52 protein-coding genes and 2 pseudogenes (1 of these 54 running past the window's edge) are annotated in these 57671 nt (G+C 57.9%); 28 read left to right on the forward strand and 26 right to left on the reverse strand.

Going from position 1 to position 57671, the window contains the following annotated elements:
* Positions 1-164 precede the first annotated feature (164 nt).
* Positions 165-1091 (reverse strand): LysR substrate-binding domain-containing protein, encoded by a 927-nt coding sequence (locus tag DMX12_RS21430; protein ID WP_029887598.1) that lies wholly within the window; start codon positions 1089-1091, stop codon positions 165-167.
* A gap of 153 nt (positions 1092-1244) precedes the next feature.
* Here DMX12_RS21430 and DMX12_RS21435 point away from each other — a divergent pair, with 153 nt between their 5' ends.
* Positions 1245-2633 (forward strand): NorM family multidrug efflux MATE transporter, encoded by a 1389-nt coding sequence (locus tag DMX12_RS21435; RefSeq protein ID WP_029887599.1) that lies wholly within the window; start codon positions 1245-1247, stop codon positions 2631-2633.
* Between the two features lie 84 nt (positions 2634-2717).
* On the opposite strand, the gene DMX12_RS21440 is transcribed toward DMX12_RS21435, so the two are convergent.
* Positions 2718-4277 carry a putative bifunctional diguanylate cyclase/phosphodiesterase gene (locus DMX12_RS21440; RefSeq protein WP_371928282.1) on the reverse strand — a complete coding sequence of 520 codons (1560 nt, stop codon included), beginning with the start codon at positions 4275-4277 and terminating at the stop codon, positions 2718-2720.
* Between the two features lie 405 nt (positions 4278-4682).
* Here DMX12_RS21440 and rep point away from each other — a divergent pair, with 405 nt between their 5' ends.
* Positions 4683-6692: a DNA helicase Rep gene (rep, locus tag DMX12_RS21445; protein WP_029887601.1), complete on the forward strand. Its 2010-nt coding sequence runs from the start codon at positions 4683-4685 to the stop codon at positions 6690-6692.
* Positions 6693-6756: 64 nt separating this feature from the next.
* Positions 6757-7329 (forward strand): xanthine phosphoribosyltransferase, encoded by a 573-nt coding sequence (locus DMX12_RS21450; RefSeq protein WP_009683322.1) that lies wholly within the window; start codon positions 6757-6759, stop codon positions 7327-7329.
* 457 nt (positions 7330-7786) lie between these two features.
* On the opposite strand, the gene DMX12_RS21455 is transcribed toward DMX12_RS21450, so the two are convergent.
* The 6 genes from DMX12_RS21455 to dadA form a co-directional block, all read right to left on the reverse strand.
* Entirely contained in the window at positions 7787-9643 is a 1857-nt protein-coding gene (locus DMX12_RS21455) for an acetyl-CoA hydrolase/transferase C-terminal domain-containing protein (protein ID WP_110679405.1), read from the reverse strand.
* 150 nt (positions 9644-9793) lie between these two features.
* Complete coding sequence (locus DMX12_RS21460; RefSeq protein WP_110679406.1) at positions 9794-10642, reverse strand: RHS repeat-associated core domain-containing protein; 849 nt, start codon at positions 10640-10642, stop codon at positions 9794-9796.
* 196 nt (positions 10643-10838) lie between these two features.
* Positions 10839-11243, reverse strand: a complete 405-nt coding sequence (locus tag DMX12_RS21465; protein ID WP_033690433.1) for a cytochrome c5 family protein — start codon at positions 11241-11243, stop codon at positions 10839-10841.
* Between the two features lie 154 nt (positions 11244-11397).
* On the reverse strand, positions 11398-11946 hold the full coding sequence (locus tag DMX12_RS21470) for a cupin domain-containing protein (RefSeq protein WP_110679407.1): 549 nt from the start codon (positions 11944-11946) through the stop codon (positions 11398-11400).
* Positions 11947-12055: 109 nt separating this feature from the next.
* Positions 12056-13129 (reverse strand): alanine racemase, encoded by a 1074-nt coding sequence (gene alr, locus DMX12_RS21475; protein ID WP_110679408.1) that lies wholly within the window; start codon positions 13127-13129, stop codon positions 12056-12058.
* Between the two features lie 298 nt (positions 13130-13427).
* Complete coding sequence (gene dadA, locus DMX12_RS21485; protein ID WP_346268016.1) at positions 13428-14819, reverse strand: D-amino acid dehydrogenase; 1392 nt, start codon at positions 14817-14819, stop codon at positions 13428-13430.
* A gap of 69 nt (positions 14820-14888) precedes the next feature.
* On the opposite strand from dadA, the gene dadR reads away from it, so the two are divergent.
* A complete protein-coding gene (gene dadR, locus DMX12_RS21490) occupies positions 14889-15377 on the forward strand; it encodes a transcriptional regulator DadR (protein ID WP_003258963.1) in 489 nt (162 codons plus the stop codon).
* A 2-nt stretch (positions 15378-15379) separates the two neighbouring features.
* On the opposite strand, the gene DMX12_RS21495 is transcribed toward dadR, so the two are convergent.
* The gene (locus DMX12_RS21495; RefSeq protein WP_009682925.1) at positions 15380-15733 is read right to left on the reverse strand and encodes a YkgJ family cysteine cluster protein; all 354 of its coding nucleotides are present in this window, start codon (positions 15731-15733) and stop codon (positions 15380-15382) included.
* Between the two features lie 129 nt (positions 15734-15862).
* On the opposite strand from DMX12_RS21495, the gene DMX12_RS21500 reads away from it, so the two are divergent.
* A complete protein-coding gene (locus DMX12_RS21500) occupies positions 15863-16843 on the forward strand; it encodes an RHS repeat-associated core domain-containing protein (protein ID WP_110679411.1) in 981 nt (326 codons plus the stop codon).
* Between the two features lie 78 nt (positions 16844-16921).
* On the forward strand, positions 16922-18214 hold the full coding sequence (locus tag DMX12_RS21505; RefSeq protein WP_110679412.1) for an FAD-binding oxidoreductase: 1293 nt from the start codon (positions 16922-16924) through the stop codon (positions 18212-18214).
* Positions 18215-18461: 247 nt separating this feature from the next.
* Here the strand turns inward: DMX12_RS21505 and DMX12_RS21515 are convergent, their stop codons facing one another.
* Entirely contained in the window at positions 18462-18692 is a 231-nt protein-coding gene (locus tag DMX12_RS21515) for a DUF1127 domain-containing protein (RefSeq protein ID WP_029885735.1), read from the reverse strand.
* A gap of 179 nt (positions 18693-18871) precedes the next feature.
* Here DMX12_RS21515 and DMX12_RS21520 point away from each other — a divergent pair, with 179 nt between their 5' ends.
* Both DMX12_RS21520 and DMX12_RS21525 read left to right on the forward strand, forming a co-directional pair.
* The gene (locus DMX12_RS21520) at positions 18872-20302 is read left to right on the forward strand and encodes a PLP-dependent aminotransferase family protein (protein ID WP_161893043.1); all 1431 of its coding nucleotides are present in this window, start codon (positions 18872-18874) and stop codon (positions 20300-20302) included.
* Between the two features lie 60 nt (positions 20303-20362).
* A complete protein-coding gene (locus DMX12_RS21525) occupies positions 20363-21916 on the forward strand; it encodes a phospholipase D family protein (RefSeq protein ID WP_110679414.1) in 1554 nt (517 codons plus the stop codon).
* A gap of 37 nt (positions 21917-21953) precedes the next feature.
* Here the strand turns inward: DMX12_RS21525 and DMX12_RS21530 are convergent, their stop codons facing one another.
* Complete coding sequence (locus tag DMX12_RS21530) at positions 21954-23093, reverse strand: MFS transporter (protein ID WP_009682919.1); 1140 nt, start codon at positions 23091-23093, stop codon at positions 21954-21956.
* A gap of 144 nt (positions 23094-23237) precedes the next feature.
* Positions 23238-24731: an aldehyde dehydrogenase gene (locus tag DMX12_RS21535; RefSeq protein ID WP_054881325.1), complete on the reverse strand. Its 1494-nt coding sequence runs from the start codon at positions 24729-24731 to the stop codon at positions 23238-23240.
* A gap of 196 nt (positions 24732-24927) precedes the next feature.
* Here DMX12_RS21535 and DMX12_RS21540 point away from each other — a divergent pair, with 196 nt between their 5' ends.
* Both DMX12_RS21540 and DMX12_RS21545 read left to right on the forward strand, forming a co-directional pair.
* A complete protein-coding gene (locus tag DMX12_RS21540; protein WP_009682916.1) occupies positions 24928-25287 on the forward strand; it encodes a cupin domain-containing protein in 360 nt (119 codons plus the stop codon).
* Positions 25288-25369: 82 nt separating this feature from the next.
* Positions 25370-25573, forward strand: a complete 204-nt coding sequence (locus DMX12_RS21545) for a hypothetical protein (RefSeq protein ID WP_009682915.1) — start codon at positions 25370-25372, stop codon at positions 25571-25573.
* A 67-nt stretch (positions 25574-25640) separates the two neighbouring features.
* Here the strand turns inward: DMX12_RS21545 and rpmG are convergent, their stop codons facing one another.
* Complete coding sequence (gene rpmG, locus DMX12_RS21550; RefSeq protein WP_003253507.1) at positions 25641-25796, reverse strand: 50S ribosomal protein L33; 156 nt, start codon at positions 25794-25796, stop codon at positions 25641-25643.
* Between the two features lie 11 nt (positions 25797-25807).
* Positions 25808-26044, reverse strand: coding sequence for a 50S ribosomal protein L28 (gene rpmB, locus DMX12_RS21555; protein ID WP_003253504.1), 237 nt, complete (start codon positions 26042-26044; stop codon positions 25808-25810).
* 361 nt (positions 26045-26405) lie between these two features.
* On the opposite strand from rpmB, the gene DMX12_RS21560 reads away from it, so the two are divergent.
* Positions 26406-28010 (forward strand): ABC transporter substrate-binding protein, encoded by a 1605-nt coding sequence (locus DMX12_RS21560; RefSeq protein ID WP_110679415.1) that lies wholly within the window; start codon positions 26406-26408, stop codon positions 28008-28010.
* A gap of 59 nt (positions 28011-28069) precedes the next feature.
* Here DMX12_RS21560 and DMX12_RS21565 read toward each other — a convergent pair.
* Positions 28070-28237, reverse strand: a pseudogene (locus DMX12_RS21565) (JAB domain-containing protein); the annotation flags it as partial.
* 73 nt (positions 28238-28310) lie between these two features.
* Between DMX12_RS21565 and DMX12_RS21570 the strand changes: the two are divergent.
* The 4 genes from DMX12_RS21570 to DMX12_RS21585 are packed head-to-tail and all read left to right on the forward strand — an operon-like array spanning position 28311 to position 33832.
* The gene (locus tag DMX12_RS21570) at positions 28311-29477 is read left to right on the forward strand and encodes a tyrosine-type recombinase/integrase (protein ID WP_223817826.1); all 1167 of its coding nucleotides are present in this window, start codon (positions 28311-28313) and stop codon (positions 29475-29477) included.
* Entirely contained in the window at positions 29470-31077 is a 1608-nt protein-coding gene (locus tag DMX12_RS21575) for a site-specific integrase (RefSeq protein ID WP_003253494.1), read from the forward strand. The genes DMX12_RS21570 and DMX12_RS21575 overlap by 8 nt, the downstream gene beginning before the upstream one ends.
* A complete protein-coding gene (locus tag DMX12_RS21580; RefSeq protein WP_110679416.1) occupies positions 31074-33476 on the forward strand; it encodes a hypothetical protein in 2403 nt (800 codons plus the stop codon). The genes DMX12_RS21575 and DMX12_RS21580 overlap by 4 nt, the downstream gene beginning before the upstream one ends.
* Positions 33473-33832 carry a hypothetical protein gene (locus DMX12_RS21585; protein WP_003253491.1) on the forward strand — a complete coding sequence of 120 codons (360 nt, stop codon included), beginning with the start codon at positions 33473-33475 and terminating at the stop codon, positions 33830-33832. The genes DMX12_RS21580 and DMX12_RS21585 overlap by 4 nt, the downstream gene beginning before the upstream one ends.
* Before the next feature lie 8 nt (positions 33833-33840).
* Here DMX12_RS21585 and DMX12_RS21590 read toward each other — a convergent pair whose 3' ends face one another.
* The gene (locus DMX12_RS21590; RefSeq protein ID WP_003253488.1) at positions 33841-34263 is read right to left on the reverse strand and encodes a hypothetical protein; all 423 of its coding nucleotides are present in this window, start codon (positions 34261-34263) and stop codon (positions 33841-33843) included.
* 83 nt (positions 34264-34346) lie between these two features.
* Between DMX12_RS21590 and DMX12_RS21595 the strand changes: the two genes are divergently transcribed.
* From DMX12_RS21595 to DMX12_RS21605, 3 genes are all read left to right on the forward strand, one after another.
* Complete coding sequence (locus tag DMX12_RS21595; protein ID WP_003253486.1) at positions 34347-34667, forward strand: helix-turn-helix domain-containing protein; 321 nt, start codon at positions 34347-34349, stop codon at positions 34665-34667.
* A gap of 149 nt (positions 34668-34816) precedes the next feature.
* Positions 34817-35176, forward strand: a complete 360-nt coding sequence (locus tag DMX12_RS21600) for a histone-like nucleoid-structuring protein, MvaT/MvaU family (RefSeq protein WP_003253484.1) — start codon at positions 34817-34819, stop codon at positions 35174-35176.
* A gap of 956 nt (positions 35177-36132) precedes the next feature.
* A complete protein-coding gene (locus DMX12_RS21605; protein ID WP_003253479.1) occupies positions 36133-37053 on the forward strand; it encodes a hypothetical protein in 921 nt (306 codons plus the stop codon).
* 130 nt (positions 37054-37183) lie between these two features.
* Here DMX12_RS21605 and DMX12_RS21610 read toward each other — a convergent pair whose 3' ends face one another.
* The 3 genes from DMX12_RS21610 to DMX12_RS21620 all read right to left on the reverse strand — a co-directional run bounded on the left by DMX12_RS21610 (position 37184) and on the right by DMX12_RS21620 (position 41521).
* Positions 37184-39013 carry a CocE/NonD family hydrolase gene (locus DMX12_RS21610; RefSeq protein ID WP_003253477.1) on the reverse strand — a complete coding sequence of 610 codons (1830 nt, stop codon included), beginning with the start codon at positions 39011-39013 and terminating at the stop codon, positions 37184-37186.
* 44 nt (positions 39014-39057) lie between these two features.
* Positions 39058-40497, reverse strand: coding sequence for a YfcC family protein (locus tag DMX12_RS21615; RefSeq protein ID WP_003253475.1), 1440 nt, complete (start codon positions 40495-40497; stop codon positions 39058-39060).
* A 112-nt stretch (positions 40498-40609) separates the two neighbouring features.
* Positions 40610-41521, reverse strand: a complete 912-nt coding sequence (locus tag DMX12_RS21620) for a LysR family transcriptional regulator (protein WP_003253472.1) — start codon at positions 41519-41521, stop codon at positions 40610-40612.
* Between the two features lie 202 nt (positions 41522-41723).
* On the opposite strand from DMX12_RS21620, the gene DMX12_RS21625 reads away from it, so the two are divergent.
* Positions 41724-42950, forward strand: a complete 1227-nt coding sequence (locus DMX12_RS21625) for an OprD family porin (RefSeq protein ID WP_009682006.1) — start codon at positions 41724-41726, stop codon at positions 42948-42950.
* Between the two features lie 323 nt (positions 42951-43273).
* Here the strand turns inward: DMX12_RS21625 and DMX12_RS21630 are convergent, their stop codons facing one another.
* Together DMX12_RS21630 and DMX12_RS30050 are read right to left on the reverse strand one after the other, a co-directional pair.
* The gene (locus DMX12_RS21630; RefSeq protein WP_003253466.1) at positions 43274-44971 is read right to left on the reverse strand and encodes a phosphoethanolamine transferase; all 1698 of its coding nucleotides are present in this window, start codon (positions 44969-44971) and stop codon (positions 43274-43276) included.
* A 440-nt stretch (positions 44972-45411) separates the two neighbouring features.
* On the reverse strand, positions 45412-45618 hold the full coding sequence (locus tag DMX12_RS30050) for a hypothetical protein (RefSeq protein WP_003253464.1): 207 nt from the start codon (positions 45616-45618) through the stop codon (positions 45412-45414).
* On the opposite strand from DMX12_RS30050, the gene DMX12_RS30055 reads away from it, so the two are divergent.
* From DMX12_RS30055 to DMX12_RS21645, 3 genes are all read left to right on the forward strand, one after another.
* On the forward strand, positions 45598-45798 hold the full coding sequence (locus tag DMX12_RS30055; protein ID WP_223255137.1) for a zinc ribbon domain-containing protein: 201 nt from the start codon (positions 45598-45600) through the stop codon (positions 45796-45798). The two genes, DMX12_RS30050 and DMX12_RS30055, sit on opposite strands and share 21 nt — an antisense overlap.
* 54 nt (positions 45799-45852) lie before the next feature.
* Complete coding sequence (locus tag DMX12_RS21640) at positions 45853-46758, forward strand: cation diffusion facilitator family transporter (protein ID WP_003253462.1); 906 nt, start codon at positions 45853-45855, stop codon at positions 46756-46758.
* A gap of 157 nt (positions 46759-46915) precedes the next feature.
* Positions 46916-47266 carry a DUF3147 family protein gene (locus DMX12_RS21645; RefSeq protein WP_003253461.1) on the forward strand — a complete coding sequence of 117 codons (351 nt, stop codon included), beginning with the start codon at positions 46916-46918 and terminating at the stop codon, positions 47264-47266.
* A 32-nt stretch (positions 47267-47298) separates the two neighbouring features.
* Here the strand turns inward: DMX12_RS21645 and DMX12_RS21650 are convergent, their stop codons facing one another.
* Positions 47299-47625 (reverse strand): DUF2790 domain-containing protein, encoded by a 327-nt coding sequence (locus tag DMX12_RS21650; RefSeq protein WP_003253458.1) that lies wholly within the window; start codon positions 47623-47625, stop codon positions 47299-47301.
* Between the two features lie 689 nt (positions 47626-48314).
* On the opposite strand from DMX12_RS21650, the pseudogene DMX12_RS21655 reads away from it, so the two are divergent.
* Positions 48315-48988: pseudogene (locus tag DMX12_RS21655) on the forward strand (heavy metal response regulator transcription factor).
* Positions 48985-50403 (forward strand): heavy metal sensor histidine kinase, encoded by a 1419-nt coding sequence (locus DMX12_RS21660; RefSeq protein ID WP_009682005.1) that lies wholly within the window; start codon positions 48985-48987, stop codon positions 50401-50403. The pseudogene DMX12_RS21655 and the gene DMX12_RS21660 overlap by 4 nt, the downstream one beginning before the upstream one ends.
* A 57-nt stretch (positions 50404-50460) precedes the next feature.
* On the opposite strand, the gene DMX12_RS21665 is transcribed toward DMX12_RS21660, so the two are convergent.
* Positions 50461-51048, reverse strand: a complete 588-nt coding sequence (locus DMX12_RS21665; RefSeq protein ID WP_003253452.1) for a hypothetical protein — start codon at positions 51046-51048, stop codon at positions 50461-50463.
* 266 nt (positions 51049-51314) lie between these two features.
* On the opposite strand from DMX12_RS21665, the gene DMX12_RS21670 reads away from it, so the two are divergent.
* Entirely contained in the window at positions 51315-51536 is a 222-nt protein-coding gene (locus DMX12_RS21670; RefSeq protein ID WP_003253450.1) for a hypothetical protein, read from the forward strand.
* A gap of 82 nt (positions 51537-51618) precedes the next feature.
* On the opposite strand, the gene DMX12_RS21675 is transcribed toward DMX12_RS21670, so the two are convergent.
* From DMX12_RS21675 to DMX12_RS21685, 3 genes are read right to left on the reverse strand one after another with little or no spacing between them, the layout of a single operon-like run.
* On the reverse strand, positions 51619-53073 hold the full coding sequence (locus DMX12_RS21675) for a glycosyltransferase family 39 protein (protein ID WP_003253448.1): 1455 nt from the start codon (positions 53071-53073) through the stop codon (positions 51619-51621).
* Positions 53067-54050, reverse strand: a complete 984-nt coding sequence (locus DMX12_RS21680) for a glycosyltransferase family 2 protein (protein WP_003253446.1) — start codon at positions 54048-54050, stop codon at positions 53067-53069. Before DMX12_RS21680 ends, DMX12_RS21675 begins: the two co-directional genes overlap by 7 nt.
* Positions 54016-54435, reverse strand: a complete 420-nt coding sequence (locus tag DMX12_RS21685; protein WP_003253444.1) for a GtrA family protein — start codon at positions 54433-54435, stop codon at positions 54016-54018. Before DMX12_RS21685 ends, DMX12_RS21680 begins: the two co-directional genes overlap by 35 nt.
* A 257-nt stretch (positions 54436-54692) precedes the next feature.
* Between DMX12_RS21685 and DMX12_RS21690 the strand changes: the two genes are divergently transcribed.
* The 3 genes from DMX12_RS21690 to DMX12_RS21700 form a co-directional block, all read left to right on the forward strand.
* Positions 54693-55661: a LysR family transcriptional regulator gene (locus DMX12_RS21690; protein ID WP_003253442.1), complete on the forward strand. Its 969-nt coding sequence runs from the start codon at positions 54693-54695 to the stop codon at positions 55659-55661.
* 210 nt (positions 55662-55871) lie between these two features.
* Positions 55872-57179: an OprO/OprP family phosphate-selective porin gene (locus DMX12_RS21695; RefSeq protein ID WP_003253440.1), complete on the forward strand. Its 1308-nt coding sequence runs from the start codon at positions 55872-55874 to the stop codon at positions 57177-57179.
* Between the two features lie 298 nt (positions 57180-57477).
* Positions 57478-57671 carry the 5' portion of a hypothetical protein gene (locus DMX12_RS21700; protein ID WP_003253439.1) on the forward strand. Its footprint extends 832 nt past the window's final position, so the window shows 194 of its 1026 coding nt (coding positions 1-194); its start codon is at positions 57478-57480; the stop codon falls past the right edge of the window.

The raw sequence follows: 57671 nt of genomic DNA on the forward strand, positions 1-57671 counted from the left end.
ATAATTGGCCCGAAACAAACGTAGGAGCGAGCGCAGCTCGCGATTGCGCCGCGCGGGCGGCGCTCGCTCTAACAGGCGCTGCCATACCTTGTGGCAAACACCTGTCAGCCCTAAGGCGACCCCTGTGGGAGCTGGCTTGCCGGCGACAAGGCCAGTGCAAGCCATCAAAGGGGCGGGAGAATTTCCACATCCGGGAGATCCATGGCCGCTACCTCCTGTTCCAGAAACGCACTCAACCGGCGCAACCGCTCGCCCCCGCGCCGGGTACGCGGCCACACCAGGTAGTAATCCATGCCACTGGGCACCGCCGTTGGCCAGGGCAGGCTCAGGCGCTTCTGCGCCACGTCCTCGGCCACCATCAGCAAGTCGCCGATGGAGATGCCGTAGCCACGCGCTGCGGCAATCATGCTCAGCTCCAGCGTGTCGAAAACCTGCCCACCCTTGAGCGATACCTTGCCAGCGAGACCCATGCGCTGCAGCCAGTCACGCCAGTCGCGCTTGTCCACCGTGGGGTGCAGCAGCTCGATACCGGCCAGCCGGGACACGCCCCAGGGCTTTTCGCCAAGCAGGTCCGGTGCGCCGACCGGAATCAACAACTCCGGGAACAGCTTGCGTACCTCCCAGTCTGCCGGGAACACTCCATCGCTGAGCAACACGGCACAATCGAACGGTTCCTGGTTGAAGTCCACATGGTCCACATCCATCCAGGCGCTGGTCAGTTGTACCTCGTTACCGGGTTGCAGGTGGCGAAACCGGCTCAGGCAGGCCAGCAGCCACCGCATGGTCAGGGTCGAAGGTGCTTTCATGCGCAGGATGTCATCTTCACCACACAGGGTTTCACAGGCACGGGCGAACGCGGCAAAGCCTTCGCGCACCCCCGGCAGCAATACCCGCCCTGCTTCGGTCAGTTGCAGGTTGCGGCCACTGCGCACGAACAGGCGGCAGGCGAAATGCTCTTCCAGGGTACGGATATGCCGGCTGATGGCACTTTGCGTGATCGACAGCTCTTCGCCCGCGCGGGTGAACGAACTGAGCCGCGCGGCGGCCTCGAATGCGCGCAAAGCATACAGCGGAGGTAGCTGGCGCGACATGAGGCACCTGCAATCTAGGGACAGAGGCGAATTATCCGAAACTTGCAGGCATGAGTTCAACTCATGCCAACCATCGCTTTTATCCTTTTGTGCAAAGTTGACCAAAGCCTCAGAATCGCGCTTCGTTGATCACCTCAGGAACAAGGACAGCCCATGCACGTCGCGCCCACTACAGAACTCAAGGCTTTACTGCGCCTGGCCGGGCCGCTGATCGCCTCGCAGCTGGCGCACATGCTGATGGTGCTGACCGACACCCTGATGATGGCCCGCATCAGCCCGCAGGCCTTGGCCGGCGGTGGCTTGGGTGCCGCCAGCTATTCCTTCGTGTCGATTTTCTGCCTGGGGGTGATCGCCGCAGTGGGTACCCTGGTGGCGATTCGCAAGGGCGCCAACGACATCGAAGGGGCCACCCGCCTGGCTCAGAACGGCCTGTGGCTGGCCTGGGGCCTGGCGCTGTTCGCCGCGCTGGTGCTGTGGAACCTTGAGCCGGTACTGCTGCTGTTCGGGCAACAGCCCGAGAACGTGGCCTCGGCTGCCCAGTTTCTGACCCTGCTGCCGCTGGCGTTGCCCGGTTACCTGACCTTCATGGCCTTGCGCGGGTTCACCAGTGCCCTTGGCCGTTCGACCCCGGTGATGGTCATCAGCCTGGTCGGCACGGTGCTGAACTACCTGCTCAACGTGGCGCTGATCGAGGGCATGTTCGGCCTGCCCAGGCTCGGGCTGATGGGTATCGGCCTGGTCACTGCGGTGGTGTCGATGGGCATGGCCATTGCCCTGTCGTTGTACATCCGCTGGCACCCGGCCTATGCCGCCTACCCGCTGCGCAAGGGCCTGTCGCGCCCATCGCTGCACGCCCTGCGTGAGCTGTGGCGGCTGGGCCTGCCGATTGGCGGCACCTACATGGTGGAAGTGGGCCTGTTCGCCTTTGCCGCGTTGTGCATGGGGGTGCTGGGCAGCACCGAACTGGCGGCCCACCAGATCGCCCTACAGATCGTGTCCACGGCATTCATGGTGCCGACAGGGCTCTCCTATGCGGTAACCATGCGCGTGGGCTTGTACTACGGCGCCGGCAACCTGCTGGCGGCGCGCAGCGCGGGGCGCGTGGGCATCGGCTTCGGGGCAACCGTGATGTTTGCCTTTGCCGCGCTGTTTTTGCTGTTGCCCGAGGCGCTGGTGAGCCTGTTCATAGACCGTAATGACCCGGGCTTTGCCGCCATCTACCAACTGGCGGTGCACTTGTTGATGGTGGCCGCCTGGTTCGAGTTGTTCGATGGCATGCAGACCATCGCCATGGGCTCCATACGCGGCCTGAAAGATGCCAAGACCACCTTCCTGATCGGGCTGTGCTGCTATTGGCTGGTAGGGGCGCCGAGCGCCTGGCTGTTCGCGTTCAACCTGGGCGGCGGGGCGGTCGGGATCTGGTGGGGGTTGGCGCTGGGGCTGGCGTGCGCGGCGGTGGCGCTGACCTTTGGTTTTGAGTGGCGGATGAAGCGGTTGTTGCGCAAAGCTGGGATTGGTGGAGAAGCTACCGCCTCGGCCTGACTTCAGGGCCTATTCGCGGGCACGCCCGCTCCCACAGGTACAGGGCGCGGCCCCTGTGGGAGTGGGCGTGCCCGCGGAAGGGCCCTAAAGGACAACCCCCAACTGACGGTCAGGCGCCTGCAGCAAAAACTCCATCAACTCCCCCACCGGCAGTGGCTTGCTGACCAGAAAACCTTGCACCTGGTCACAACCAAACCCGCGCAGCAGCTCCAGTTGCTCATCACTCTCCACCCCTTCAGCCACCACCTCAAGGTTAAGGTTGTGCGCCAGGTTGATCATGGCGTGCACCAGCTTGCGGTTTTCCTCGCGCATTTCCATCTCGGCCACGAAACTGCGGTCCACCTTGAGCAAGGTGATCGGCAGGCTGTTCAGGTGGACGAACGACGAAAAACCGGTGCCAAAGTCATCCAGCGAGAAGCGCACGCCCAGCCGGCCCAGCGCATCCATGGTCTGGCGTACCAGCTCGTTGCGGCGCATGACCGCCGTTTCGGTCAGTTCGAATTCCAGCCAGCGAGCATCCACCCCGTGCTCGAGGATCAGCCGGCTCAAGGTGGCCAGCAGCTGGCTATCCTGGAACTGGCGGAAGCTCAGGTTGACCGCCATGTGCAGCGGCTCCAGGCCGCGTTCGCACAACGCCTGCATGTCGCGCAGCGCACGGGAAATCACCCAGTAGCCCAATGGCACGATCAGGCCGCTTTGCTCCGCCAGCGGCACGAACTCGCAGGGCGGTAGCAGCCCCCGGTCCGAGTGCCGCCAGCGCACCAGCGCCTCGAGCCCCACGATGCGCCCATCGGCCAGGTTCAGCCGGGGTTGATAGTGCAGTTCCAGTTCATTCCGGCGCAGGGCGCGGCGCAGTTCGCTTTCCAGGTCGGCCAGGCTGCGGGCATTACGGTTGATGCGCTCGTTGAACACATGGAAGGTGCAGCCCTGGCTACCCTTGGCCTGGCGCATGGCGATGTGCGCGTGCCACATCAGCGGGTCGGCGCCGCCCTGGGCACGGGCATGCGCCAGGCCCAGGCTGCAGCCCAACAGCAAGCTTTCGCCATCGATCCAATAGGGCTCGGCCAGGGCCTCGACGATGCGTTCGGCAATCCATTCGGCCCGGTTCGGGTCGCGGCGCGTGTCGATCAGCAGCGCGAATTCGTCGCTGCCCAGGCGCGCCAACTGGTCCCCTGCCTCCAGTTGGTGTTTCAACCGGGCCACAACCTGCAGAATCAGGCGGTCACCGCTCTGGTGGCCAAGGGCGTCGTTGACGTGGCGGAAGTTGTCCAGGTCGAGGTGGCCGAGGGCAACGCCCCGGCCTTCGTTTTCAGCCAGCCGTGCCGTGAGCAAGGCCTGGAAGCCCTGGCGGTTGGCGATACCGGTCAGTGGGTCTTGCTCGGCAAGGCGCTGCAAGGTGGCCACCAGCACACCGCGTTCGCGCACATGCCGCAGCGAGCGGCGCAGGCTATCGGTGCTGAGCTGTTGGCGCACCAGCCAGTCGCTGACGCCGCTGGGGGCCACCGCGGGCTCGTCGTCCAGCAGCAGGATGGTCGGCAGCTCACAGCGCCCCGGCGCTGGTTGCAGTGCCGCAGTCGCCAGGACCACGGCTTGCCGGTCATGGCTGAAAAGGCTGTCGACGGCCTCCCAGTCAGGCGCCGTCAACAGCACTGCAGTGCCGCCCAACCCCTGCACGGACTCGCGCAGCAGCACGGCCCATTCCGGCTCATCAGCCAACAGCAGCAAACGCAGAGGTTCGACAGGCGTGGACAAGCGGGCTCCTTAGGGCTTCACGGCACAACGAGAGAAGATGAATATGCTACTGCATTGATGAAAATGATTTTCAATTTTATACATACACCGGACTCTGCGGCGACCCGACGTATTTTGTCGTGCATCCTGCGCGAAATCAGGCCCGTTCGGCAAATACGATTTTTCCAGTGCCTGGCATTAGCCTGACTAATACAGGGCGCCAATAAAAGTCTGACTCAGACGTCAGACGGTCACGCCACAACGGCCCCATGCCTGTTAGAATGCGCGGCTATTTTCTGGCGACCCCCGGTTTCTAGCATGTCCCGACTCAATCCCCGGCAGCAGGAAGCCCGTGACTATGTCGGCGGCCCTCTTTTGGTGCTCGCCGGTGCAGGCTCGGGCAAGACCAGCGTGATCACGCGCAAGATTGCCCACCTGATCCAGAACTGCGGCATTCGTGCCCAGTACATCGTGGCGATGACCTTTACCAACAAGGCCGCGCGCGAGATGAAGGAGCGGGTTGGCACCTTGCTGCGCCCGGGGGAAGGTCGCGGCCTGACGGTGTGTACCTTCCACAACCTGGGCCTGAACATCATCCGCAAGGAACACGAGCGGCTGGGCTACAAGCCGGGCTTCTCGATCTTCGACGAGTCCGACATCAAGGCGTTGCTGTCGGACATCATGCAGAAGGAATACTCAGGCGACGACGGCATCGACGAGATCAAGAACATGATCGGTGCCTGGAAGAACGACCTGATCCTGCCGCCAGAAGCCCTGGAAAAGGCGCGCAACCCGCGCGAGCAGACCGCCGCCATCGTCTACACCCACTACCAACGCACGCTCAAGGCGTTCAACGCAGTGGACTTCGACGACCTGATCCTGCAGCCGGTGAAGCTGTTCCAGGAACACCCCGAGGTGCTGGAGCGCTGGCAGAACCGCGTGCGCTACCTGCTGGTGGACGAGTACCAGGACACCAATGCCAGCCAGTACCTGCTGGTGAAGATGCTGATCGGCATGCGCAACCAGTTCACCGTGGTGGGCGACGACGACCAGTCCATCTATGCCTGGCGCGGTGCCCGCCCCGAGAACCTGATGCTGCTCAAGGAGGACTACCCCTCCCTGAAGATCGTCATGCTCGAACAGAACTACCGCTCCACCAGCCGGATCCTGCGCTGTGCCAACGTGCTGATCGCCAACAACCCGCACGCGTTCGAAAAACAGCTGTGGAGCGAGATGGGTGTAGGCGACGAGATCCGCGTGATCCGCTGCAAGAACGAGGAAGCCGAGGCCGAACGGGTGGCCATGGAGATCCTCACCTTGCACCTGCGCACCAACCGCCCGTACAGCGACTTTGCCATCCTCTACCGCGGCAACTACCAGGCCAAGCTGATCGAGCTGAAACTGCAGCACCACCAGGTGCCGTATCGCCTGTCGGGCGGCAACAGCTTCTTCGGCCGCCAGGAGGTCAAGGACCTGATGGCCTACCTGCGCCTGCTGGTGAACCCGGACGACGACAACGCCTACCTGCGGGTGATCAACGTGCCGCGCCGCGAGATCGGCTCCACCACCCTGGAAAAGCTCGGCAACTATTCCACCGAGCGCGGCATTTCCATGTACGCCGCCAGCGACGAGCTGGGCCTGGGTGAACACCTGGACGCCCGCTATACCGAGCGTTTGCAGCGCTTCAAGCACTGGCTGGACGGGGTACGCCAGAAGGTCGCCCTGGAAGACCCGATTGCCGCGCTGCACGAGATGATCCGCGACATCGACTACGAAAACTGGATCCGCCAGCAGACCGCCAGCGACAAGGCCGCCGATTTCCGCATCAGCAACGTCTGGTTCCTGGTGGACGCACTGAAAAACACCCTCGAAAAGGATGAAGAGGGTGACATGACCATCGAGGACGCCATCGGCAAGCTGGTGCTGCGCGACATGCTCGAGCGCCAGCAGGAAGAAGAAGAGAACGCCGAAGGGGTGCAGATGATGACCCTGCATGCCTCCAAAGGCCTGGAGTTCCCTTACGTGTTCATCATGGGCATGGAAGAGGAAATCCTCCCGCACCGCTCCAGCATCGAGGCCGACACCATCGAAGAAGAGCGCCGCCTGGCCTATGTGGGCATCACCCGCGCCCGCCAGACCCTGGCCTTTACCTTCGCCGCCAAGCGCAAACAGTACGGTGAAATCATCGACTGTACGCCCAGCCGGTTCCTCGACGAATTGCCACCCGACGACCTGGCCTGGGAAGGTCTGGACGACGCCCCGGTCGAGGTGAAGGCGGCACGCGGCAACAACGCCCTGGCCGACATCCGGGCAATGCTCAAACGCTGATCAACCATTACTCTTTAATATTGCCGCCTCCAGCGGCCACCTTTGTTACATCGAGGAAATCACAGTGGAAGCACTGCATCAGAAGATTCGCGAAGAAGGCATCGTGCTTTCCGATCAGGTCCTCAAAGTGGACGCGTTTCTCAACCACCAGATCGACCCGGCGCTGATGCAGCTGATCGGTGACGAGTTCGCCCGCCTGTTCGCCGATGCTGGCGTGACCAAGATCGTCACCATCGAAGCCTCGGGTATTGCCCCGGCAGTGATGACCGGCCTGAAGCTGGGCGTACCGGTGATCTTCGCCCGCAAGCACCAGTCGCTGACCCTGACCGAAAACCTGCTGACCGCCTCGGTGTATTCCTTCACCAAGCAGACCGAGAACACCGTGGCCATCTCGCCGCGCCACCTCAACAGCAGCGACCGCGTGCTGGTGATCGACGACTTCCTGGCCAACGGCAAGGCGTCGCAGGCACTGATCTCGATCATCAAGCAGGCCGGCGCCACCGTGGCCGGCCTGGGTATCGTCATCGAGAAGTCGTTCCAGGGCGGCCGCGCCGAACTGGACAGCCAGGGCTACCGCGTTGAATCGCTGGCCCGGGTGAAGTCGCTGGAAGGTGGTGTGGTCACTTTCATCGAGTAAGCCTGTACCGGCCTCATCGCCGGCAAGCCAGCTCCCACATGGACCTCACAGGCCCCAAGCCTTGTGCAGTACCTGTGGGAGATTCTATGGTTCCTGGCAAGGGTAGCCGGAGCATCTTCAGCGCCTGTGAGATCGAGCGCCGCCCGCGCGGCGCATCGCGAGCTGCGCTCGCTCCTACGTTTGTTTCGGGCCAATTATTCCTGTGGGATTTGCGCGCGAACGCCTTGGTGCATGCCTCAATATCGCGCCGTACAAACAAGGCGACCGCGCGCGCCTGTCACAGGCGTTACTGGCCCGAAACAAACGTAGGAGCGAGCGCAGCTCGCGATGCGCCGCGCGGGCGGCGCTCGCTCTAACAGGCGCTGCATACCTTGTGGCAAACACCTGTCAGCCCTAAGCCGATCCCTGTGGGAGCTGGCTTGCCGGCGATGGGCTGCAAAGCAGCCCCGGCAATTCATCAGGTAGCCGCCAACCCCGCCAGCAACAGCCGCTGATAAAGTTCTTCCTTCAACCCCTGCGGAGCATCCAGCCCCATCCGCTCCAGATGCTGCTCATACCCCTCCGGCCCCGGCGCATCCAGCGCGGCCTTGCCCAGCTCCAGCACCTCGCTCAACTTGAACTTGCTCTTCAACCAGTTCAGCGCCCGCAACAGGTCCTGCTCTTCGGCAGTGAAGTCCGTACCCAGCGGATACTCGGGGAACAACCGTGCATGCTGCGCCCTTACCGCCTCAAGGCGTTGCGGGGTGTTGTCGGCAAAGCGCGCGTCCAGCTCAAAGCCCTTGTGCAGCTTGCCGGCACTCTTGGCCTGCTCGATCAGCCCCTGCTGGAACCGTGAATCGCTTACCGCCAGCAACCGTGCAATCACTTCGCTGTCGGTCTGCCCACGCAGGTCGGCGATGCCGTATTCGGTCACCACGATATCGCGCAGGTGTCGGGGGATGGTGCAGTGGCCGTACGCCCAGAAAATGTTCGACGTCACCTCGCCGCCCGCCTCACGCCAACTGCGCAACAGCAGGATCGAGCGCCCACCCTCCAGCGCATGGCCTTGGGCAACGAAGTTGTATTGCCCACCGACACCACTGAGCACTCGGCCATCTTCCAGCTGGTCGGCCACCCCGGCACCCAGCAGGGTCATGCCGAATGCGGTGTTGATGAAGCGCGCATCGCGGCGCTGGCGGCGCTTGAGTTCCTCTTGCCCGTAGAGTTCGTTGATGAAGCTGATACGGGTCATGACGAACTGTGCACGCTGCTCCAGCGGCATCTCGCGCAAGCGCTGATAGAACGCCTGCGGGCCAAGGAAGAAGCCACCGTGCAACAACGCGCCCTGCTCATCCGCCGGGCGTCGCAACAAGCCTGCCTCGGCCAGCACCAGCAGGCCGTTGACGAACATCTCACTGCAGCCGTAGAGGCCTTGAGCGAAGGTATCCAGCCCCCCTTCCCGTTCGATCAGCGCCTGCCAGGGGCCGACATCGAGTGCATCAAGCACCGCGCGGTAGCCGGCGTTGTCGCCCTGGCGCGCCAGCAATGCCGCGGCGACCGCATCGCCCATGGCACCAATACCGATCTGCAGCGTGCCGCCGTCGCGCACCAGGCTGCTGGCATGCAGGCCAATGCAGTGGTCCTGAATGCCGACCGGCATGTTCGGTGTGGAAAACAGCCGGCGTTGTTCGGCCTCGTCGAGCAACAGGTCGAACGCGTCGATCGGCAGCTCGGCATCGCCAGGCATGTAAGGCAGCTCGGCGTGCACCTGCCCCAGCATGAGGATGGTTTCACCGGCAGCGCGGCGTTTGGCGACCATGGGCAGCAGGTCGAGGGTGATGTCGGGGTTGCAGGCCAGGCTCAGGTGCACGGGCTTTTCGGGCGTGGCAGCCACCAGTTGGGCGATCAGGTTCAGGCCCTTGGCGTTGATATCCCGCGCGGCGTGGCTGTAATTGCTGCTGACGTAGTCCTGCTGCGCCGATTCGCTGTGCAGCAAGCTGCCCGGCTGCATGAAGAACTGCTCGACGCGGATGTTGGCGGGCAATGTGTCGTTGCGCAGGTCGTTGAGGTAGGTGAGTTCTTCGTAGTCGGCGAACACGCGCTCGACGAAAGGCTCCAGAAAGCGCCGCTGCAACCCGTCGCCCAGTGCCGGCCGGCCCAGGGACAGGGCGGTGTAGATGGTCAGCCGCCGTTCGGGCAGTTCGCGCACGCGGGCGTAGAGGGCGTTGACGAAGGCGTTGGGCTTGCCCAGGCCCAGCGGCAGGCCCATGTGGATATGGGCTGGCAGCCGGGACAAGACCTGCTCGACAGCCTGGTCGATGGAGCAGAGGTGCATCTGGGCCTCCTGAAACATCCATGGGTTCAGGAGTTGGACATGGATTCTGAAGGTTGGTTGCCGGGCCTTTATCGGCTAGGCACCACCTCACAAACGTCGCATTTCCATGCAGCACAAAGGTCTCAGGGTCCGATTGGCCAAACTTGCTAGTCAGAATGTGTCGCCGTTGAGTTGATGGAGAAGCCTAAGCGGCATTCTAACTTCTGACCGCACAATAATATTGCTGAACGTAGGCGGCCTAATCAGCAGAATGTCAGGACTCGGACGATCAAATTGCACGCCCACTCTCCACCGCTCAACTCCTCTTCCGTACACCGCAAAAATCCGTCCATCCTTTCCAGCATACTTGTTAGCGTGCCTATAATTTGTCGATGCATAGAGCCCTTTGCCTAAAAGATCGCGCTTCAAAAGGCTTGCATTCACCCCAGCCTCCAACGACTGCTTATGCTTATTCTGGCTACCATGAAAGCCAATCAAATCATAATCATCTGGCACTCTGTCAGTTTTATTGACAACGTTGATTCTGTATTCATCTGGTATATTGCGGTAACTAATGAAATGCGCTTCGGTCTCCGCTGATGCGAGCTGGTTTACAATGGGAGGCAAGTTCAGTTTTTTGGGGCTGAGACGTCTGTAGAGTTTAACGAAAGACCTAGCAACCGAATTTTCACCACTGGGATCATGTCGGTTTATGGGATCTCCAAGGCAGTACGCGTACGAATTCAATCCGCCAGTTGCGAAGGGACTCATCCTGTCCGGGCTAATGAACCGCATCAATGATGTGCTGAATGATCGATGGCCATTGCCCAGTGGATAGTGACCGGAAGCAGGATCCAGGCGGTCACCATTGAAGCCGAGCAGACTCGGGGTGGTCGTTTGGTAGCCGTAAGGCGTATACCCCAGACCTTGATGAGAGCTGCCGGTAATCAGCCTTGCCGATTGCCTTAGACTGGCGGTGTTTTGTTCCGAACAGTTTCCGCCCTCTGGAACCGAATCCATTGCTCCATACCCACCACCTTAAGATGCTCCAGTATTCGGCGGAAAATCCGTAGATACAACTGGTAGAAAAGCTAGTTGTACAGAATCTGTCTCAATGTCGTCACGGCGTTGATTGGTTGCCGCGAGCGGGCCGGTAAAGACGCCACAAAAACAAAGCCCGCCATCAATGGCGGGCCTGGTGAAATACAGCTGCAGCTCACAGCCCGGACATCTTCTTGATCGCCCCTTTCAGGTCGTCGTCCGAGCAGTCCGCGCATGTACCTTTCGGTGGCATGGCGTTGATGCCGGTAATGGCCTTGGCCAGGATGCCATCCAGGCCGCCCTGGTGGTCGGCTCGCTCCTTCCAGGCCGCGGTATCACCCACCTTGGGCGCGCCGAGCAGGCCGCTGCCATGGCAGGCATTGCAGTGCTTGGCAATGATCTCGTCCGGGGTCTTGGCACCACCGCCACCCGCGGTCGCCGCCACTTCCATGCCTTTGCACTCCTGGCCCTGCACACAGACCTGGCCAACGGGTTCCAGGCGCTTGGCAATGTCGTCATTGGTCGCAGCGGTTGCGCTCATTGCCCAGAGGGCGAATACGGCTGCTGGTACGGCCAGCATCTTCTTGATTTGGTTCACGCGAACACCCTCATGGTGGCTAATCACGCCCGCGGCCACGAAACAGCGAGCGCTGAAAAGTATAGCGGCAACCTGAAGGCGGTGAAACGACCCTACACGGGAAAGGGGTATTGCCGAATCAATGCACTGCGCTGGATCAAAAGTTTGAGGGCGTAGCGGCACTGATCAGCCGTGCAGGCTGGTCGAACGGGTTGCGAAAGCGGTGCGGGCGGGTGCTTTCGAAGTAGTAGCTGTCGCCTTCCTCGAGGATGAAGACCTCGTTGCCGACCACCAGCTCAAGGCGGCCTTCGAGCAGAATGCCGGTTTCCTCACCGTCATGGGTCAGCATTTCGGCACCGGTGTCGGCGCCCGGCGGGTAGACCTCGGTCAGGAAGGCAATGGCGCGGTTGGGGTGCGACTTGCCGACCAGCTTCATGGTTACCGCACCGTCCGAGATATCGATCAGCTCGTGGGCTTTGTAGACGATTTGCGCAGGGCTCTGCGCCTCCAGTTCGACCGAAAAGAATTCGACCATGGACATGGGAATGCCGCTCAGCACCTTGCGCAACGAGCTGATGGAGGGGCTTACGCTGTTCTTCTCGATCATCGAGATGGTGCTGTTGGTCACCCCGGCGCGCTTGGCGAGTTCGCGCTGGGACAGGCCCTTGAGCTTGCGGATGGCTTGCAGTCGTTCGCCGACGTCCAAAGCTGGAGCCTCCTGAAACGGTAGAAAGGGGGGGTGGATGTGAACGATATCATGGCAATGCCGTTCAGTATTTACAACACACCGCCCTCAACCTGTCCGCATCAGCGTGTCATTCGCCGACATAGTCCAGGGGGACCCGTTTCAGGTTGCAGAAGATCTGGTAAGGAATGGTGCCAGCCTGTGCCGCCACTTCACTGGCCAGTACCTGCTTGCCCCACAGTTCGACCGGGCTACCCACCGTGGCGTCGGGCACATCGGTGAGGTCGATGCTGAGCATGTCCATCGACACCCGGCCGATCAACGGGGCGCGCTTGCCAGCAACCAGCACCGGCGTGCCATTGGGCGCCTGGCGCGGGTAGCCATCGGCGTACCCCATGGCCACCACGCCAACACGGGTCGGCCGCGGGCTGACGAACTTGGCACCGTAGCCCACCGGTTGGCCGGCGGGCAACTCACGCACGCTGATCACCCGCGATTGCAGGGTCATCACCGGCTGCAGGCGCGCAGCTTCGGCCTGGGCCACCTCGAAGGGCGTGGCGCCATACAGCATGAGGCCTGGGCGCACCCAGTCGCTGGGCGCTTGCGGCCAGCCCAGCACGCCGGGGGAGTTGCGCAGGCTGCACTCGGCGGCAAGGCCCTGGCGTGCAGCTTCGAACACGGCGATCTGCTGCGCGGTGGCTTCAGCATCCAGTTCGTCGGCACGGGCGAAGTGGCTCATCAGTACAATCCGCGCGACCTTGCCACTGGCCAGCAGGCGCTGGTAGGCCTCGTGGTAATCCTTGGGGTGCAAGCCCACCCGGTGCATGCCGCTGTCCAGCTTCAGCCAGACACTTAGCGGCTTGCGCAGTTGCGCCTTCTCGATCGCCTCCAGTTGCCACAGCGAGTGCACCACGCACCACAGATCGTGCTCGGCGATCATTGCCAGCTCGCTGGCTTCGAAAAAGCCTTCCAGCAGCAGCACCGGGGCCTTGATACCGGCACCGCGCAGTTCCAGCGCCTCTTCGATACAGGCCACGGCAAAGCCATCGGCTTCGGCCTCCAGGGCCAGGGCACAGCGCACGGCACCGTGGCCGTAGGCATCGGCCTTGATCACGGCAAGGGCTTTGGCACCGGTCAGTTCACGGGCCAGACGGTAGTTGTGGCGCAGGGCTTGGAGGTCGATCAGGGCGCGGGCGGGACGCATGGCGGCTGCCTTATGGTGGTTCAATTAGAAATCGGTGTTGGATTTTTCGCCGGCAAGCCAGCTCCCACAGGACTCTCGCAGGGCCTGAGAACTGTGGAGATCCTGTGGGAGGCATCGGCCTGGAGGTCGATCAGAGCGCGGGCGGGTCGCATGGCGGGTGCCTTATGGTGGTTCGGGTTGAAATCGGTGTTGGATTCATCGCCGGCAAGCCAGCTCCCACAGGACTCTCACAGGGCCTGAGAACTGCGGAGGTCCTGTGGGAGCTGGCTTGCCGGCGATGAGGCCGGTACAGGCGACCTTACTGCTGGTGAGCCGGCGCAGCATGCCCGTGCTTGGCCACTTCCCGGCTGTTGCCATACCGGGAAATGTCCAGGCCCTCGGCGCTGATCTGCGGCTTCTTGCGCGCGATCAGGTCTGCCAGCAGGCGCCCGGAGCCGCACGCCATGGTCCAGCCCAGGGTGCCGTGACCGGTATTGAGGAACAGGTTGCGGAACGCCGTGGCACCGACAATCGGTGTACCGTCCGGGGTGGCCGGACGCAGACCGGTCCAGAAACTAGCCTGGCTCAGATCACCGCCGCGAGGATAAAGGTCGTTGACGATCATCTCCAGTGTTTCACGCCGACGCGGGTTGAGCGACAGGTCAAAACCGGCAATCTCAGCCATGCCGCCAACGCGGATACGGTTGTCGAAACGGGTGATCGCAACCTTGTAGGTCTCGTCGAGAATGGTCGAGGTCGGCGCCATGTCGCCATTGGTGATCGGGACTGTCAGCGAGTAGCCCTTCAGCGGATAGACCGGGGCTTTGATCCCCAGCGGCTTGAGCATGTGTGGCGAATAGCTGCCCAGCGCCAGCACATAGCGGTCGGCGGTTTCCAGCTTGCCGTCGATCCACACGCCATTGATGCGGTCGCCGGCGAAGTCCAGGCGCTGGATGTCCCGGCCGAAGCGGAACTCCACGCCCAGCTTCAGCGCCATGTCGGCCAGCTTGGTGGTGAACAGCTGGCAGTCGCCGGTCTGGTCGTTGGGCAGGCGCAGGGCGCCAGCGAGAATGTCTTTCACACCGGCCAGGGCCGGCTCGACGCGGGCAATGCCATCGCGGTCCAGCAATTCGTACGGTACGCCAGACTGCTCAAGCACGGCGATATCCTTGGCCGCAGCATCGACCTGGGCCTGGGTACGGAACAGCTGGGTGGTGCCCAGGCTGCGGTTTTCGTAATTGATGCCGGTTTCGGCGCGCAGCTCGTCGAGGCAGTCACGGCTGTACTCGGACAGGCGCACCATGCGCTCCTTGTTCACCGCATAACGGCTGGCGGTGCAGTTGCGCAGCATCTGGGCCATCCACAGGTACTGGTCAACGTCTCCGGTGAGCTTGATTGCCAAGGGTGCATGGCGCTCCATAAGCCATTTGATGGCCTTCAGCGGCACACCCGGGGCGGCCCAGGGCGAGGCATAGCCGGGCGAGATCTGGCCGGCGTTGGCGAAGCTGGTTTCCATGGCCACCGCCGGCTGGCGGTCGACCACCGTCACTTCGAAACCTTGCCGGGCCAGGTAGTAGGCACTGGCGGTTCCAATCACACCGCTACCAAGTACCAGAACTCGCATCGTTGTATCCCTCACACGCGGCACGCCGCAGACTTTTATGGAAATGGCATGGATGGGCGCAGTATAGAAATTCGCGGGCAGTGCAATTCACTATATAAAAGCCTATTATTGGCGAGAATTCTCGGCATAATCGCCTTTCACGGAGGGGCATCCCCTATGAGAACCCAGCACCAGAGCAAGCGTGAACTGGACAAGATCGACCGCAACATTCTGCGTATCCTGCAGAATGACGGGCGTATTTCCTTCACCGAACTGGGCGAGAAAGTCGGGCTGTCCACCACCCCTTGCACCGAGCGGGTTCGCCGCCTTGAGCGCGAGGGCATCATCATGGGCTACAACGCCCGCCTGAACCCGCAGCACCTCAAGGGTAGCCTGCTGGTGTTCGTGGAAATCAGCCTGGACTACAAGTCGGGTGACACCTTCGAAGAGTTCCGCCGCGCGGTGCTGAAGCTGCCGCACGTGCTGGAATGCCACCTGGTTTCCGGTGACTTCGACTACCTGGTGAAAGCGCGCATTTCCGAGATGGCCTCGTACCGCAAGCTGCTCGGCGACATCCTGCTGAAGCTGCCGCACGTGCGCGAGTCGAAGAGCTACATCGTGATGGAAGAGGTGAAGGAGAGCCTCTGCCTGCCGATTCCGGACTGACGCTAGACCAACACCTGGCGGGTGCTGGCGATGAACTGGTGAACGAGCTGCTCGGCGCCAGGGTCGATCATCGGCTCAGGGCCCCGGCCACGGGGGCAGGCCATGCGCGGGGTGGTGCCGAACAAGCGGCAGATCATCGGCCGTTCTTCATACACCGTGCAGCCGTTGGGGCCCAGGTGCACACAGTCCAGGCGCGCCAGGGCGGCATCCTGCTCGGCCTGGGACTTGCGCGGCAGGCGGGCCATTTCTTCGGCCGAAGTGGTGACCGGGCCGCAGCAGTCGTGGCAGCCGGGTTCGCACTCGAAGGCAGGGATGAGTTCGCGCAGGAAGTGGATCTTGTGGCGGTTGCAGGACATGGCTGAATATTTGCGTAACGCTTGTGCTGGATGGAAGCAGTGGACCTGCTAATTTTGGCAGTTGTGGGTAAGCCTAATCATTCTACAAACTGACGAGACATCCCCCTTCAGCTAAGCGAGCCCCATCTGATGAAGAACCACATTCTGTTCTTTTACAGCGGACTCAAGCTTACCGTGCTGAAAAGCTCTCGGGAAACACAACGCATCTTCCGGGCATCAGATTTCTCCCTCGCCGAAATTAAGCCCACAGTCACCAATCTGCAAGCTGTTGATCATCGGAAAACACCTTTGATGGGAAACTCGGATGGTGTGGGTCGACCATTCAGCTTTACTCCTTTTGGCCATATCTTCGCTAACTGCTCAACAAACATTGGCTTCACCGGGGAACGTTTGGATCTTGCCAGTGGATGCTATCCGCTCGGCGCCGGTCGCCGCAGCTATAGCCCTGTGTTGATGCGCTTCCTTAGCGGTGACTCACAGAGCCCGTTCTTCAAAGGTGGGACCAATGCTTATGCCTATTGTTTGAACGACCCCATCAACTACACCGACCCGTCGGGGTGCACTGGAGAGTTCATGAACCGGATCAGGTCAAAAGTCCTGCGCCGCCGCCATCACCGGACACCGGCTACTCCGCCTCCCTACTCACCAACCCCTCCCGGCGTGCCAGCTCAACCGCTTGGGGCCGCAAACAATGAACAAGCTCCTCCTTCCTACTTTGGCTGGGGGGAAGCTCCCCCCCTGTACGATCAAAATGCGCCGCCCATCAACAGCAACAATCGATCACGGCCATACAGCAGTACACCGCAGCCAAGGGAGTCGGTTCTGGAACTGCGTGAAGGCCAACTGATAATGGTCAACTCACTCGCCGAGATTACTCAGGCAAAGTCGCTAGCCAATGACCCAGCGCTTTCAGCGACTATCCGCCTCAATGCGTCAAACACGCTGATACGCATGAGTCTTAACAAACTGCCCACACAAACCGACAGCGGAATACTTTCCGCAATCCGCACCGCTCATCAGCTATACGACATTCGTGGTGCCGGCACTATGGATGCGCCTGAGCCAACGCAGGCCTTTGCCTTGCCGGTTGAGAGCACCAGACGCCCCTGAATGGGCCGTTTGGTTGCCCCCTTCTTGATCCCGAGCTTATCCTCCATTTTTGGCCGATAACAACTCAGGACCTACCCAATGATCCACAGCGCGCAGCACGCAGCCTCCTATTACGCCGCCAGCAGCGCGCCACACCCCGACCACGCCTACCTGCAAGGCGAACACAACGCTGACGTGTGCATCATCGGCGGCGGCTACTCGGGCCTGAACACCGCCATCGAGCTGGCCGAGCGTGGCTTCTCGGTCATCCTGCTGGAAGCGCGCAAACTCGGCTGGGGCGCCAGTGGGCGCAACGGCGGCCAGCTGATTCGCGGGGTCGGCCATGGTCTGGAGCAGTTTCTGCCGGTGATTGGCGAGGACGGCGTGCGCAGCATGAAGCTGATGGGCCTGGAGGCCGTGCAGATTGTGCGCGAGCGGGTCGAGCGGCATGCCATTGCCTGCGACCTGACCTGGGGCTACTGCGACCTGGCCAACAAACCCGCCGAGCTGCTGGGCTTTGCCGAAGACGCCGAAGAGCTGCGTAGCCTCGGCTACCCACACGAGCTGCGCCTGGTCGGCAAGGACGATATCCACAGCGTGGTCGGCGCCGACTGCTATGTGGGTGGGCTGATCGACATGGGCTCCGGGCACCTGCACCCGCTCAACCTGGCCCTGGGCGAAGCGGCCGTGGCCGCGCGCCTGGGGGTAAAGCTGTTCGAGCAGTCCGAAGTTACCCGCATCGACTACGGCACATCAGTGCAAGTGCATACCGCCCAAGGCCGGGTGCGCGCCAAGACCCTGGTGCTGTGCTGCAACGCCTACCACAACAACCTCAACCGCGAACTGGGCGGCAAGGTGCTGCCAGCGGGCAGCTACATCATCGCCACCGAGCCGCTGGGCGAGGAACGCGCCCGCAGGCTGCTGCCGCAGAACATGGCAGTGTGCGACCAACGGGTAGCCCTGGATTACTATCGCCTCTCAGCCGACAACCGGCTGCTGTTCGGCGGCGCCTGCCACTACTCGGGCCGAGACCCGAAGGACATCGCCGCCTACATGCGGCCGAAGATGCTCAAGGTGTTCCCCGAGTTGGCCAACGTACGCATCGATTACCAGTGGGGTGGCATGATCGGCATCGGCGCCAACCGCCTGCCGCAGGTCGGCCGGCTGGGCAGCCAGCCGAACGTGTATTACGCCCAGGCCTACTCGGGCCATGGGCTCAACGCCACCCACCTGGCCGCGCGCCTGCTGGGCGAAGCCATCAGCGGCCAGGAAAGCGGGCGCTTCGACCTTTTCAACAAGGTGCCGCACATCACCTTCCCTGGCGGCCAGCACCTGCGCTCGCCACTGCTGGCGCTGGGGATGCTGTGGCATCGCCTCAAAGAGCTGGCCTGAAAGGCCCCATCCTGGTGGCAGCAACTGTCTTGCTTAAAATCTAAAGCTGACTAGCCCCCCTGTGGGAGCGGGCGTGCCCGCCAAGCCAACCCCGTGGTGGATGGCACGGGCTTCGCCCGTGTTCGCGGGCAAGCCCGCTCCCACATGGATCGCGCCAGCTTTTTGAAATTGAGCAAGACAGTTGCTCCCACAGGTTCGGTGCAAGTTTCAAGTCTGGGGCACAACAGGCCCTCCAGCGACCATCGTGTCAGTCCTTCCAGAAGGGTTTGCGGCCTTCGAGCCGCGCCTGCTCCCAGCTCAGCCCAACATCGCGCAGCTCGGCATCGGTCAACTGCAACAGCGCCCTGCGGGTACGCCAGCGGTGCAGCATCAGGCCCCAGCGCCCCAACCCCTGCGGCGCGTTGAATACCTTGGCCTGCTGCTCGGTTTCCAGTTCCTTGGCCAACAGCTGCAAGCGCACATCGCTCATGCCCCCCATCACCGCACCCTCCCCGTTCAGTCGATACCGTAGGGAAAGCATGCGCGAGGGCGATACCGGCAATACAGATCCAAAACAGCCTTATTATTCCCATACAGCATTGGCTGGCGGCCGACTGAATGCTGTATTTTCCAGGCAACTGTACCGGTCGCTGCCTACAGGTAGCCCAGGAGTATGCCTTGACCCTTTACCTCAACCTCGCCGAACTGCTCGGTGCCCGCATCGAGCAGGGCCTGTATCGCCCAGGCCAGCGCCTGCCGTCGGTACGCGCCCTGAGCGTGGAGCACGGGGTCAGCCTGAGCACCGTGCAGCAGGCCTACCGCATGCTCGAAGACAGCGGCATGGTCTCGCCCAGGCCCAAGTCCGGCTATTTCGTCAGCGACCACCGCCAGCTGCCAGCGCTGCCTGCAGTCAGCCGCCCGGCCCAGCGCCCTGTGGACATCTCGCAATGGGAACAGGTACTCGAGCTGGTGCGCAGCACCCCGCACAAGGACGTGGTGCAACTCGGCCGCGGCATGCCCGATATCGACAGCCCAACCCTCAAGCCTTTGCTGCGCAGCCTCGCCCAGTTGAGCCGGCGCCAGGACATGCCGGGGCTGTATTACGACAATATCCATGGCAACCTGGCGCTGCGCGAGCAGGTGGCGCGGCTGATGCTCGATTCCGGCTGCCGCCTGGGCCCGGCCGACCTGGTGATCACCACCGGCTGCCATGAAGCGCTGTCATGCAGCATTCGCGCGGTTTGCGAGCCAGGCGACATCGTTGCGGTCGACTCGCCCAGCTTCCACGGCGCCATGCAAACCCTCAAGGGCCTGGGCATGAAAGCGCTGGAGATCCCCACCGACCCGGTCACCGGCATCAGCCTGGAAGCGCTGGAGCTGGCCCTGGAGCAGTGGCCGATCAAGCTCATTCAGATCACCCCCAGCTGTAACAACCCACTCGGCTACATCATGCCCGAGGCGCGCAAGAAGGCCTTGCTCAGCCTGGCCCAGCGCTACGACGTGGCGATCCTGGAAGACGATGTGTACGGCGACCTGGCCTACACCTACCCGCGCCCGCGCACCCTCAAGTCATTCGACGACGATGGCCGCGTGTTGCTCTGCAGTTCGTTCTCCAAAACCCTGGCCCCCGGCCTGCGGGTGGGCTGGGTGGCACCTGGGCGCTATCTGGAACGGGTGCTGCACATGAAATACATCAGTACCGGCAGCAGCGCCAGCCAGCCGCAACTGGCAATTGCCGACTTCATCGCCGGCGGGCACTACCAGCCCCACATGCGGCGCATGCGCAGCCAGTACCAGCGTGGCCGTGACCTGATGAGCGATTGGGTAACGCGCTACTTCCCGGCGGGTACCCGGGTCAGCCGGCCGCAGGGCGGCTTCATGCTGTGGGTGGAATTCCCCGAACATTTCGACACGCTGCGGCTGAACCGCGCTTTACTGGAGCAAGGTGTTCAGGTGGCGGTGGGCAGTATCTTCTCGGCCTCGGGCAAGTTCCGCCACTGCCTGCGCATGAACTTCGCCGCGCGGCCAACGCCGCAGATCGAGGCTGCCGTGCGCAAGGTAGGTGAAACCGCCCTTCGTCTACTGGATGAAGAAAGCGCCGACGCGTAACTTTGCGCCGCCCGCCACTGTCCAACCTCCACAGCCCTTGCCGCACAGGACGATCCACCCTTGAGACCTCAGCGCGCCTTGTCTTTGTTGCTGATGCTGTTGCTCGGCCTTGCCGGCTGTGCCAGCGTCAGTACCCCACGCGAAACCAGCCAGGCCCTGCCCGCCAACGACTCCGCGTTCGGCCGCTCGGTGCTGCGCCAGGCGGCACCGTATGGCGGGCAGTCCGGCTTTCGCCTGCTGCCCAACAGCAACGAGGCATTTCGCGCCCGCGCCGAATTGATCCGCAACGCCCAAGCCAGCATCGACCTGCAGTACTACATCGTGCACGACGGCCTCAGCACCCGCGCCCTGGTGCACGAACTGCTGCGTGCCGCCGACCGCGGCGTGCGCGTACGCATTCTGCTCGACGACACCACCAGCGACGGCCTGGACACCATCATGGGCACCCTCGCTGCCCACCCGAATATCCAGATCCGCGTGTTCAACCCACTGCACCTGGGCCGCAGCACCGGGGTGACGCGCGCCTTCGGCCGCCTGTTCAACCTGTCGCGCCAGCACCGCCGCATGCACAACAAGCTGTTCCTGGTGGACAACAGCATGGCTATCGTCGGCGGCCGTAACCTCGGCGACGAGTATTTCGATGCCGAGCCCAACCTCAACTTCACCGACATCGACCTGCTGAGCGTCGGCCCTATCGCCGAGCAACTGGGGCACAGTTTCGACCAGTACTGGAACAGCGCGCTCAGCCGACCTATCAGCGATTTTCTGTGGCATGCGCCGGATGCCGACGACCTGCGTGCCAGTCGTCATCGCCTGGAAGTCTCGCTGGCTGAAGCCAGGACCCAGCGCAAGGCCTTGTACGATCGGTTGATGGCCTACCAGTCGCAGCCGCGCCTGGATGTGTGGCGCAACGAGCTGATCTGGGCCCATGCCCAGGCGCTGTGGGATGCCCCAAGCAAGGTACTGGCCGATGACGAGCCGGACCCGCAGTTGCTGCTGAGCCACCAGTTGGCGCCTGACCTGGCCAACGTGCACAGCGAACTGATGCTGACATCGGCTTATTTCGTGCCGGGCGAGCCAGGGCTGCTGTACTTGACCGGCCGTGCCGACGCAGGTGTCTCGGTAAAGCTCCTGACCAACTCATTGGAAGCCACCGATGTGCCGGCCGTGCACGGTGGCTACGCCCCCTATCGCCGAGCCTTGCTCGAACATGGGGTACAGCTTTATGAGCTGCGCCGCCAGCCGGGCGACCCCAGCGCGGGGCGCTTGAGTTTCCGCGGTAGCTCGGACTCCAGCCTGCACACCAAGGCGATCGTGTTCGACCGGCGCAAGACTTTCATCGGTTCATTCAACTTCGACCCGCGTTCGGTCCTGTGGAATACCGAAGTGGGGGTGCTGGTGGACAGCCCGGAACTGGCCGAATACACCCGCGAGCTGAGCCAGCAGGGTATGGCGCCGGCGCTGAGCTATCAGGTGAAACTGCAGGGGGGCAGACTGGTGTGGGCGACTGAGGACAATGGACAGCAGCATGTGCTGACCTCCGAGCCGGGCGGGATGTGGCGCAGGTTCAATGCCTGGGTCAGCAAGGCGGTTGGCCTGGAGAAAATGTTGTAGCGACGATTTTGGGGCTGCTTTGCAGCCCCAAAAACGCTCAGGCAGACACAGCCTCAAACGCCCCGCGCCTCTGGGTCAACACCACCAGCCCCGCAGCCCCTGCAGCCATCAGCAACAGCAACGCATGCCCGCTGACCCACTGGCTGCCTGCCCCGGCCAACAATGGCCCCAGCAGGCAGCCAATGCCCCACAACTGCGCCACGTGAGCATTGGCCCGCACCAGTTCATCGTCGCGGTAGCGCTCACCGATCAGCACCAGCGACAAGGTGAAAAGGCCGCCGGCACTGGCCCCGAACAGTACCCACAGCGGCCATATCACCGGCGTGTGCAGCAACAGCGGGATCGCCAGGCTGGAGACCAGTAGCGTTACCGCACAGCCGGTGAACAACGCACGGCGCGACATATGATCGGCCAGCGCGCCGATGGGCAACTGCAGCACAGCATCGCCGACCACCACGGTACTGACCATGAACAAGGCGATTTCAGTGGTAAAACCTTGCTGCAGGCAGTACACCGGCAGCAACGTCAGGATCATTGCCTCGAACGAGGCAAACAGGGCGATGGCCCAGGCAATCACGGGCAAGCGACGGCAGAACCTGAACAGGTCGCCGAAGCCGACACTGCAGGCTTCGGTGCTCGGTGCACCGCCGCGCCCCAACAGTACCAGCGGCGCGAGCAGCAGCAGGCCGGTGGCGGCCCAGAAACCAAAATCGTCAGCCGAACCGAGTACGCCCAGCACCAGCGGCCCGGCCAGCTGGCTCAAGGCGTAGCTGCTACCGTACAGCGCCACCAGGCGGCCGCGCCATTGCTCGACCACCAGCTGGTTGATCCAGCTCTCACCCAGGATAAACACCACGGTCAAGGACATGCCGATCATCAGCCGCAACAGCAACCACAGCGGGTAGCTGGGCAATAGCGCGACCAGGCCGATGGACAACGCACCGCCCCACAGGCAGATGCGCATGGCCGCAGGTAAGCCGACCCAGCCGGCCAGGCGGCTGGCCAGGCTGGCACCCGCCAGTACCCCCAGCGCAGGCATCGCGGCCATCACGCCGATGGCGAAACTGCCATAGCCCCAGGCTTCCAGACGCAGAGATACCAGGGGCATGCTCACGCCCAGCGCCAGGCCGACACTGAGCACTGATGCCAGTACGGCGAAGTAGGTCCCCCAACGCATTGCTGCCTCCCGGGCCAAGAATTTTCCATGGCCCATTCGCGGGTAAACCCGCTCCCACAGGTACACCACCACCCTTGAAAGCGGTGCAGTACCTGTAGGAGCGGGTTTACCCGCGAATGGGCCGCAAAGCGGCCCCTCCTGGAATTACAGCTTGATCCAGGTCGCCTTCAACTCGGTGTATTTCTCCAGCGCATGCAGCGACTTGTCACGGCCGTTGCCCGATTGCTTGAAGCCACCGAACGGTGCGGTCATGTCGCCGCCGTCGTACTGGTTGACCCACACGCTGCCGGCGCGCACGGCCCGCGCAGTCTTGTGCGCCTTGGAAATGTCCGCCGTCCAGATACCGGCCGCCAGGCCGTACGGGGTGTCGTTGGCGATGGCGATGGCTTCTTCGGCGGTGTCGAAGGCAATCACCGACAGCACCGGCCCGAAGATTTCTTCCTGGGCGATGCGCATGGCATTGGTCACGCCATCGAAGATGGTCGGCTCCACATAGGTGCCACCGGTTTCCTCCAGGGTGCGCTTGCCGCCGGTCAGCAGCTTGGCGCCATCCTTGTGGCCGGCCTCGATGTACGACAGAACGGTATTCATTTGCTGGGTATCGACCAACGCACCCACGGTGGTCTCTGGGTCGAGTGGGTTACCGGGCTTCCAGCCTTTCAGGGCCTCGACCACCATGGGCAGGAACTTGTCCTTGATCGAGCGCTCGACCAGCAGGCGCGAACCGGCGGTGCACACTTCGCCCTGGTTGAAGGCGATGGCACTGGCGGCAGCCGCAGCGGCCGCTTGCAGGTCCGGTGCATCAGCGAAGACGATGTTCGGGCTTTTGCCGCCAGCCTCCAGCCAGATTCGTTTCATGTTCGATTCGCCCGCATAGACCATCAGTTGCTTGGCGATCTTGGTCGAGCCGGTGAACACCAGCGTGTCGACATCCATGTGCAGGGCCAACGCCTTGCCCACGGTGTGGCCGTAGCCTGGCAGCACGTTCAGTACACCCGCCGGGATGCCGGCCTCGATCGCCAGTTGCGCGATGCGAATGGCGGTCAGCGGCGATTTTTCCGAAGGCTTGAGCACTACCGAGTTACCGGTGGCCAGTGCCGGGCCAAGTTTCCAGCAGGCCATCAGCAGCGGGAAGTTCCACGGTACGATGGCACCGACCACGCCGACTGGCTCACGGGTAACCAGGCCAAGCTGGTCGTGTGGGGTGGGCGCGACCTCGTCGTAAACCTTGTCGATGGCTTCGGCGGTCCAGTGAATGGCCTGGGCTGCACCGGGGATGTCGATGCTGGAGGAGTCACCGATCGGCTTGCCCATATCCAGGGTTTCCAGCAGCGCCAGCTCTTCGACGTTCTTGCGCAGCAGGTCGGCGAAACGGATCAGCGTGGCTTTGCGCTTGGCCGGGGCCAACTGCGACCAGACGCCAGCGTTGAAGGTGGCACGCGCGTTTTCCACGGCACGGTTGGCATCGGCCAGGTCGCAGCTGGCAACCTTGGCCAGGAAGCGTCCGTCGACCGGGCTCAGGCACTCGAAGGTTTCACCGGATACGGCATCGGTGTATTCGCCGTTGATGAAGGCACGGCCTTCGATCTTCAGTTGCTGGGCGCGTTGTTCCCAGTCCGCACGGGTCAGGGTGGTCATACGAAACTCCTCCTCTTGTTTAGGTGCAACGCCGCACTGAGGACTCACAGGCGTTGTCAGAATTCTGGCCGGGCGACGAGCGCACACTGGCAACCGATACCCTAAACCAGCCACTGTAAACTATCAATATATTTGACACGGAAGGCCCAAAAGCCTACTGATGTTAATTTTATTTAACAAGAACAGGAGCCGCACCATGAACATCGCCAGCATCATCGACTTCGCCCAAGTGCTCACTGAAGCCGAACGGTACCGCCCTGCGGCTGAAAAAATCCTCAAGGGTGAGCCAGACCAGGCGGTCTACAACCATTACTCCAGCCCATGCGGGCAGTTTGCCGCAGGCGTTTGGGAGGGTGAGGTCGGCCAGTGGAAAGTGAACTACACCGAGCATGAATACTGCGAGATCGTTCAGGGCGTTTCGGTACTGCGCGACGACAACGGCGGTGCCAAGACCCTGCGCGCCGGCGACCGGTTCGTAATCCCGGCCGGGTTCACAGGCACCTGGGAAGTGCTTGAGCCGTGCCGCAAGATCTACGTCATGTTCGAGCAGAAGTAATTATGTAGCGCAGCTGGCCAGGCGGCATGCGTGAGGATGGCCCTGCCCACAACGGGCCATTCACCTCAACAGGAAGATCACCATGACCAACGATGACGTCAAACAAGCCCTCGCCCACCTGGTCGGCGCCCCTTACGTGCCAGAGCTCAAAGACACCATCTGCGCCATTACCGGTCGCTCCCGCGTGGTCGGCCCCACCGACATGTGCACCCGCGAGTTCGACCCTACCCGCATCCAGATCAGGACCGACGCCAACCAGGTGATTCAGGGCTTCGAATTCAACTGACCTTGCAGCAGGCATAAAAAAACCCGCGTCCTTACGGATGCGGGTTTTTTTTCAGGTCGCCGATCAATTACTTGATCTTGGCTTCCTTGTACACCACGTGCTTGCGAACAACCGGATCATATTTCTTGATCTCGATTTTGTCCGGGGTGGTGCGCTTGTTCTTGTCGGTGGTGTAGAAGTGGCCGGTACCGGCACTCGAAACCAGACGGATCAATTCACGCATGATGCTCTCCCTTAAACCTTGGCGCCAGCTTTACGGATGTCAACCAGAACGGCGTCGATGCCGCGCTTGTCGATGATACGCATGCCTTTGGCGGAAACGCGCAGACGCACGAAGCGCTTCTCGGATTCAACCCAGAAACGGTGGTGCTGCAGGTTCGGCAGGAAACGACGACGGGTTTTGTTGTTTGCGTGGGAAATGTTGTTCCCGGTTACTGGACCCTTACCAGTAACTTGACAGACTCTCGACATGACTCAGCCCTCTAAAACCACATGCCCAACCCGGCATGGGTTGGCCGCTTAATCTCTCAGTCTTTGGCGCCTGGGCGCCGTGATTCTGGAGGCCTTATCGACCGGATCCGCTTATGCGACAGGCCGAGCCCCTAGAAAAGAGCGCTGCTTTATACCAGAAAGACCTGGCTGCAACAATAGTTGATGCACATTGGCGCAAGCCCGATTCAGCCGGGGCAGCATACCTTCAGGCCCCGCCAGCCGTCGACCGCTCGTCGCCACATTTGTAAAAAAGGATGTGGTCATTTCCCGACAGGCACACTAGGGTAGGCTTTTTCCAGACTGCACTGGCAGATGGGCCACTGACAGCCAAGGAGCCACCATGCGTGCCGCCGCCCTTTCCTTATTGTTCAACTCCCTGTTCACCGCCACCCTGTTCGCGGGTGGCATCGCCCAGGCCGCGCCCCTGAGCGTTTGCAGCGAGGCCAGCCCCGAAGGCTTCGACGTGGTGCAGTACAACTCGCTGACCACCACCAATGCCACCGCCGACGTGCTGATGAACCGCCTGGTGGAGTTCGATGCGGCACAGGGCAAAGTGGTGCCGAGTCTGGCGGCCAGCTGGACGGTCTCGGCCGACGGGCTGGTGTACGACTTCACCCTGCGCGACGGTGTGAAGTTCCATACCACCCCGTACTTCAAGCCCACCCGCGAATTGAATGCCGATGACGTGCTGTTCAGCTTCCAGCGCATGCTCTACCCAGCCCATGCCTGGCACAAGACTGCACCCGGCGGCTACCCGCACGCCCAGTCGCTGCAACTGGGTAGCCTGATCAAGGCGATCGACGCCCCGGCCCCGAACACCGTGCGCTTCACCCTCAGCCACCCAGACGCCACGTTCCTGGCCACCCTGAGCATGGGCTTCGCGTCCATCTACTCTGCCGAATATGCCGACAAGCTGCTCAAGGCCGGCACGCCAGAGAAGCTCAACAGCCAGCCGATCGGCACCGGGCCGTTCACCTTCCAGCGCTTCCAGAAGGACGCTGTGGTGCGCTACCGCGCCAACCCGGACTACTTCGGCGGCAAGCCGGCAGTGGACCCGTTGATCTTCGCCATCACCACCGATGCCAACGTGCGCCTGCAGAAGCTCAAGCGCGGCGAATGCCAGGTCGCCTTGTCGCCCAAACCGCTGGATATTGCCGAAGCGGCCAAGGACGACAAGCTCAAGGTGGCCAGTACGCCCGCGTTCATGACCGCCTTTGTCGCCATCAACAGCCAGCACCCGCCACTGGACAAGCCGGAAGTCCGCCAGGCGATCAACCTGGCCTTCGACAAGCAGGCTTACCTCAAGGCCGTGTTCGAAGACTCTGCGGTGGCGGCCAACGGCCCCTACCCGCCCAATACCTGGAGCTACGCCAAGGACTTGCCCGGCTACCCTCTGGACTTGAAAAAGGCCAAGGCCCTGCTGGCCAAGGCCGGCCTGGCGGAGGGCTTCAGCACCACTATCTGGACGCGGCCATCGGGCAGCCTGCTCAACCCCAACCCAAGCCTTGGCGCGCAAATGCTGCAGGCCGACCTGGCCAAGGTCGGCATCAAGGCCGAGATCCGTGTGATCGAATGGGGTGAGCTGATCCGCCGCGCCAAGGCCGGCGAGCATGACCTGCTGTTCATGGGCTGGGCCGGTGACAACGGCGACCCGGATAACTTCCTCAGCCCGCAGTTCTCCTGTGCGGCAGTGGAGTCGGGTACCAACTTCGCACGGTTCTGCGACAGCCGCCTGGACCAGCTGATCAGTGCCGGGCGCACCACCAACGACCAGAGCGTGCGTAGCCGGCTGTACCAGCAGGCGCAAACCCTGATTCAGCAGCAGGCACTGTGGGTGCCGTTGGCGCACCCGACAGCGGCGACCCTGCTGCGCCAGGAAGTCGAGGGGTACCAGGTCAGCCCGTTCGGGCGGCTGGATTTCAGCAAGGTGTCGGTGGCCAGGTAGACCTGCACCGGGCTCTTCGCGGGCTTGCCCGCGAAGAGGCCAGCACACAACTAAACGGCCTAAGCCACGATCCACCCCTGCTCAACCATCGACAACGGCTCCCCGTCGCCAATGATGATGTGATCCAGCACCCGCACGTCGATCAATGCCAGCCCGCGTTTGAGCGACAAGGTCAGGTGCACATCGTCCTGGCTAGGCTCACTGTTGCCTGAAGGGTGGTTATGGCACTTATGGTATATGTTCGGAAACGTTGCAGATCTGGAGCTACCGATGCCAGACGTCCCTTTCTGCGAGATCCGAATGATTCGTACTGCCTCCAGCGGCCTCAGGCCATACCTGCTGGTGCAGGGGGTTCCAGTGATCCTAGCAAACCTCTGGGCGGAGGATTTGCTCCACAGATCGCGTCTCAATACCGTCGAAAATTACCTACGTGACATCGCTATCGCGTACGAGTGGGCTCTCAGCCGAGGTTCTCCACTGGAAGCGAAGCTTGAGCGCCTAGCGGTGTTCAGCTCAGCGGAACTGACATCGCTGGCCGAACGCCTCTGCTCCACCAAACGCGGTGCGGGTGCGAGCCAATCGACATGCACCCGACGACTCGAAGCTGTCAAATCATTCATAGATTTCTCCTTCGAGCACTACGTTGAGCTCAATCGACTAGGTCTACTTGAGCAAAGCCAAGCGGAAAAAAACAAAGCCAAGAATCTGCGAAATCTTCAAAAAAAAATCACCAAGATTGCATATCAATCAGAACCGCCGCTACCAGCAACGCCACTTGACTCCGGCGGACAAGCCTTATTCAAAGGGGTGCTCAGTCCTGATGACTTTAGGAACCCATTCCAAAGTAAACAGATACAGGCACGCAATTACTGTCTGTTCTTAGTAATGCTTGAAACACTTGCCAGGCGTGGCGAAGTGGTTCTCATAGAACTCGACGACGTTGACCTTGGTCCCTCACCTACAATACGCATCAAGCGCCCAAGCGATATCAACAGGGAGCGGAGACTGGACGGGGCTAGTCTCAAGACGCGCGGTCGGATAGTCCCCATAACCGCATCGGTAGCCGCGGTTCTGAACGAATACATTTCCGATCATCGCCCTAAACTGATCAAACCAAAAAGACCTTGTACAGCCCTATTCGTGAGTTCCCGTGACGGGAGACGGCTATCTGCGCGAACCGTAAACACCATTCTTCGTACCGTTGCAGCCAGCCTCGGCTTGCCAAACTTTTCAACACGAATTCATCCGCACGGCTTGAGGGCGACAGGGGCAAATATAGCTCGCAAAAAGTTTGAAAAAAGTGGCGCCAACAGCATTAATGTAAAAGATGCTCTGGCGTATCTGGGCGGATGGAGCCCCAGCAGCGAAAGTGTTCAGCGCTACTCTCGACAGGCCATATCTGATCGGCTCGGCGAAATAATCAGAAGCTCAGACAGCTCAAATTTTCGAGGCAATGAAGATGATTAAAATTTCGCCTGCCGAACTCGTAGCCGAGATTGAATGTCGCTTCGGCATCGAGGCCGATGCCTTTCCTTCCACAGTCAAATCCACCTTCGGTCAGGCTATAACAATTCACAACAATGATGCGTGGGTTGAGAGAATAACGGTAGAGATTGTCGGGTGTGCTCCGATGAATATTGCGTGGAGCAAGCCCCTACATTCTAACTTGTTAGTTGAGTGGCTACTCAGAGGGTGGTTCATCGACAGACTCCAAACCCACATCGACCTTAGGCCTCTGATTGTCGTCCAGCGGCTTCTGGCCCAGCATAAATTTTCGGGAAATGACGCGGATACTATTGGCAATAGGTTATCGACATTTGCTGTACGTGAATGCACTCGATTAAAAGCATCAAGCTGGTATGAGGAGCTAGTTGCTCTTCGAGTATTTTATCGATGGTGCTTGGATGAAGAAGTCCCAGGCTTCAACGAACATGACAGCCTTGAACTATCACAGCTTACAGTAAAGGCGCATGATAACAGGCATTTAGTCACGATGCGAGATGATGACTTTGGCCCTTTCACTCGCGTACAACTCGCGAACATTGAGATGAAGCTTGCCAACAATCCGCTCATCACTCATGCCCAACGCACGCTTTTTTTGCTCTGTCGCGACTGGGCTCTTCGCCCTATACAGTTGGCCCTAATGCAGGTTACTGACTTCGGGATCGATGAGGGCGGCCCCTTTGTAAAGGTGCCGAGTGTTAAAGGAATTAGACGTTCAAGGCTCAGGAGGCATCCGAGCAACCTGGTAAAACGTTACATCGCTAACGATACTGCAGAGGCAGTAGAACTTCAGTGCACTTTAGCTGAGACCCAATGCAATGCCGCATCGAAGGAAATCAACGCGATATGTGCCAGGCATGGAATAAGCACTCCAGTACTTCCTACGCCGTTGTTTCCCTCGGCGTACACAACCGAAAACCGCCTTTTACGCTTCCTCACCAACCCCAAGCTGACACCATTCACATTACATCTCGACAACCATAGAATAAGTTATGCGCTAACATCTCTCACTTGGATACTCCAGTTACCAGACCCTCATCGACCCATACAAAAAACAGAGCCCTTCATGCGGATCACCGCGTACCGACTGCGCAGGACCAAGGCTACTTCAATGGTTCTTTCCGGTGCATCCCCTGAAGAGGTCGCTGAAGCTTTAGATCATTCAAATCTGAACTCTATAAAGCACTACTTCCATTACAACCTTGAGCTGCAAGAGTTCATAAATACGACCCACATGGCAAGCCCGGAGATCAATGCAGCCGTGCAGATGTGGTGCGGCAAATTCATGGAAGAAATCCCTGACAGATCCGCGCTAAGGCCAATAAGTGGCTTAGGATCATGCAATTCTGAAGAGCCATGTCCTTACCACCCGACGGTCACTTGCTATGCATGCCCTAAATTCAGACCTAGCCGTCATGCTAATCATGAAGGGGCTTTAGCAGACATCACTAAATTCCAGCAGATGCTCGGGAGCAATTCCACTGGCGCTATGGCCCAACAGGTCGAAGCAGCAATTCACGGCGCTAAGTCAGTAATCATTGCTGTGAAGGAGTTGAAAGAATGAGCATATCAATGATGGTCTTAGACGACCGATACAAACATGCAGAGCAACAATTTAATGACCTCAAGGCCAACGGATTAGTAGCAGGAGATTTCGAGGGCAAGGTATGGCAGTATCGATCGAGTAATATTCCCTTCACATCACTCGATCCTCTCAACAGGCGAAATCAAGACCAACCCCCTCTCCCGCTAGTGATTGGCAAGCTTGCGCGCTGCTTTATAGTTAAAGAAATTCTGGCACATCCGTCAGCAGAGCTGATTATCGGCAGAATGGCCTCGATTAGGCATCTATCCGCAGTAATGGATAGCGAAAACATTGAGTGGAGCGACATAACGCGCAAAGTCTTCGACCGCACCGTAGACTCGATCAGGCATGGACGTTCAGACTCTACCATTTACCATAGAGCAAATGCCCTCAAGGCATTTGTTGATTTCCTCAACCAACTTAGCGTAATGGCCGATGGAGTACTGCTGCGATTCGTCGATAGGTTTATCAAATGGCAAACTGGGATACCCAACCCGACTCATAGTGCGCTTGAACTCACATCACGAGAGTTTCAGCAAAGAGAAGAAAATCTATACTCTTCTGACTTGCACAAAGGGATTGCACAAGCCAGGTGGTTGATCAAGCAGAACCCACATTTGGAGCCAACTGCGGGCTTCGATAGAATTCGACTTGAGGCGACCTGCTTTGGAATGGCGCTCGGTTTGAGAGTTGGTGAGATCGCGAATCTTCCAAAGAGTTGCCTTTTCCAAGATCCCAACACTCACACGACGTTCGTACGAGTGCCTGTAGAAAAAAACTGCATCCCCAACGCCGTACCCGTCGCAGACCTATGGAGCGCACCACTCACCGAAGCGTACGAGTACTTGCTGGCTGTCACTCAGGATGCTAGAGAGCGTGCTCTTGACATTGAAACCAATGGTTTCTCATTTATAGATAAAGCACTCGCAGCCTATCGCGCTAACCATCCGTTAGATCCCGGCGCGGTGGATCAACTCTCATCGTTGGATCTGCCCGTAGAACATCACTACTTTGTTGAGGAGATATGTAAGTGCTTCCCCGTATCTCCAAAAGAGCTCTACAGTGGTGGGCGATTTTACAGCAGCAGCGTTGAACTCCCTAGAATAACGGCCGCTCGAATCGCAATTTGGATAGATGAACGAATGCATAATTGGGATTGGTCTAATTTTCTCAATGAGTACAAAAAGAACTGTTATAGCGTATCCGTCATTGACATTGCAAAACACACAAAATCCTCCGAGGCGTCAGTAAAAAAGAGCAAATGGTTTGTAGATCACCTGCGCACCTTTCTCAAGGGAATGGTTCACGACGGGCTTTTCAAGCCTGGAAACAATCCTTCACATGCGCAACTCTTCGACATCCGGAATGAGTGGGCAAGCATCAGAGAACTTATGTTATCTCAAAGAGGATTCGGGGCGGGAGTACCATCCCTGGTCATAGATATCAGACTGCTCAAGCGCCTTTTAGAAGATAAATACAGATTTCACCTGCGACGCCATTTTGAAGAACAATTTTCAATGCCTGGTGATGGAAGTGAAGCACCTTATCATGCGAAGCACACTGCCAAAGGTTATCCTAGCAAGCTGAGTGACAACTTACTTGTAATCTGGGAAAACCAGTTTGACTCGATATCTGAGCTAGGGATCATCCCCCGCCCCCTATTTAGAGCCGATCTCTACAACTATCTCTCTTCGAACTCCTCAAAAAAAACAATCTTTCAGCGCCTTGACCTACGAGGGCAAGACGGTGAAATCTTTTCCATCACTCCTCATCAAATCCGTCGTTGGGTTACCACGGCAATTCTTCGTTCTGGTCCCTCTGAAACAGCTGTGGACCTATGGATGGGGCGAACCCCACGCCAAAGCCGTCAATATGACTACCGTACTGCCAAAGAGCGAGCAGAATATGTGAGATCTTTATACTTGGCCGTTGACCCTCCCCCAGACTTTTTGGGCAGGCTAGTAATCCGATGGCGGGAGGAGTCAATCGCTGACGAACAAATCGAAGAGATGATCATCGAGAAACTCAGCATTCTCAACCTAACGCCTTGGGGCGGGTGTACACGTGAGCTCTATATCAGTCCGTGCGACAGGGGCCTCATGTGTATCAGAGGCTTCGGTACAGATTCTGGATGTAAATCCTTTCACCTGAACCCTGATGATCTGGAAGCAAAGGCCGCTATCGAGAGCTTACTCAGCGAGTACGAGAAAATTTTGAGGGCAATTTTTGACAACCAAACTGACATCACGTCTAGTATTGAGGCTGAGCTCGATAATACTCACGCTTTCGATCAGCACGTTCTGTTTGTGATGGATATGGTTACGAGCTGCAAAACGGCCTTAGAAGCTTACTCAAAACCTAAGAAGGCTTCATCATGAAGCAGGAAAAAAAATGGAAGGACCACGTGCGGTCCATTCTCGCCGAATATGAGGCCGGACGGGTTCAGGAACCGCTCACCCAAAGTGGCCTTGCCCAGCAGGCGGGTGTTAGTCGTCAAACGCTCTGGAGAGATGAGGAAATACGATCTTTATATACGGCCACTCAGACCCATCTTAAAGACTTCAAAAAGGTCGGGCGTAAAAATAGTGATGCGAGAATTTATGCTCTCGAAGCACAGCTACAAAAAGCACGCATGGAGAACAATCGATTAATTCAGACAATCGTCAAAGCCGCTCAGCTAATGACCGAGGATGCAATTGACCCAAGACGATACTTCGAAGATACCACGAGCTGACTCACCAGCTATCCTCGTCTGTAAAGTTCCTTGAAGAAGCCATACTCACGGCACTCGGAGCTGTTAGGCTGGTAATACCGACGACCGCCTTGAACGGTGTAACACCTGTACAAACGATCCTCGCTTTCATGAATGACCTCCAGATGCTCCATCGCCCACCCGCTACTACCGTTCATCCACCCGGGAGTAACAATCTGAAGGGATAACTCAACGGCACCATTCAGGGTTAAACGCGTGAACTGCTCCAGCCCACGCATGTCCTCCAGAAAGAAGACCTCCACACACGTGTCCTCTCCCCGCTCCCTCGTCACCGTGATGTGAATCCATGGCGATGACAGCCGTTGCTCCACGAAATGCCAAGCCTGCTGATCCTCAGCCAGCCAGGCGAAGGAGCGATCCACCTCTGCCCATCGGTTGGTGATAAACATCATGACCCCCTCTCAAATGAACAGCATACATTGTAGTCATATACTGTTCACGGGTGCCTCATCTTTCCTTTTGCGGAAGATGCAAAGTGGAATTGAGACAGGCATTCGGTCGGGTTCTGAAGTGGATGCGAGTCCAGCAAAAGCTGACCCAAGAAGACTTCGCGACGGTGAGCAGTCGTACCTACATCAGCACGCTGGAAAGGGGACGATACGTCCCGACCATCGAGAAACTGGACACCATCGCACCAGTGCTGGGAGTTCATCCGATCACATTACTGGTTGGGAGCTATGCCCTCAAAGAGAACCGAGCAGTGGCAGAGTTACTCGCTCAAATCACTCAAGAAGCTGAACGCATGGACCTTGCAACGGCCTTCCCGGACTCAAGCAAAACCTCACACCAGAGCTGATCACCACCTGCTAATGCCGCGAAGCGATTGCCCAAGCGCCAATGGGGGGACTGGATTTTGCTCTATTGCAGGGCTGTTTAGGCCACAAGATACTTAGCACGCTTTCTGTCTAGCCTGATAAAATCTCAGGCCACTTCTTGGAGAATCTCATGTCCCGTCTCGCTGAATTTCGCCTTCTCGAACAACAGCTCGCCGCGCAGCTCGCCGAACTGGAAGCACTGAAGAATGATTCCGCCCTGAAGCAGGAAATGGAATTCGAAACGAAGCTCCGCAACCTGCTCAACGATTACGGCTACAGCCTGCGTCACGTGATCCAGATCATTGATCCGCAGCCCGTAGATTCCGGATCTATTGCACAAAAACCTGCACGGAAACCACGAGTAGTGAAAACCTACAAGAACCCGCATAGCGGAGAAGTCGTTGAGACGAAGGGGGGCAATCAGCGCACTCTGAAGGCCTGGAAGGCAGAGTACGGTGCCGAGGTGGTTGAGTCCTGGTTAGCCAACTGACTGTGCTGTAGTCGACCTGTGGCAGGAGCATAAACGTGAATCGTCGCCAAATGCGAATTCCCATTCTGGGGCGCGACGATTTTTTTGGTAGGTGGTAATGACACACCATTTATGCGCATTAAATAGAGGTCCACTTCAGAAACGGACGCTCCAAAATGCGCAATGCTCTCGTCACAATCTCAGTAAACACCCTCGCAAGCATCCTGGCTGGTCTCATGCTCCACTGGATCACCCCCCCTCCTACTGCCGAAGCCATTCGATCCGGGATCGCGACGCCTGTCTCACCGTCTAAGTCGGTTACCGAGCCTTGACATCTGCACCTCCGAATCATGTGGCCGGCTTACCCAGTGGATGCCTCAAAAAAGCAGAACTTGGGGACCAGTTCGCGCCCCGCCCGAAGCGCATGAAGTGATGTTCCGTTTTTAGACCAAGCGAGAGCACGCCAGGCTTACAAGTCAGTTGCATGATCAGCTGAACGAATTGCTGGAGCATTTCGTAAACCTCAACGAGGGGCTGTACTTCGGGGGCGGATGTCACGGTATTGCAGAATTTCACTATGCTCGATGCGGAGGATGAAGACTTCGTGCATTACAGCCTGCACGACTGGTTCAGTTTTGGAGACGCCATAGAAGACGACGATTTGCTGATTGAGCGGCCTTGATCGACGGTGCTGGGCCATAGCTGACGGCTGGTCTGCCTACCAACTGATCCGTTCCGTGGCAGGTGTTATTTTCTCTACAAGAATAGCCTCCACGCCTCGGGCGGGTCCCAGACCTGCACTGCGCACCAGGGGGTTAGTTGTTTCTGGGGCTCACAGACTCCTTACGGGGTAATCCCATGCTTCTGGCAAGGCCTGCCACCGGAGGGTGACCACCTAAGGGGCAGATAGGCCTTCCTGCTACCGAACTTCGCTGGGTACGATCAATAAACCCTCTATTGATACGGTTTTGGCAAAGATGGATGTGTACAAGCTCCGCATTGAAGACACTGAAAGCAAAACCATAGACAAGGATCGGTTCGAGTCTGAGACCTTCCGCAGGGAGCCGTGGTATCAGCCCGGAAGCGCGGGCAAGCTGGCTCAGTTCGCGGTGTGTCCGGCATGCGACAACCCTGTCCAGCTGGTAGGGCTGTATGAGTTACCCCCAAACGTAAAAAATCCCTTCGGAAAGCACGCGACGAAGAGCATTCGCGGTATCGCTCCATTTGATGGAGAGGCCCGTAACGATTGCCCATACTTCCAGCCCCGTCAGCACAAGAAGACCGACCGAAAAACCGGTTTTGACGGCGTACCGCGGAAGATTCTCAGGCTTTTGATAGAACAGTTTGACCGCGTGGTTTACATCCTGGAGAAGGAAACCCAGGTGGTGCTCTCGGAGAAAGCCTTGCGAGGCATGCTGCAGCGTTACAAAGGGGAGCGCGGCTACCTCTATACCGGTGCGACGCTACGCAACGTGCCATGGATCTTCGCCTATATGTCGGACGCCACTCGGCTCTTTGGCCAGAAGATAGGTGGGAATGCTGAGCTTGTGAAAGCGATAGAGTCTCAAGTGCCAGGGGCGGAAATCAGCACCAAAGGCCGGCTGGAGGCGAAGAGCCTTCCTGGGATGAAAGGCCCCTACTTCGATCTCAAGATGAGTTTCATCCGCCACCGGATCTCTAAGGATAACGAGGAATCCGGCCTGGTTGAGAGCATGGAGTTTGTAGTGTCCCAGCTTCGCAAAGGTGAGCTTGAGCACATTCACAAGCAGGTGCTCAAATTCGATCCGGCTTGGTTCGAGAGCCTCATCCGAATGCCTGTTGATCATCCCTATCGCAGGATGGACCGAGTGGATATGGCCCGTGAAGAGCTAGGCGATTTGCTGGTGTCGAACGGGTAGAGGTGAGCATCGTGTAAACCTATTTTTTTACCTGTTAACTACAGTGGTTAACAGGTAAAAAAACTGGTTTACAGGGACAGCGCTCGGCAGCTGTCCAGAACTGCTGCCAAGCGATAGCTCTATACCGCTATCAGCTACCAGCTGGTGCTTGGACGACCGTTAGCTGAATCCTGGAGGGCCGCTTAGCCCCCATATGTACGGTATTTCGAGCAGTCCTTTTTTTGTTCGCGCAGCCTTCCGGCTCACCGCTGTTGGGGTTTACGTCGAACCGTGGGAAATTGCTGCCGGCAATCTCAAGGCGCAAGCTGTGACCGCGCTTGAACAGGTTGCAGGTTGCAAACGGTTCGATCTGCACCTTGAAACATTCCCCAGGTACCGTCGGCTTCGGATCGTTCCAGCTGTCCCGGTATCGGCAACGAATGATGCCGTCTGTAATGTTCATGGCATACCCCTCTGGGAAGTCATCGCTTGGCGGATAGACGTCGACCACCTTAGCGGTAAAGTCAGTGTCTAAGCCGTCGGTCTCGACCCACAGCTGGATCGTTACCGGACCGGCGACAGCAAGGTCAGCTTCAAGCGGCTCAGTTTCGAAACACAGCACATCGCTGCGCTGGCAGATGGCACTGCCATCTCCGCGCGCGCCGAAGAAGCGTGGTGTTTCTCGCTGATCAAACGCTCCGCCTTCGAAGACAGGAGCGCCGGAAGTCAGCGCGCCGCCGATGGTCGGTACTGGATTAGATGGATCGGCGAGGAAGTGGCAAGCAGCATCGGTTGCCGCTGGCCCCCCTTTGCTCAACTGACCGTCAGGATGAAGATAAAGATCCAACCGCTGGCTGCCAGGTAATGGCCACTGCTGTGCATCAAGCCACTGACCACCATGATCTATTCGCGTGTCCTGAAGCTTGCGACCACTACCACCGCCCATCATGAATACCTGCACCTGTTGGGCTGGTGCAGTGATCTGTAGCTGCAGATGGTTTACAAACCACTCAATACGACAGGACAGCCAATCCTGCGCCACTTGCCCATCGAAAGCGGCGGCTGGGCCAAACTCGGCATCGCCGCTGTGGCTAATGTTGCGGTCGCCATGCAGCCAAGGGCCCATCACGAGTCGTTGTGGTGCCTTACCGTTCGCGACGAAGGCAGCAAAGTTATCCAGGGTTGAGCTGACATAGGCGTCATACCAGCTCGACATGTGCAGCACCGGAATATCGGGAATGTTGCTGCGATAGTGATCGGCGCAAATGCCCAACTGTTGCCAATAGGCATCGAAACAGCCGCGGCCCCATTGGTCGAACAGGTAGTCCTCATACGCTGGCGCATGACGCAGCGGTGAAAATCCTGGACGCCACGGCATATGGGCGAACCAATGCCGGATGTCTTCCTGCTCCAATGCTTCGCGCAATAGTGGATCGGCTTTGGCTGCCGGACTTTCCTTGGCCTGCTTGTATGCCCATGTGGCCTGTTTGAGCTCGAATGCGCCTCCTTGGCGGATGCCACATTGATAAGCGTTGGCGAAGCCTCCAGAGTCCAGCACCATCGTCTTCAGCCCTGGAGGATTTAAGCAGGCCATAGCGAGCTGAGTATGGGCTGCATAAGAAAGACCCATGCTTCCGACCTTCCCATTGCACCAAGGCTGCTCGACCAACCAGGCCAAAGTGTCGTAGCCGTCTTCTGCTTCGTTGACGTACTTGATGAATTCGCCTTCGGAGGCGTAGCGACCGCGGCAGTCCTGAAACACAGTGACGAAGCCATGTTCGGCAAAGGCTTGGGCCATCTCTTCACGCCCTAAGTGATGACCATTCAGGCATTTCTCCGAGCGTGAGGGCTTGCTCTTGTCGTATGGAGTGCGTTCGATCACCACTGGCCACACGCCGGTACTTTCATCAGGCAGGTAGACATCGGTGGCCAACCGAACGCCATCGCGCATCGGGACCATCAGGTTTCTGAGGATTTGCATGTTTGACACTCAAAGCAGTAGGGCCGCATACGCGGCCCGAGATTTCAGTAGCCGGTCAGAACGGCAATGGAGAGGAGGCACATGGCGATGGCCGCGAATACCAGGCACAACGGCCAGATGAATCGCGCCCATTGACCCCATCCGACTTGAGCGGTCGCAAGCAGCACTAGTAGGCCACTTGAGGTAGGAGTGATCAGGTTTGTTAGACCATTGCCCAGCAAAAAGGCATACACAGTGGTCTGAGCGCTCACACCTGACAATTGCCCCAACGGTCCGAAGATTGGCATGGTCACTGCTGCTTGCCCCGACGTGGACGGGATCAGGACATCCAGCCCGAGTTGTGCGAAGAACATGCCGTACGCCGAAACTAGAGGGCCGTGATCGCTGACCAGGTTGGAAAGGTTGTTGACGATAGTGTCGAGCACCTGGCCAGTGCTGAGGATGATCTCCACCGCAGTGGCGAGACCGATCAGCACGCCGGCCATTAGCACCTTCTTCATTCCGTCGACGAATGCGCCGGCAGCCTCGCTGGCACCGATGCCAGCCACCACACTGAACACCATGCTCATCGCCAAGTAGTACGCAGACAACTCTGGGTACTTCCAGTGCCAGCGATTGGAGGCATAAACCAGGAAGGCGACGCCCGCTCCCAGCAGTAGAAGGTTGAGACTGTGGCGTGGCGCTAGCGGTGTGCGCTTAAAAGTAAACTCAGCACTGGCGTCGTAACCCAGTCGGCGTACAGTCATTAACACGAAGCCAATGCCGACCAGCAGAAACACCAAGTAGGCTGCCACACGCATATTCAGCCCGCTGAACATTGGAACGCCCACTAGCGGCTGGGCAACCGCCAATGCCACGGGGTTGGTAATCGAACCCAGATAGCCGATTTTCACCGAGATCACCACGATCGCCAGACCAACAATGTTGGGCAGCCCCAGGCGATTGGCCATCGCTACCATTAGCGGGACGATCAGGATGAACTCTTTGGCCAGTCCCATGAACGTGCTACCGGCCGAGAACACCAGCATCAAGCAGGGTACCAGCACGTAGATGTTGCCCCGGGTAAGGCCAAGTATCCGCTCAAGACCAGCATCGATTGCCCCGGCCTTGTTCAGCACGCCAAACATTCCGCCGATGAACAAAACCATGAAGATCAGGCCGGCTCGCTTCTCGATGCCCTGTGGAATGGCCATGAAAGCCTCAACCAAGGAGACCGGACGTGCAGCAGAATCGGTTGTGGCACGCGGCTCTGTGGAAAATAGCTGGCTTAGAGAGGCGTCCTTTTCCAAGGTCTGGTACGAACCGGGGACAACAGCGATGTCTTTGCGCTGGAACTGGCCTGAATCGACGAAGTAGGTGAAGGCCAGAGCCATGAAAACAATGCTCAACAGGATCAACGCAGGATTGAGCTGCTTGGCCGGGCGAGGGATGTCTGCTTTTCCAGCAGGCGCGGCTTGCGCCGCCGGTGCATGAGGTAGGTTCATGGTGCGCGATCTCGATTATTGTTTTGTAGGGGCCCAGGGCTACAGGGCGCACACTAGTTCAATCGGATGCAGTCACTCAACGTTATGAGTAAATCGGGTTGGGCTATGCAATTTATTGCGTTGGCGTAGAACCATTCACCTCTGTGAGCCTGTTACGCATGTGCTCCGCGAAACTCTCAACCAGCAAAGAGCGTGGCTGGTCTTTGCGGAAAATCAGGCCAAAACGATAGCAAAGCGCAGGTCTCAGCGGCTTGGCGATCAAAGGAAGGCCACCAAACTCTTTGGCCAAAAGACCATTGATAATTGAGACCCCCATACCCTCTGCAACGAATGCGCAAGCAGCACTGACCGAGTGGACCTCTACGCGAACTTGAGGGGTAATTTCAGCCTCTCGGAAACGCAGGTCGAGTTCAGATCGAAGGCTCCTTTGCCGCCCCAGAAGCACGAGGGGTTCATACCGCAATGCTTCGAGACTGACCTCCGATAGCTCCGCCAGTGGATGGCTTTGGTGCATGACGCACATCCCTTCGGTCTCCAGTACCGGTAGCACTTCAAAATGCTGAAGTTCCGTAGGCAAACGCACGAAAGCGAAGTCAGCGCTTTTGTCGAGTACGGCCCTTTCCAGCGCATCGTATCCGCCGGTGATGACCTCTACGACGACGTCCTCACGGCCCTGCATGAATTCGGCAACGATCCTCGGTAGCAAGTGTTGAGACATGCTGGTCGGTACTGCAACCTTGAGCAGACTCCGGCGCGAATGACCCAGTCTCAGCTCATCTGCCATGCGTTGTACGCGCTGGAGGTTGTCTACGAGCTCCGCCACCTGTCCAAGGAGTTCTTCCGCCTCAGGAGTCGCCATCAATCTGCCCTTACGTCGAAGGAAGAGCGCGAGGCCTAAGTGATCTTCGAGCTGAGTTAACAAGCGGCTGACGGCCGATTGGGACAAGCCCATACGGGTAGCAGCTCCGATGGTAGAGCCCGTTGTCATGATGGCTTGAAAAGCTTCGAGTTGTTTGAGGTTCACAAGATACTCCGAGGTTTCTTACCAACTAAACGCATAGCCTCATGCGTATTACTCATAACGTTGTTGCCGATTCCACGACGGGTTAGTGTCCGCCGCATGAGTGAATCCCGTCCAGCATGACGCTGCGTAATCTGCGATGGATAGTACTGGGTCGCTCCATTTTGATGCTGCCAAAAATCACAATACACAGCAGAGATTTCCGATGAACACCCTCACAACATCGCGCACACTCGCGTGTGCAAGCGTCATTGCTAGCTTGTTCCCCAATTTTGCTGAAGCAGACTTCTTCAAAGACTCCGAGGGCCGGCTGGCTCTGCGAAATTACTATTTCAATGATGGATTTCGTGATGGGGGCGAAGATCGCAAAGAGTGGGCGCAGGGTTTTCTGCTCAAGCTACAGTCAGGTTACACCGAAGGACCTGTAGGCTTTGGTTTGGAGGCACTGGGACTTTCAGGAATCCGGCTCGACTCAAGCGCTAAGCATGCGGGGACAGGCCTTCTGCCGGTCCACGACGATGGTCGGGCAGCTAGCGAATATTCGAGTCTTGGCATTACCGCTAAGGCCAAATGGAATGACCTTTTGGTCAGTGGTGGCACTCTCCTCCCCAAAATCCCCGTCCTGGTTTACAACGATGGTCGACTACTACCTCAAACGTTCCGAGGTACCCAAGCGGAGTACACCGGTGTTGATCGGTTGTACCTTCAAGCTGGGCATCTAGACAAATTCAAAGCCCGAAACTCTACCGATAGCGTCGATATATTTCCTCAGGGATATTCCGGAGGTGGCGGTACGGACTTTGATTTTGCGGGGATGCGCTACGACCTCACCAAACAGCTCAGTTTTAGCAGCTACTACGGGGAACTTCGGGATTTCTACCGCCAACAATTTTTCGGGTTGGTTTACACACTGCCGCTTGGCCCAGGCAAGCTAACTAGCGATCTACGTTACTTTATCAGTGATGATGCTGGCGCAGCCCGTAATGGTGTAGTTGATAGCGATATGTTTAGCGGTTTACTCAGTTATCGTCTGGGTGGCCACACGTTCAGTGCTGGATATCAAAAGGTTGATGGCAGCACCGCACTTCCGTACGTGAGCGTAAGCACGGTCTACTCGTTCAGCAATGCTAGCGTTGGCAAATTCATTCAGCCCGGAGAGCGGACCTGGATGGCGAGGTACGACTACGATTTCACTAGCATGGGAATTCCTGGACTGAGCTTCATGACCCGCTACTACAAGGGCGAGGATGGGGTCTATCGTGGTCAGGAAGCCCGGGAGCACGAGTCCAATACGAACCTGAAATATGTGATCCAGGACGGGCTCTTCAAAGGTGTGGGGGCTGAGTTTCGATATGCAGTGGCCAGGAGCACGTACAGCAGCGACCGGGATAACTACCGCTTGTATCTGACGTACGACATTGCATTGTGGTGATAGCTTCAAGTTCCCCTTGAAGCCGTCATCTAAAGGCAGCTCCCGCAGTCGGGAGCTGCCTTGTTAACCTACTCCCCCTTTTTGTGCTTGTGGGGTTTCAGGTCCGGATGGTCCTTCTGCTTCTCAGGCGTGACTCGCTGCCTTTTATCCGGAGTGCCATCTTCGTTAGTTCGTTTAGGGCCTGGCTTGATGCTCATGCGAGATTTCCTTTATCGCTTGGGTTGGTGGGTGCTGCTATGTAGTTAGTCCAGCTTCTTATAGCTGTCAAAGCGGACGGGAGCAGAAGCACTTGGCATCCCAGAGGGGCCATCCTACTTCGTGTCTTAGAGGCCTGAGTAAGAGCCTCCTGGCAAGGGCTTGCACGGGGCAGTGAAATCCAAGGCTGAGCGGTACGAGGACGTCTGGACATTCATCATCCCGAGCACTGTGTGAAACAGGTTGTCGTGGCTAAGAGGTGAGCTTGCTTGAGCTTTCAAACAGCCGACGTTGAGCCTTTCACTCTTCGCAAGAGAATCGGACATCCAAAGCACCAATGGCACCTTGGTTTGCTCTTCAGGAGCCATCGCATAAGGCAGCCCATGCAGGTAGAGCCCACCCTCACCCAGTGATTCTCCGTGGTCAGAAACGTACAGGAGCCCAGTGTCGAATTTGGTGTTCGCTGCCAGGATGTCGATCAGCCCGGCTGTAACGTAGTCGGTGTAAAGGATCGAGTTATCGTAGGCATTGAGCACTTCCTGCTGCTTACATTTGTCGAGCTCGTTGGTCTCGCACACCGGCGCGAATTTCTTGAATTGCGCGGGGTAGCGCTTGTAGTAGGCCGGGCCATGGCTACCTTTGTAGTGGAGCACCAGGACAGCATCGCCTTCTTGACGCTTGATGAAGTCTTGCATCTCCGAGAGCAGCACCCCGTCCTTACACTCCTCGCTGGTGCAAAGTTGGGGATCCGCGTGAGAGGCAGCCTTGTGGTTGGGAACCCTGTCGCAGGCCCCTTTGCACCCCGAGTTGTTGTCAGTCCACATGACACTAATGCCTGCGCGTTGAAGCACGTCGAGCAGCCCTTCTCGGCTCTTGGCCAAGCCATCTTTGTACTCGGCCTTACCCACATCCAGGAACATGCATGGCAACGAAACTGCGGTGGCGGTGCCGCAGGAGCTGACGTTGGAGAAGCTGATGACGTTGCGTTTTTCCAGCTCCGGGTTCGTTTCACGGGTGTAGCCATTGAGGGAGAAGTTGGCGGAGCGGGCGGTCTCTCCTACAGCCAGTACCAGCAGCCTAGGTTTACGGGCCGCCCCCTGTCGATTAACTACCGCATCAGTTCCAATGGCCGTCAGCGTTTTAGGTGTGGCCAGCTGGCGCTTCAGGTAACCATGGCCAGCCGCAAACAAGTTGGTGGGTACCAGGATCAGTCGGATCTCCCGATTGTTGCGCAGCAAGGAGGCATATGACTGGTATTGACTCAGCACGATGCCAGACAAGGTCAACAGAGCGAGCGACAGAGCAATGACCCTGCTGACCAAAGCTCTGGCCCAAGGCTTGCGCCGGAGGGGAACCCGGGAGATCAGGTAGACGGGCAACACCCCAACCATTGCGACCCACAGACCGAGCTTCCAATTCAGCAGCTCGGTTGCCTCAGCGACGTCTGTCTCCACAACGTTGGTGAACATTGTGTAATCGATCACGATGCCATAGGCATTCATGAAGTAACTCGCAAAAGCCGCGCTGATCAGTACGAGACATAGAAAAGGTTTGGTCAGCCGCGCCCATGACAGCAAGCTCAGAACCGTAAACACCCATGCGAATACTATGACTGGGAGGCTAGCTGCTAGCAGCCAGTTCACTTCATCGGTTTTGAATACCAGCTTCCAGAGCACGCTCCAGAGCTCAGCATTCGCGAATAGCAGCAACCAAAGAGTTACCAGCCCAATGAGCAGATTAGTGCTGATGCCTTCCTGTCGGGCAGTGCGAATAGCAAAGATCCATTTACTTAACAGGGTGTGAACAATGGATTTTGAAGGTGTCATTATCAAACTCTGAGAGGCTGCTTATCCATGCGTTAGCTGTGGAGTTAGCGGGAGCTGCTTGGCAAACCATCGACAGATGCTGAGCGATTGCGCAATGTGCGGAGCGCCAGAGGCCTTAGGGCCTAGGCGTTGGAGACGCTTAGAATGTGTGAGGCATAGGGACAAAAGAGAAATAAATCTCGCTGAGCGCATTATTTCCGGCGCCTGATAACGACACGATGACCTCGTGATTACAATGCTGACAGAAATGCAATAACTGCTGTTTTAATTGCCATCGACCAGGCTATGATAAAAATTAGGGTGACACCATCTATTAAACGCAGAGCACCGCTCAGCTAGATAAATTTAATTTCACAAACAAAACGGCTTCGTTTTGACGTAGGCTAATTTTGAACTTTCACTTTAACTTACAAGTCTTTCTCGCGAGCAGAACATTCTTTTCAACTTTTGCTCGTTAATATGTCACCCATCAATGAGGGGCGAATACCATGAGCTTTTTCAAAAATATCCTGGGCGGGCACCATGGCCGTGGAAACCACGGTGGAGGCAAGCACCACAGCGGGGGACATGGGGCCGAGCAATACGATCGCCATGGCCGGCAGCAGGGCTGCGACGGCGGCAACCAGGTGTATGACGGCGGGCGCCATGCCACTCCAGCCCCCATTAAAGATCTGCAGGGCTGCAGGCAGTGCCGGACGGCCAACGATCCGTCAGCACGCTTTTGTCTAAACTGCGGAACACCACTATCGAGTGGTTGCACCGCCTGTGGCTCGTTGCTGAGCGCAGGAGCAAAATTCTGCAGTCAGTGTGGCCAAGCGACGCTCTAACGATAGGCAGACAGGAAGGCCAACGAGACCACAACCCTGCGCAAGGAGAAATACGTGGGTTCAAATCATGACCATGGCAGCGCTGCAGTACGCGAGGGGCATCAGAAGAAGCTAATCATGGCGCTCGCCTTGACTGGCAGCTTCATGATTGCAGAAGTGATCGGTGCGTGGATTACCGGCAGCCTGGCGCTGCTGTCTGACGCATCCCACATGTTCACAGATACTGCCGCCTTGGCGATCTCACTGATTGCACTTCAGATAGCCAAGCGCCCGGCGGATCAGAAAAGAACCTTCGGCTATGCGCGCCTGGAGATTCTGGCTTCGACGTTCAACGCCGTGCTGCTCTTCCTGGTGGCGATGTACATCTTGTACGAGGCCTACCAGCGCTTTTTCATGCCGGCGGAGATCGCTACCGGGGCGATGATGTGGATCGCAATCGCCGGCCTGATCATCAACCTAATCTCGATGCGCCTTCTGGCATCTGCGAGCAACGAGAGCCTTAACGTCAAAGGCGCCTACCTCGAAGTTTGGAGCGACATGCTCGGCTCGCTAGGCGTAATCATTGCAGCACTCATCATCCGCTTCACGGGCTGGACCTGGGTCGACACGATTGTCGCTGTGGCAATCGGACTTTGGGTACTGCCGCGGACGTGGCAGTTGCTTCGCGAAAGCCTGGGGATTCTCATGGAGGGTGTGCCGAGGGGGCTCGACGTTACGGCAATCGAGGCCACCATCCGCGGCGTAGATGGGGTCACGGACGTTCATGACTTGCACGTCTGGGCCGTCAGCAGTGGCAGCAACGTGATGACGTCGCACGTAGTGGTACGGGATTCTGCAGATGGGGATGCTGTGTTGGCGGCCGTCGTGGATGCTGTCAGCGATGGATTTGAAATCCATCACTGCACCATCCAGATCGAGCGGGCAGCTTTCCACGAGAGCGTTCCCTCGCCCTCGCACTGATCGATCGGTAAACACCATGCAGACACATCCCCTTCCTGGCTGAGGGGGATGTTGTAGAAGAAATGCGATGAGGGATGGCGTAAACGGCAGGAGCACTTCGAGAGGGGTTGGAGAATGGCTTCACCTCCCCCGTCCACAATCCCCAGAAGGTTCAGCGATGGCTTGGATCATCACGAAGTACCTACTCACTGCCGGAATAGTGATTCTCGTATCAGAGCTGGCGAAACGCAGTGACAAGCTGGGCGGCCTGGTCGCCGCCCTACCCCTGGTCACTGTCTTGACGCTGGTCTGGCTCTATTTGGAGAACCAGAGCATGGAGAAGATCTCCAATCATGCTTGGTACACGTTCTGGTACGTGCTTCCTACACTGCCGATGTTTATCGCGTTCCCGTTGCTGCTACCTAAGCTCGGCTTCTGGCCGACCCTTATCAGCAGCATCCTCATCACAATGGCCAGTTTCGGATGTTTCGCCGTACTGCTGCGCCGGTTCGGCATTGAGCTTCTATGATCCGGCGACCGCAGACATCATCTTGATGAGCCTTAACGGCTGTTAATACACTCGCCCTTCACCAGGTAGCGAACCATGTGCAGCTCGCCTTTCGAGTCTTCGTAGGTCATCATACTTCTTACATTACCGCAGTACCGCACGCTGGGTGATACATACACCAACTTACCAACGTCAAGGTCCATACCGTAGGCATAGTCTTCAAGTTGAGGCATGGGCTTTTTTACGCGCTGAGCATAATCCGCAGTAGCCTCTCTAGCAGAACGCTCAATGCGTTGGTTTATTTCCATACCGCTTTGTGCATTGGCTGTTAGTGATGTGAAGAGCATAAACACGGCGATCGCTGATACAGTAGTGTTCATAAGAAGTCCCTTAATAAAAAAGCGCCCGTAGGGGGGCGCTAAAATTCACCTACCAAAGGAGCGTATGGTTTACAGGTGAATGCATTGACGAGAACAACTGCCCGCTGCTCTTGCCAAGCTGCTTTGAAATGAGACAATTTCCAAAGCAGCGATGCCTCTTCCGCTGCCCTTAAACTAGCAAAGGAGGCTAACACCAAGATGATCGCGCAATTACAATTTGGACATGTAATAGATTGTAAGGTAATTATTCGGGAGACTACTGAGCCACCAAGTGAACTAATTCGCAGAAAGGCGTAGCAGTTCGCGGCCGTGCATGGGGACTGCCTGCGTGGCGCACTCGATGCAAGGCCAGCGCCAGTCTCTGCAAGCTGGCGACCGAAATACTGCCTGTCATGGCCGATTCCGCCTGTCAGGCGAAGCTGTCATACACCGTCGCAGACCCCAGAATCCGCTAAGCTCAGAGCTGGAGCCTGCATGACTGTCAGAAATCTTGCGGCTACATTACAAATTTGTAGGATTTCGCCGCGGCCAGCTTCTTCGCGTTAAGATTCAAGCGTCCTCAGGTGACCCGGCGTATGGACAGAGGTAGCGACTACCACATGCCATACCCTCAGCCTATCTTTCGAACAGCCTGCAACCATAATCTTGGCGGATTAGGCCAACTCCTTCCTCACACCTTGAGATAAGTTATGCGCGTTCTAGTTGTGGAAGACGAAATTAAAACTGCCGAATATCTTCAGCAGGGCCTATCCGAAAGCGGGTATGTCGTAGATATCGTGCACAACGGTGTAGATGCCCTGCACTTGTTCAACACTAATGTCTATTCGTTGGTCCTTCTGGACGTGAACCTCCCCGGTATCGACGGCTGGGACCTGCTGGAAACCATCCGTAAGACCAGCCGGGTCCGCATCATCATGCTGACCGCCCGCGGACGCATCAATGACAAGCTCAAGGGCTTGGACGGCGGCGCGGATGACTACCTTGTGAAGCCATTCGAATTCCCTGAACTGCTTGCTCGCATCCGTTCGCTGCAACGCCGTGGTGATGAGTTGTCGAGAAGAGCTCGCTGAAAATTGCGGATCTGGAACTCGACTCCGTCCGCCATCGCGTCTTCCGCGGTGGCACACGCATCGATCTCACCACCAAGGAATTTGCGCTTCTGCACCTGCTCATGAGCCGAACGGGCGAAGCGCTGACTCGTTCCCAGATCATCTCGTTGGTCTGGGATATGAATTTCGATTGCGACACCAATGTCATCGATGTAGCCATCCGGCGCTTGCGCTCGAAGATCGATGACCCGTTTGAAACCAAGCTCATTCACACGCTTCGTGGCGTTGGGTACGTTTTTGAGGAACGCGCATGAGGCCATTCAGCCTGGCTGCAAAGCTGGGGTTAAAAGTTGGGTTGATGAGCGCAGCGTTGCTGCTTCTGTTCGCCACCTTTGGCTATCTGATGGTAGGTAAGGCTCTGGAAAGAAATGCCCGAGCGGACCTGGAAGTAAAGATGGCGGGGATGGCTCACAACCTGTCCACCATCCCGGATATCTCCGGCGTCAACGCAGATGCACATCAGCTTGTCGATTTGGTCATGGGCCACAACAACCTGTATGTGAGCATATTCGATACCTCACAGAATCAGACTCCTCTGCTCTCGATTGGCTCGAAACAGGTCAATCTGGAGGTGCACAAGTTTCAGCCGGCGGCCCAGCCTAAAGAGCATGAATGGCGTGATACGCAGGACCGTCCTCTGCTGAGTGCTTCTCGGATCATGCGCTTGGGCGATGGAACAGAGGTCAGCGTCTATATGACCATGGACCAGTCATCCAGTGAGGCACTGCTTGATGCGTTGCTGACTTGGGCCTTGATGATGTCCCCCGTCATCCTCGCACTGATCTTGGCCATTGGCTGGTGGACCGTGCGCAGAGGCCTGCTGCCGCTGACCAAATTCCTCAAGGTGGCGTCAAAGATCTCAACGGAGAGCCTCGACCATCGTCTTCCGACTGATGGGATGCCGGCAGAACTCAAGAAGCTCGCCGACGGCATCAACATCATGCTGGCTCGCCTGGATGATGGCGTTCAGCAGCTCTCGCAGTTCTCTGACGACCTTGCCCACGAACTTCGAGCACCGCTTTCCAACCTGATGGGCAAGGCCCAGGTTGCCTTGACCAGAGAAAGATCGCTTTCCGAGTACCGGGAGGTTCTAGAGTCGTGCACAGAAGAGTTGGACCGCATGAGCCGCATGGTTTCCGACATGCTGTTCTTGGCCCAGGTCAGTCACCCTGCGTCCATGGTGGAGTTCGAACCGGTGTCCCTGGTCGACGAGGTTCAGCGCGTATGCGACCTCTTCAGCATTTCGGCAGAGGAAGGCGAGATCCAGCTGCAGATTTCTGGGAGTGATGATGTGGTACGCGGGAACCGCCTGATGGTTCAACGGGCCGTCTCAAACCTCGTGTCGAACGCGATCCGCTACTGCCCTCGCGGCCGCACGGTCTACGTGAAGGTGCAGCATAGTGCGAGCGGTACGACCTTGAGTGTCGGCAACCCCGGCCGCGGTATTGCCAAGGAACACCATGCGCACTTATTTGAGCGGTTCTACCGTGTGGACAAGAGCCGAGCACGGAGCGAAGGCGGTACCGGTCTTGGCTTGGCCATTGTGCAGTCGATCATGAGCCTGCACCAAGGGTCGGCGAGCGTGGAGGTGACCGAAGAAAACTTCACCTGGTTCCACCTTCACTTTCCCGCAGCCCAGCAACTGCAGCCAGCAATGACCGCCGCTTAAACCGCGCAGACATGATTAGGCCCGTCCATCGACGGGCCTTTTTGTTTGCTCAATGCATCAGTGCCGGAGGACCACAGGGTCCATAGGCGACCGCAGAATCACCGACTTGATGATCTTCTGCTCGTCAGGATTGGCGTTCTTCCACAGGTGTGAGAAGTACTGAGCATTCACTTTCTCTTGAGCACTTACGCTGCCGGCGGCATCGATCAGGCGCATGGTCGAGTAGACACAGATCAGCGCCAGAATGAAGAACGACGTGGCGACCACCATCACATAACGCTTGGCCAGCACCGGTGCCCGCTTGAGCTCCTGGATAGAGGCGTCCGCCGCCTTTGTCGCTGCTGTAAGCTCCGAGATCAGTGGCTGGATGGCGGTGTCGACTCCGCGGCATGCAGCTGAATACGCTGATGCAGCGGCGCGCAAGGCAACCTCCTCCGCGTTCGACCAAGCCTTCTCCGCCTTTCGCACCTCCTCCTGAATCTGCCGGCCGACAGCGTCCACCTGCTCCACCAGTTCGTTCGACCTCTCCAGAACAGCGCTGGAGGTCCGCGTCTGCGAGGTCAGCTCATCGAGCTGGACAGTGAGTTTTTCAGTGCAGCGGCGAAAGTCACCGATAGCAACTGCCCAGGGCTCTATGTCATTCATGGCTATCTCCTAGGGCGGCCAACAACGCCGCGCTGAATTAACGCGCTAGATATCAAAATTGTAATTTAAGAGAAAATTCTTAGTCGCCCTCGACAGTGCCGAGATAGACATGATCCTTCCAGATTTGAGGATTTAACGCATCCTGCCTGCCGCCAAAATTACGGAATTGTAATTATTGACTCACCTTGTCGTTAGCTTCGCGTTCCTAAACTACAAACCAACAAAGGCCGCTAATCAGGCAGGCCTAGTATGAACCGAGGTTCACAATGAAATTTGTCAAATCTATCGCTATTGGCAGCCTGCTGCTGGGTCTCATGGGTACCGCTTACGCTGAAGGTGGCTTCGAGCGAGCGAAACAGTTCAATGAAAACTTCCGAACCGAACAGGCTCGCCTATGGAGCGATGACTCTTCGGACCAGAACAAACAACAAGTCGCTCAAGAGCAAAAGAAAGAAAGCAAGGATGGTAAGGAACAAGCCGACAATTAATCGGCGGTTAAATAGGACTTCAAATGACGAAAGAAATCGACAAAAAAGCCAGGATAAAACCTGGCTTTTTTGTGCTTGGAATTTAGCCTTCGTTCTTGCGAGGCGTTTCCGCATTGCTTTCTCCAGCCAGACCCTCGGCACCTTGTACGGTACGTTTCCAATGGCACAGCATGAGCTGGCTGGCGTTCGCTTCGGTGATCGCTGTACATGCTAGATCAGCGGGCAGACCATCCTTGCTGTCTCGCAAGCGCCTGGACAGATAGAACGAGCCATCCTGCGGCCACTTGGCAGGATCCTTGATGTTCTCGGACTTTCCGCTGCTGTAAAACTCCGACGAGTATGAGCGGCGGCCAGGATAGATCAGGGGAGCGGAATGAGCAGACTGCACATTGAGCCAGGCTTGAACCACATCTCGCTGATTCTGAGGTCGCTCCTCAAGTACCCCGGCGTAGATGATGCCCGCACCGATGATTGGTAACACCAATGCACTCGCCGCGGCAGCCCATGTAGTCTTCGGGCCAACATCGCTGATCCGTCCGGATAGCAGCAATGCCCAGGCTGGCAGCGCAGGTAGCAGGTAGGTCCACAGAATGTTGCCTGCAAATGTGAAGAAGACCGGTGTCGCCAAGGCCCACAGCCAGAGGTAAGCCTCGAAGCGCTGCATTGATTCACGCTTGCGGATCAGTAATGGTAAGAAAAAGGCCCACGGCAGTAGCGACAGTCCGAGCTGGATCCAGATGGTGCCATATGGCTTGGCATGAGCACTGCCGTATAGGTCGCCCGCCCAGTTACTGACGACGTAGCGGCTCCAGTGCTCACCAACGAAGAAGTACTCCATGAAGCCGGGCGTTTTCATCTCGGCCGCGACATACCAAGGCACGGATATACCGAACATGAGTACAAGGCCGCTGATCCAGGGAAGCCTCAGTACCCGTCCCCATTCCTTGTAGATAACGAACCAGGCGAATGCCGGCGCCCCCATAAGCACTAGGGTCAGAGGGCCTTTGGCAAGCAAGCCCAGCCCGAGACCTGCGAACATCAGGTAGGCATCCGCCTTGCTGGCGCACTTCATCCAACGCCAGAAACCGTAGCTGGCCAGCAGAATCGAGAACGACAAAACAGGGTCGGTCAGCACGACACCGCTGGAGACTAGGCCAAGGGTGGTGCTGGAAAAGATAATGGCGGCCCAGATGCCGGCGTTACGGGAAATCTGCTGCGTGCCGAGTTTGATGATGATGAAACAGCTTGCCAGGTGCAGCAGCCACGCCGGGAAACGCGCAGCGAACTCGTTAACGCCGAAGACCGTCATGCTTGCGGCCTGGGTCCAGAAGGACAACGGTGGCTTGCCCCAGAACGGTACCCCGTAGTCGAACATGGGCGTGATCCAGTCATTCAACTCGACCATCTTGCGAGCCATTTCAGCGTAGCGAGCCTCCGATGTGTCCATCAGTGGATAGATGCCCAGCCCCACCAAACGCAAGAGCAAAATCGAACCCAGGATCCACCACAGCGTCCGCTCGTTTTTCAGGCTCAGCATTTCTTACCCTCGATCGAGGCCATCGAAGGGTGGAGTGACACGGGATCCGCCTTGCTGCTGTGCTTCAGGAAATAGAGAGGCCGGCGCTTCACTTCCGCGAGTGTCACGCCCAGGTACTCCCCCACCATGGCGACACCGACGCACATGAATGAAGCCATTCCGACGATCAGGTGATGGATGTCGAAACTTCCTGCCACAAGCGACGCAAGCATGTAGCAGATGCTGGAGACGAAAAGACCGAAACTGATGAGGCTGAAAATGCGCAGCGGTTTGCGAGAGAAGCTGACGATGCTTTCGATGGCCAGATTGAACAGGCCAGCTGCATTCCACTTGGTGCTGCCGGCATGGCGAACGGTGCGATTGTAGGGCAGCTCGATGGTACGGAAGCCTACCCAGCCGATCATGCCTTTGAGAATCCTGGAGCGTTCGTCCAGCGCCCGCAGTGCTGCCAGCGGCGCAGGCCCAATCAATCGGAAATCGCTGACATCGGCCGGCATGTCCACCTTCTCCACCAGGCGCTGCATGACCCAGTAGTAAGCCCGGGCACTCATGCGCTTAAACCACGAATCACCGACTCTCAGGTTGCGTTGCATGTTCACCACGTCGTAACCGCGTTGCCAGTGGTCCACCATGGCCGAGATGAGCTCTGGTGGGTCCTGCAGGTCGACATCGATGAAGATCAGCGCACTGCCACGGGCATGGTCTATCCCGGCGCTGAGTGCAGCCTCTTTGCCGAAGTTGCGACTCAGGGACAGACAACGTACAGATGACCCATCCTGATAGTGGCGAAGAATGTCGGCCGTTCGGTCGTTACTGCCATCGTCGATATAGAGGATTTCGCAGGAGACGGGTAAGCGCTTCACGACGCGGGTGATCCGCTGGTGGAACTCGGGGATGGTTTCCTCTTCCTGGAAGCAAGGGACGACGATGGTTAACAAGGGATCAGGGCGCTCGGGAAAGCGATGTAATGTCTGCATGATTGAATGTCCAAAAACGATGTGCAATGAATCCAAGTGCAGTGAGGCTTAAGGTCACTACAAGTTGGGAGATGAGCGGTGACAGATTCGACTTGATGAGGAACCACATACCCACGCCATTGCCGAAGTTTGTGGCTAACGCGACCAGTGCAAACCTGACAGGCTGAAACTTACGAGAGCCATCTGACACAAAGCAGAGCGCCCTATTTCCAATAAAGCTTGCGATAGCGCCAACCATGCCTCCACAGATACTGGCTAGCAATGGAGTAGATAATTCTGTCGTAACCAGCACTAGGAACACCGCATAATGGATTCCCGTTGCTATGAAGCCGATCCCCAGATAACGAATCAGTAAGGTAGTAAGAGGTAGGGTTTGATTTTCCATGCCCAAAGCCTATGGAGGCAAAGGTGAAAAAAAAGTGAACCAAATGTAAATGCGTAATTGGCTAAATTTAGATCTGCCAAGTAATGAAATTGGCGCGCTAGGCTAGCACGCTACAATATCAGCAAGATTGCTCGAAAATTACGCTTTCGAAATAAAACCTTCCGATAACGCATGCATGACCTGCGGATTACAATGCTGACAAGATAAGGAAATGCTGGGTGGCATTGAGATAGATTCCCCGAATTAAGGGGGACCCAATGGTTACACAAAATGAAACATTTACAAGCAGCGTTGTTCCTTACAGTCCTGACATATTGGATGATCTGCCAATTGATGATCAGCTGGCCGTAGAGTTTTTCGCAACAGCACGTTGTGCCAGTTTCAAACAGGCTGCCCGGGGGCTCAATGTGCCAGTGGTAGGCCTTCGGAAACGCTTGGAGAAACTGGAAGAGCACATTGGTGCTCCCGTGTTTGTATACAAACACAACAAGCTTGCCCTGACCCGCACTGGCGAGAGGGTCAGCCATTACCTGTGCCAGCTCTTCGGCCCAGACGGCCTTGGCAAGTCCGGTGAAAAGGAAGTCCCCAGGCTTACCATCGCGATCACGGAGCCAGTGTTGAGCGACATCGTAAACCGCGATCTAGTCGCCTACGTGCGCGATCATGCCGAAATGCAGCTTGAAATCCATTCAGAGTGCACAACGCAGATGCTCTCTGAGTGTGAAGTCGATGTGGGTATCGCTTTCGTGAGCCCAGATGATGAGGGCGCGTTTGATCGCCATCCTACGTATAGGTTTGAACGGCTTGGCCGGATTGGGCACTCGCTGTTCATTTCCAGCCGCTACTCAAGAAGCGTCACCCTTCCAGTGCAGAGCCTGGATTTGCACAACTTCATGCTCGTTATCCCTTGGGATGAAGAGATTTTGGCGGGCTCACGAAAGTGGGCATCGATAATGGCTGAGCATCAGGGCGGTACCACTCGGGTAAAGAACTATAACTTATCCCGTGGCCTTGTCGTAGGAGGCGCGTGTATCGGTGTGCTGCCCGACTATAGTCGAAAGATGGAGAGGAATATTCTGCCGATGCCGGGTTTTTTGGACGATCTGGAGGAGAAAGATGTCTATCTTGTTATCAAAACCAAGCTTGCCCGCAACCCGCACGTTCTGGAAATCCGTAGATTGATCAAGAAGAGCTTCTTTGATAAGAAGGACTGGCTTGTTCGGTAACAGTTTTGTTAGGTTTCAAACTCTCCTGTTAACACTACAGAAACACAACTGTCATATTCGCTTGCAATCTAGTCAGAGTGCTTAGAACAAAGGCATCTTGTTACAGCAGGTGACAACCGTGGCCTGCTCCCATCTGCAAGATAAATTTAGGCCGACGAAGGGCGAAATACAACGTCGGTAGCTAAGCACTTAACATACGAGAGGCAAGCAATGATCCGTTCTTCGAACATGCGGGAAAAGCTGTTGGCTGCCGCAATAATAGGCACATTTTCCTCGCAAGCATTCTCCGGAACAGTAACCACTGACGGAGCTGACATCGTTCTGAAGACCAAGGGCGGTCTTGAAGTATCGACTTCTGACAAGGAATTCAGTTTCAAACTGGGCGGTCGCGTTCAGGCCGACTACGGCCGTTTCGATGGTGTCTTCACCAAGAATGGCGATACCGCTGACGCCGGCTACTTCCGTCGCGCCTACCTTGAGCTCGGCGGCGTTCTGTACCGCGACTGGAAGTATCAGCTCAACTACGACCTTTCCCGCAACACGGGCAACGACTCCGACGGTTACTTCGACGAGGCCAGCCTGACCTACACCGGTTTCAAGCCCGTCCAACTGCGATTCGGTCGTTTCTACACCGACTTCGGTCTTGAGAAAGCCACCAGTTCGAAGTGGACCACTGCCATGGAGCGGAACCTCTCGTACGACCTGGCGGACTGGATCAACGACAACGCCGGCATGGGTGTTCAAGCCACCAGCACCATCGCTGACATGGCTTATGTCTCCGGTAGCGTTTTCAGCGAAACCAACAACAACTCGGATGGCGACAGCACCAAGCGCTACAACGCACGTGCCGTGTTTGCACCGCTGCACAGTGATGGCAACGTCCTGCACGTCGGTGCTCAGTACGCTTACCGCGACCTCAAAAACAGTGCGGTCGATACCCGGATTCGTTCGCGTCTTGGCGTTCGCGGTGTAGATACCAATGGCGGCGGCGATGCCGGCACCAACGGCAACCGCATGCTGTTTGGCGGTGCCGCCGCACAAGATGGCCTGTGGAAGGACGATTCGGTCTGGGGTCTCGAAGGTGCCTGGGCCACCGGCCCGTTCTCGGTGCAAGCGGAATACCTTCGCCGCAAGCTGAAAGCTGACCAGGCCAACAGCGACATGAAGGCCTCTGGTTACTACGCCCAGATGGCTTACACCCTGACCGGCGAGCCGCGTATCTACAAGCTCGACGGTGCCAAGTTCGACACTATCAAACCAGAGAACAAGGAACTGGGGGCCTGGGAAGTTTTCTACCGCTTTGACGATATCAAGGTCGAAGACGGCAACCTGGTCACCGCAGCGGATCAATCGAACGAGCGCAAGGCCAAGAGCCACACTGTGGGTGTGAACTGGTATGTCAACGAGGCAGTGAAACTCAGTGCCAACTACATCAACGTGCGTACTGACAATAACGAGAACACCGTGGGCGACGACAGCGGCAATGCAATCGTGACCCGCCTGCAATACGTCTTCTGATCCCTCTCATCAGTCTGACGTGAGAAAGCCGGAAGCGCTCAATGTGCTTCCGGCTTCCCTGTTTCTGACGTGATCGAGCTTGGAGCGTCCTCCTCCTACCTGCTCTCGCTCACCTGATGACCTCTCTTGCCAAAACTCGGCGAATCTGGTGTGATTGCCGCGTCGGGTTTTGCATGGTGGCCGTGCAAGCAAACCAAACCTGACTCCTACTCATGATTGAACCTGATTCGACGTCCAGCTTCGCGTCTAACGGCCCTACAAGCGCAGCTACCCCAACGTCGCTCATTAGGGGATAGTCATGTCTGCCAAAAAGCTGCTTCAACCTCTCGCTGCTCAGCTGCACGCCTCATTCTCGGCTTCCGGTCGCCCGTACGCTCACCAGCACATTCACCAGTTGCTCCACGCTGCCATTGGCTCCGTCTCCCCAGAAGTTGACTCCCAAGACAATCTGCCAATCCAGGTATGCCGTGACAGCGACAGGCAGTACAACCT

Origin of the sequence: Pseudomonas sp. MB-090624 (genome assembly GCF_003205245.1) — a bacterium.
Lineage (GTDB): Bacteria > Pseudomonadota > Gammaproteobacteria > Pseudomonadales > Pseudomonadaceae > Aquipseudomonas > Aquipseudomonas juntendi.

Excerpts from the sequence above, each read along its gene's own strand:
- DMX12_RS21430 (WP_029887598.1), bottom strand. The coding sequence starts at position 1,091 with ATGTCGCGCCAGCTACCTCCGCTGTATGCTTTGCGCGCATTCGAGGCC.
- DMX12_RS21435 (WP_029887599.1), top strand. The coding sequence starts at position 1,245 with ATGCACGTCGCGCCCACTACAGAACTCAAGGCTTTACTGCGCCTGGCC.
- rep (WP_029887601.1), top strand. The coding sequence starts at position 4,683 with ATGTCCCGACTCAATCCCCGGCAGCAGGAAGCCCGTGACTATGTCGGC.
- DMX12_RS21455 (WP_110679405.1), bottom strand. The coding sequence starts at position 9,643 with ATGCACCTCTGCTCCATCGACCAGGCTGTCGAGCAGGTCTTGTCCCGG.
- DMX12_RS21460 (WP_110679406.1), bottom strand. The coding sequence starts at position 10,642 with ATGGATTCGGTTCCAGAGGGCGGAAACTGTTCGGAACAAAACACCGCC.
- DMX12_RS21465 (WP_033690433.1), bottom strand. The coding sequence starts at position 11,243 with ATGCTGGCCGTACCAGCAGCCGTATTCGCCCTCTGGGCAATGAGCGCA.
- alr (WP_110679408.1), bottom strand. The coding sequence starts at position 13,129 with ATGCGTCCCGCCCGCGCCCTGATCGACCTCCAAGCCCTGCGCCACAAC.
- dadR (WP_003258963.1), top strand. The coding sequence starts at position 14,889 with ATGAGAACCCAGCACCAGAGCAAGCGTGAACTGGACAAGATCGACCGC.
- DMX12_RS21495 (WP_009682925.1), bottom strand. The coding sequence starts at position 15,733 with ATGTCCTGCAACCGCCACAAGATCCACTTCCTGCGCGAACTCATCCCT.
- DMX12_RS21500 (WP_110679411.1), top strand. The coding sequence starts at position 15,863 with ATGAAGAACCACATTCTGTTCTTTTACAGCGGACTCAAGCTTACCGTG.
- DMX12_RS21505 (WP_110679412.1), top strand. The coding sequence starts at position 16,922 with ATGATCCACAGCGCGCAGCACGCAGCCTCCTATTACGCCGCCAGCAGC.
- DMX12_RS21515 (WP_029885735.1), bottom strand. The coding sequence starts at position 18,692 with ATGGGGGGCATGAGCGATGTGCGCTTGCAGCTGTTGGCCAAGGAACTG.
- DMX12_RS21530 (WP_009682919.1), bottom strand. The coding sequence starts at position 23,093 with ATGCGTTGGGGGACCTACTTCGCCGTACTGGCATCAGTGCTCAGTGTC.
- DMX12_RS21535 (WP_054881325.1), bottom strand. The coding sequence starts at position 24,731 with ATGACCACCCTGACCCGTGCGGACTGGGAACAACGCGCCCAGCAACTG.
- DMX12_RS21540 (WP_009682916.1), top strand. The coding sequence starts at position 24,928 with ATGAACATCGCCAGCATCATCGACTTCGCCCAAGTGCTCACTGAAGCC.
- DMX12_RS21545 (WP_009682915.1), top strand. The coding sequence starts at position 25,370 with ATGACCAACGATGACGTCAAACAAGCCCTCGCCCACCTGGTCGGCGCC.
- rpmG (WP_003253507.1), bottom strand. The coding sequence starts at position 25,796 with ATGCGTGAATTGATCCGTCTGGTTTCGAGTGCCGGTACCGGCCACTTC.
- rpmB (WP_003253504.1), bottom strand. The coding sequence starts at position 26,044 with ATGTCGAGAGTCTGTCAAGTTACTGGTAAGGGTCCAGTAACCGGGAAC.
- DMX12_RS21560 (WP_110679415.1), top strand. The coding sequence starts at position 26,406 with ATGCGTGCCGCCGCCCTTTCCTTATTGTTCAACTCCCTGTTCACCGCC.
- DMX12_RS21570 (WP_223817826.1), top strand. The coding sequence starts at position 28,311 with ATGATTCGTACTGCCTCCAGCGGCCTCAGGCCATACCTGCTGGTGCAG.
- DMX12_RS21575 (WP_003253494.1), top strand. The coding sequence starts at position 29,470 with ATGATTAAAATTTCGCCTGCCGAACTCGTAGCCGAGATTGAATGTCGC.
- DMX12_RS21580 (WP_110679416.1), top strand. The coding sequence starts at position 31,074 with ATGAGCATATCAATGATGGTCTTAGACGACCGATACAAACATGCAGAG.
- DMX12_RS21585 (WP_003253491.1), top strand. The coding sequence starts at position 33,473 with ATGAAGCAGGAAAAAAAATGGAAGGACCACGTGCGGTCCATTCTCGCC.
- DMX12_RS21590 (WP_003253488.1), bottom strand. The coding sequence starts at position 34,263 with ATGATGTTTATCACCAACCGATGGGCAGAGGTGGATCGCTCCTTCGCC.
- DMX12_RS21600 (WP_003253484.1), top strand. The coding sequence starts at position 34,817 with ATGTCCCGTCTCGCTGAATTTCGCCTTCTCGAACAACAGCTCGCCGCG.
- DMX12_RS21605 (WP_003253479.1), top strand. The coding sequence starts at position 36,133 with ATGGATGTGTACAAGCTCCGCATTGAAGACACTGAAAGCAAAACCATA.
- DMX12_RS21610 (WP_003253477.1), bottom strand. The coding sequence starts at position 39,013 with ATGCAAATCCTCAGAAACCTGATGGTCCCGATGCGCGATGGCGTTCGG.
- DMX12_RS21615 (WP_003253475.1), bottom strand. The coding sequence starts at position 40,497 with ATGAACCTACCTCATGCACCGGCGGCGCAAGCCGCGCCTGCTGGAAAA.
- DMX12_RS21625 (WP_009682006.1), top strand. The coding sequence starts at position 41,724 with ATGAACACCCTCACAACATCGCGCACACTCGCGTGTGCAAGCGTCATT.
- DMX12_RS21630 (WP_003253466.1), bottom strand. The coding sequence starts at position 44,971 with ATGACACCTTCAAAATCCATTGTTCACACCCTGTTAAGTAAATGGATC.
- DMX12_RS30050 (WP_003253464.1), bottom strand. The coding sequence starts at position 45,618 with ATGGCGCCCGCCGTCATACACCTGGTTGCCGCCGTCGCAGCCCTGCTG.
- DMX12_RS21645 (WP_003253461.1), top strand. The coding sequence starts at position 46,916 with ATGGCTTGGATCATCACGAAGTACCTACTCACTGCCGGAATAGTGATT.
- DMX12_RS21650 (WP_003253458.1), bottom strand. The coding sequence starts at position 47,625 with ATGAACACTACTGTATCAGCGATCGCCGTGTTTATGCTCTTCACATCA.
- DMX12_RS21660 (WP_009682005.1), top strand. The coding sequence starts at position 48,985 with ATGAGGCCATTCAGCCTGGCTGCAAAGCTGGGGTTAAAAGTTGGGTTG.
- DMX12_RS21665 (WP_003253452.1), bottom strand. The coding sequence starts at position 51,048 with ATGAATGACATAGAGCCCTGGGCAGTTGCTATCGGTGACTTTCGCCGC.
- DMX12_RS21670 (WP_003253450.1), top strand. The coding sequence starts at position 51,315 with ATGAAATTTGTCAAATCTATCGCTATTGGCAGCCTGCTGCTGGGTCTC.
- DMX12_RS21675 (WP_003253448.1), bottom strand. The coding sequence starts at position 53,073 with ATGCTGAGCCTGAAAAACGAGCGGACGCTGTGGTGGATCCTGGGTTCG.
- DMX12_RS21680 (WP_003253446.1), bottom strand. The coding sequence starts at position 54,050 with ATGCAGACATTACATCGCTTTCCCGAGCGCCCTGATCCCTTGTTAACC.
- DMX12_RS21685 (WP_003253444.1), bottom strand. The coding sequence starts at position 54,435 with ATGGAAAATCAAACCCTACCTCTTACTACCTTACTGATTCGTTATCTG.
- DMX12_RS21690 (WP_003253442.1), top strand. The coding sequence starts at position 54,693 with ATGGTTACACAAAATGAAACATTTACAAGCAGCGTTGTTCCTTACAGT.
- DMX12_RS21695 (WP_003253440.1), top strand. The coding sequence starts at position 55,872 with ATGATCCGTTCTTCGAACATGCGGGAAAAGCTGTTGGCTGCCGCAATA.